The 57,671-nt window shown below is 62.8% G+C and carries 38 protein-coding genes and 2 pseudogenes (2 of these 40 running past the window's edge); 28 read left to right on the top strand and 12 right to left on the bottom strand.

The features are described from left to right. The 7 genes from flhA to M0D43_RS00770 all read left to right on the top strand — a co-directional run. On the top strand, nucleotides 1–1,946 hold the 3' portion of the coding sequence (gene flhA / locus M0D43_RS00740; RefSeq protein ID WP_252165163.1) for a flagellar biosynthesis protein FlhA. The gene continues 127 nt to the left of window position 1, outside the view; 1,946 of the gene's 2,073 nt are visible here — the last part of the coding sequence; its start codon lies off the left edge, out of view; the stop codon is at nucleotides 1,944–1,946. Between the two features lie 780 nt (nucleotides 1,947–2,726). Next, nucleotides 2,727–4,412, top strand: a complete 1,686-nt coding sequence (gene flhF, locus M0D43_RS00745; RefSeq protein WP_260807686.1) for a flagellar biosynthesis GTPase FlhF — start codon at nucleotides 2,727–2,729, stop codon at nucleotides 4,410–4,412. Next, on the top strand, nucleotides 4,399–5,283 hold the full coding sequence (locus M0D43_RS00750; RefSeq protein ID WP_005918202.1) for a MinD/ParA family protein: 885 nt from the start codon (nucleotides 4,399–4,401) through the stop codon (nucleotides 5,281–5,283). Before flhF ends, M0D43_RS00750 begins: the two co-directional genes overlap by 14 nt. Further along, nucleotides 5,280–6,047: an RNA polymerase sigma factor FliA gene (locus M0D43_RS00755; protein ID WP_252163149.1), complete on the top strand. Its 768-nt coding sequence runs from the start codon at nucleotides 5,280–5,282 to the stop codon at nucleotides 6,045–6,047. The genes M0D43_RS00750 and M0D43_RS00755 overlap by 4 nt, the downstream gene beginning before the upstream one ends. Nucleotides 6,048–6,069: 22 nt before the next feature. After that, entirely contained in the window at nucleotides 6,070–6,462 is a 393-nt protein-coding gene (gene cheY, locus M0D43_RS00760; RefSeq protein ID WP_002813536.1) for a chemotaxis response regulator CheY, read from the top strand. Continuing rightward, nucleotides 6,462–7,088, top strand: a complete 627-nt coding sequence (locus M0D43_RS00765) for a protein phosphatase CheZ (protein WP_252163150.1) — start codon at nucleotides 6,462–6,464, stop codon at nucleotides 7,086–7,088. Before cheY ends, M0D43_RS00765 begins: the two co-directional genes overlap by 1 nt. A 2-nt stretch (nucleotides 7,089–7,090) precedes the next feature. Beyond that, the gene (locus M0D43_RS00770; protein ID WP_252163151.1) at nucleotides 7,091–8,749 is read left to right on the top strand and encodes a chemotaxis protein CheA; all 1,659 of its coding nucleotides are present in this window, start codon (nucleotides 7,091–7,093) and stop codon (nucleotides 8,747–8,749) included. A gap of 224 nt (nucleotides 8,750–8,973) precedes the next feature. Here M0D43_RS00770 and M0D43_RS00775 read toward each other — a convergent pair whose 3' ends face one another. The 6 genes from M0D43_RS00775 to M0D43_RS00800 form a co-directional block, all read right to left on the bottom strand. Then, nucleotides 8,974–9,876, bottom strand: a complete 903-nt coding sequence (locus M0D43_RS00775; RefSeq protein ID WP_313905553.1) for an XVIPCD domain-containing protein — start codon at nucleotides 9,874–9,876, stop codon at nucleotides 8,974–8,976. Between the two features lie 104 nt (nucleotides 9,877–9,980). After that, nucleotides 9,981–10,529 carry a hypothetical protein gene (locus M0D43_RS00780; RefSeq protein WP_313905554.1) on the bottom strand — a complete coding sequence of 183 codons (549 nt, stop codon included), beginning with the start codon at nucleotides 10,527–10,529 and terminating at the stop codon, nucleotides 9,981–9,983. Between the two features lie 920 nt (nucleotides 10,530–11,449). Beyond that, nucleotides 11,450–11,968 carry a hypothetical protein gene (locus tag M0D43_RS00785; RefSeq protein ID WP_252163154.1) on the bottom strand — a complete coding sequence of 173 codons (519 nt, stop codon included), beginning with the start codon at nucleotides 11,966–11,968 and terminating at the stop codon, nucleotides 11,450–11,452. A 14-nt stretch (nucleotides 11,969–11,982) separates the two neighbouring features. Beyond that, complete coding sequence (locus M0D43_RS00790; RefSeq protein ID WP_252163155.1) at nucleotides 11,983–13,047, bottom strand: hypothetical protein; 1,065 nt, start codon at nucleotides 13,045–13,047, stop codon at nucleotides 11,983–11,985. Beyond that, nucleotides 13,044–13,355 (bottom strand): hypothetical protein, encoded by a 312-nt coding sequence (locus M0D43_RS00795; RefSeq protein ID WP_260807691.1) that lies wholly within the window; start codon nucleotides 13,353–13,355, stop codon nucleotides 13,044–13,046. Before M0D43_RS00795 ends, M0D43_RS00790 begins: the two co-directional genes overlap by 4 nt. 20 nt (nucleotides 13,356–13,375) lie before the next feature. Next, nucleotides 13,376–14,071, bottom strand: a complete 696-nt coding sequence (locus M0D43_RS00800) for a radical SAM protein (protein ID WP_343231762.1) — start codon at nucleotides 14,069–14,071, stop codon at nucleotides 13,376–13,378. Between the two features lie 211 nt (nucleotides 14,072–14,282). On the opposite strand from M0D43_RS00800, the pseudogene M0D43_RS00805 reads away from it, so the two are divergent. Next, nucleotides 14,283–14,479: pseudogene (locus M0D43_RS00805) on the top strand (transposase); the annotation flags it as partial. 88 nt (nucleotides 14,480–14,567) lie between these two features. On the opposite strand, the gene M0D43_RS00810 reads toward M0D43_RS00805, so the two are convergent. The 4 genes from M0D43_RS00810 to M0D43_RS00825 all read right to left on the bottom strand — a co-directional run bounded on the left by M0D43_RS00810 (nucleotide 14,568) and on the right by M0D43_RS00825 (nucleotide 17,540). Beyond that, nucleotides 14,568–16,046 carry an XVIPCD domain-containing protein gene (locus tag M0D43_RS00810; RefSeq protein WP_252163157.1) on the bottom strand — a complete coding sequence of 493 codons (1,479 nt, stop codon included), beginning with the start codon at nucleotides 16,044–16,046 and terminating at the stop codon, nucleotides 14,568–14,570. Between the two features lie 14 nt (nucleotides 16,047–16,060). Continuing rightward, nucleotides 16,061–16,699: a hypothetical protein gene (locus tag M0D43_RS00815; RefSeq protein WP_252163158.1), complete on the bottom strand. Its 639-nt coding sequence runs from the start codon at nucleotides 16,697–16,699 to the stop codon at nucleotides 16,061–16,063. 86 nt (nucleotides 16,700–16,785) lie between these two features. Next, entirely contained in the window at nucleotides 16,786–17,202 is a 417-nt protein-coding gene (locus M0D43_RS00820) for a SymE family type I addiction module toxin (RefSeq protein WP_252163159.1), read from the bottom strand. Next, a complete protein-coding gene (locus M0D43_RS00825; RefSeq protein ID WP_260807694.1) occupies nucleotides 17,199–17,540 on the bottom strand; it encodes a hypothetical protein in 342 nt (113 codons plus the stop codon). The genes M0D43_RS00820 and M0D43_RS00825 overlap by 4 nt, the downstream gene beginning before the upstream one ends. A gap of 425 nt (nucleotides 17,541–17,965) precedes the next feature. On the opposite strand from M0D43_RS00825, the gene M0D43_RS00830 reads away from it, so the two are divergent. Continuing rightward, complete coding sequence (locus M0D43_RS00830; RefSeq protein WP_184578761.1) at nucleotides 17,966–19,159, top strand: dsDNA nuclease domain-containing protein; 1,194 nt, start codon at nucleotides 17,966–17,968, stop codon at nucleotides 19,157–19,159. Further along, nucleotides 19,156–20,919 (top strand): hypothetical protein, encoded by a 1,764-nt coding sequence (locus tag M0D43_RS00835; RefSeq protein WP_252163160.1) that lies wholly within the window; start codon nucleotides 19,156–19,158, stop codon nucleotides 20,917–20,919. The genes M0D43_RS00830 and M0D43_RS00835 overlap by 4 nt, the downstream gene beginning before the upstream one ends. Here the strand turns inward: M0D43_RS00835 and M0D43_RS00840 are convergent. Next, entirely contained in the window at nucleotides 20,916–24,071 is a 3,156-nt protein-coding gene (locus M0D43_RS00840) for a TonB-dependent receptor (protein ID WP_252163161.1), read from the bottom strand. The genes M0D43_RS00835 and M0D43_RS00840 overlap by 4 nt on opposite strands. Before the next feature lie 849 nt (nucleotides 24,072–24,920). Continuing rightward, nucleotides 24,921–26,450 carry a S41 family peptidase gene (locus tag M0D43_RS00845; RefSeq protein WP_252163162.1) on the bottom strand — a complete coding sequence of 510 codons (1,530 nt, stop codon included), beginning with the start codon at nucleotides 26,448–26,450 and terminating at the stop codon, nucleotides 24,921–24,923. A gap of 685 nt (nucleotides 26,451–27,135) precedes the next feature. Between M0D43_RS00845 and M0D43_RS00850 the strand changes: the two genes are divergently transcribed. The 18 genes and pseudogenes from M0D43_RS00850 to M0D43_RS00935 all read left to right on the top strand — a co-directional run. After that, a complete protein-coding gene (locus M0D43_RS00850; RefSeq protein WP_252163163.1) occupies nucleotides 27,136–27,876 on the top strand; it encodes a flagellar motor protein in 741 nt (246 codons plus the stop codon). A gap of 6 nt (nucleotides 27,877–27,882) precedes the next feature. After that, nucleotides 27,883–28,857: a flagellar motor protein MotD gene (motD, locus tag M0D43_RS00855; RefSeq protein WP_252163164.1), complete on the top strand. Its 975-nt coding sequence runs from the start codon at nucleotides 27,883–27,885 to the stop codon at nucleotides 28,855–28,857. 1 nt (nucleotide 28,858) lies between these two features. Further along, entirely contained in the window at nucleotides 28,859–29,641 is a 783-nt protein-coding gene (locus M0D43_RS00860; protein ID WP_101364156.1) for a ParA family protein, read from the top strand. After that, on the top strand, nucleotides 29,638–30,831 hold the full coding sequence (locus M0D43_RS00865) for a chemotaxis protein CheW (protein ID WP_252163165.1): 1,194 nt from the start codon (nucleotides 29,638–29,640) through the stop codon (nucleotides 30,829–30,831). The genes M0D43_RS00860 and M0D43_RS00865 overlap by 4 nt, the downstream gene beginning before the upstream one ends. 100 nt (nucleotides 30,832–30,931) lie before the next feature. Beyond that, nucleotides 30,932–31,240, top strand: coding sequence for an STAS domain-containing protein (locus M0D43_RS00870; protein WP_003489692.1), 309 nt, complete (start codon nucleotides 30,932–30,934; stop codon nucleotides 31,238–31,240). Then, complete coding sequence (locus tag M0D43_RS00875) at nucleotides 31,237–31,602, top strand: response regulator (RefSeq protein WP_002806565.1); 366 nt, start codon at nucleotides 31,237–31,239, stop codon at nucleotides 31,600–31,602. Before M0D43_RS00870 ends, M0D43_RS00875 begins: the two co-directional genes overlap by 4 nt. Before the next feature lie 33 nt (nucleotides 31,603–31,635). Then, entirely contained in the window at nucleotides 31,636–33,648 is a 2,013-nt protein-coding gene (locus M0D43_RS00880; RefSeq protein ID WP_252163166.1) for a chemotaxis protein CheA, read from the top strand. Between the two features lie 754 nt (nucleotides 33,649–34,402). Next, a complete protein-coding gene (locus tag M0D43_RS00885) occupies nucleotides 34,403–36,676 on the top strand; it encodes a methyl-accepting chemotaxis protein (protein WP_260807698.1) in 2,274 nt (757 codons plus the stop codon). A gap of 312 nt (nucleotides 36,677–36,988) precedes the next feature. Beyond that, a pseudogene (locus tag M0D43_RS00890) lies at nucleotides 36,989–37,522 on the top strand (hypothetical protein). Nucleotides 37,523–38,061: 539 nt separating this feature from the next. Further along, the gene (locus M0D43_RS00895) at nucleotides 38,062–39,477 is read left to right on the top strand and encodes a methyl-accepting chemotaxis protein (protein WP_260807700.1); all 1,416 of its coding nucleotides are present in this window, start codon (nucleotides 38,062–38,064) and stop codon (nucleotides 39,475–39,477) included. Between the two features lie 52 nt (nucleotides 39,478–39,529). After that, nucleotides 39,530–42,319: a methyl-accepting chemotaxis protein gene (locus M0D43_RS00900; RefSeq protein ID WP_260807701.1), complete on the top strand. Its 2,790-nt coding sequence runs from the start codon at nucleotides 39,530–39,532 to the stop codon at nucleotides 42,317–42,319. Nucleotides 42,320–42,669: 350 nt separating this feature from the next. Continuing rightward, entirely contained in the window at nucleotides 42,670–43,431 is a 762-nt protein-coding gene (locus M0D43_RS00905) for a transporter (protein WP_260807702.1), read from the top strand. Nucleotides 43,432–43,444: 13 nt separating this feature from the next. Further along, nucleotides 43,445–45,817, top strand: coding sequence for a methyl-accepting chemotaxis protein (locus M0D43_RS00910; protein ID WP_260807703.1), 2,373 nt, complete (start codon nucleotides 43,445–43,447; stop codon nucleotides 45,815–45,817). Nucleotides 45,818–46,013: 196 nt separating this feature from the next. After that, nucleotides 46,014–48,272 (top strand): methyl-accepting chemotaxis protein, encoded by a 2,259-nt coding sequence (locus M0D43_RS00915; protein WP_260807704.1) that lies wholly within the window; start codon nucleotides 46,014–46,016, stop codon nucleotides 48,270–48,272. A 281-nt stretch (nucleotides 48,273–48,553) separates the two neighbouring features. Further along, a complete protein-coding gene (locus M0D43_RS00920) occupies nucleotides 48,554–50,812 on the top strand; it encodes a methyl-accepting chemotaxis protein (protein ID WP_313905548.1) in 2,259 nt (752 codons plus the stop codon). 572 nt (nucleotides 50,813–51,384) lie between these two features. Continuing rightward, complete coding sequence (locus M0D43_RS00925) at nucleotides 51,385–53,496, top strand: methyl-accepting chemotaxis protein (RefSeq protein WP_260808230.1); 2,112 nt, start codon at nucleotides 51,385–51,387, stop codon at nucleotides 53,494–53,496. 638 nt (nucleotides 53,497–54,134) lie between these two features. Then, nucleotides 54,135–56,384, top strand: coding sequence for a methyl-accepting chemotaxis protein (locus M0D43_RS00930; RefSeq protein ID WP_252163174.1), 2,250 nt, complete (start codon nucleotides 54,135–54,137; stop codon nucleotides 56,382–56,384). Between the two features lie 107 nt (nucleotides 56,385–56,491). After that, a protein-coding gene (locus M0D43_RS00935) for a methyl-accepting chemotaxis protein (protein WP_260807706.1) crosses the window boundary here: on the top strand, nucleotides 56,492–57,671 show its beginning. It continues 1,295 nt past the right edge of the window; only the first 1,180 of its 2,475 coding nucleotides appear in the window; its start codon is at nucleotides 56,492–56,494; its stop codon lies beyond the right edge, outside the window.

Genomic DNA, 57,671 nt, shown 5'->3' on the forward strand with positions numbered 1-57,671 from the left:
ACATCGCCATCTCGCTGATGGTGCTGCTGGCGGTGGTGTACGTGCAGCGCCCGCTGGAATTCACCATTTTCCCGATCGTGCTGCTGATGACCACGATGCTGCGGCTGGCGCTCAACGTCGCCTCCAGCCGCGTGATCCTGATCAACGGCCAGGACGGTCACGCCGCGGCCGGTAAGGTCATCGAGGCCTTCGGCCAGTTCGTGATCGGCGGCAACTACGCCGTGGGCATCGTGGTGTTCGCGATCCTGACCATCATCAACTTCGTGGTCATCACCAAGGGTGCCGGGCGCGTGTCGGAAGTGACCGCGCGCTTCATCCTGGACGCCATGCCCGGCAAGCAGATGGCCATCGACGCCGACCTCAACGCCGGTTTGCTGACGCGCGAGGAAGCCAAGGCCCGCCGCGAAGAGGTGCGCGAGGAAGCCGACTTCTACGGCGCGATGGACGGCGCCAACAAATTCATCCGCGGCGACGCCATCGCCGCGATCATGATCCTGTTCATCAACCTGGTCGGCGGCATGGCAGTGGGCATGCTCCAGCACGGCATGAGCTTCATGGATGCCGCGTCCACCTACACCCTGCTGTCGATCGGCGACGGTCTGGTGGCGCAGCTGCCGGCGTTGCTGGTGTCGTCCTCGGTCGCCTTGCTGGTGACCCGCGCCTCGCGTGCACAGGACATGCGCGGGGCCATGATCAGCCAGGTGTTCGGCCAGCACCGCGCGTTGGCGGTGGCCGCAGCCATCCTGGGCCTGGTCGGCCTGGTGCCGGGCATGCCCAACGTCGCGTTTTTGACGCTGGGTCTGATCCTGGGCGTGATCGCCTGGAAGATGTACAAACGCAGCCTGGTGGTTGCCCCGACCGGCGACCCCGCCACTGACCCGAAGGCCGCCGCGGCCGCCACTGCCGCACAGGCCAGCGCCGAACTGAGCTGGGACGAGCTGCGCCCGATCGACCCGCTGGGCCTGGAAGTGGGCTACCGGCTGATCCCGCTGGTGGACAAGAACCAGGGCGGCGAACTCATGGCGCGTATCAAGGGCGTGCGCCGCAAGCTCACCCAGGACATTGGCTTCCTGGTGCCGCCGGTGCACATCCGCGACAACCTGGAACTGTCCGCCAACGCCTACCGCCTGCTGGTGCACGGCGTGCCGGTGGCCACCGCAGAAATCTATTCCGACCGCGAGCTGGCGCTGGACCCGGGCGGCGCGCTCGGCCAGCTCGACGGCATCCCCGGCAAGGACCCGGCATTCGGCCTGGACGCCACCTGGATCCAGCCGCATCAACGCGCCTACGCCGAATCGATGGGCTACACCGTGGTCGACCCGGCCACCGTGGTCGCCACCCATCTGTCGCACCTGATCCGCGAACACGCCCCGGAACTGCTCGGCCATGAAGAAGTGCAGCAGCTGCTGGCGACGCTGGCCAAGACTGCGCCGAAGATGGTCGAAGATCTCACCCCCAAGGCGCTGCCGCTGTCGGTCGTGGTGCGCGTGCTGCAGAACTTGCTGATCGAGAAGATCCCGGTGCGCCAGCTACGCAAGATCGTCGAAGCACTGGTCGAACACGCCCCGCACAGCCAGGACCCGGCCACCCTCACTGCCGCCGTGCGTACCTCGCTGGGTCGCTTTATCGTGCAGGAAATCGCCGGCATGTCGGCCGAACTGCCGGTGTTCACCCTGGCCCCGCAGTTGGAGCGCGTGCTGCAGGAATCCACCCACGGCAATGGCGTGGCGTTGGAACCGGGCCTGGCCGAACGCCTGCACCAGAGCCTGGCCGAGTGCGTTGGCAAACAGGAAGCCCGCAACGAACCGGCGGTGGTGCTGGTACCCGGACAGGTGCGCGCCGCACTCGCCCGGTTGGTTCGCCACAGCGTGCCCAGCCTGTCGGTGCTGGCCTATAGCGAAGTACCGGAAGACAAGCGCCTGAAGCTGGTCGGTACGATTAGCTGAGCCGGCCAGGCACCGGCGCGTGCGCCCGCGGAACGCGAGCGCCCGTGCGGGCCTTCGACAGGCAAGACATGTCGGCAGACCGCAAGACCGGTCTGGCTTTCAGCGCCAGACCGGTCGCAGCATCTACCGCCGCGAGCCACGAAGCACTCAAGCTGCAGCAGGACCCCAAGGTTCCCAGGCGCTCGTGAGCCGATTGCACGCATGGCTTCCATGAAACACGTCGCACTGACGTCTTGGAGCCGGCCCAGGTCGCGACCAGGTGCTGCTGCGCATCCAACACCGTCCGGACTAGATCGCAGCGTTCGCTGGCGCCAGCAGTTATGCGCAGTGCTGCAGGCCGGCCCCTCATGTTCGCGCCGGAAATCCGCCACTCGGCTGAACGTCCAATCGATTGCATGGCACCGGCCGGCCAGATGTCTTCGCGCGGGCCTACCGCACGCCTCCCGGATCAATCGGAGCACTGCGCCCATCGCGGCACCGATGCCTCGCCCATCCAGAAGAATCCAATCAATACAGCGACTTGGATGCGCAGGCAGCGCTCGAACCCAGCACTTCCTCGCCACTTTCCAGCGTCAGCGCACCGCCAGAAACCCAGCACAACACGTTTTGGCACACCGCATGCATTAGCTCTGCCGACACCGCAGCAGCAGCACCGCTCCGGGGCGAACGCAGGACTTGGAACAACGACCGGGACAGGCAACTCATGACGCTGGCAACACACCCTCATTCATCGCGCACCCGTCCGGCGTCCGGCGGGTCCTGTTCCTGGAGGCACTTCGCATGAAAATCAAACGCTTCGTTGCCCCGGACATGCGCACCGCATTCCGCATGGTGCGTGAAGAACACGGCCCGGACGCAGTGATCCTGTCCAACCGCCGTACCGCTGAAGGCATCGAGATCGTCGCTGCCAGCAACTACGACGAAGAACTCGTGCAGCGCGCCCTGGAAACCGCGCGCTCCGAGACCCCGGCCGCCGCCCACAGCGAGCAGGCACCCATCCAGCAGGCGCCTGCCCCGCAAGCTCCGGCCAGGTCCGCCGCACCGGTACACGCCCCGCTCAAGCCGGCTGCCGATGCCAACGTGAGCCAGCGCCAGCGCGTTGCCAGCGCCGCTGAAGACATGATCGCCGCCATGGCGCTGCGTCAGCCGGTCAACGTGCCGCGCCAGGCGCCGGTTGCCGCGCCGATACGCACCGCCAGCATCCCTTCGCCGGCCGCCCAGGCACTGGCCCACGCGGTTGCCGTCACCACTGCCCCGCGTCAGGAACACGCGCTGTCGGCCGTGCCGGAACAGCTGTTCGCCGACTTTTTGACCACCGCCCCGGTGCAGCGCCCGGCCGTGCAGGCCGCTCCGGCGCAGGCGCTGAGCCCGGTGATGGCGGCGGCGCTCGCCACGCATGCCGGCTACGGCCAGGACGAAGACGACCGCGACGACGAAGCCGACTTCGACCTGGACGACGCGCTGCCGCAGATCCTGCCGCCGGCCGCGTTGCCGCCGATCGTCGTCGCCCCCGCCGCGCTGGCCGCGGTTCCGGTTGCCGCCGCGCCGGCCCCGCAGAACGACGAAGAACTCAAGCAGCTGCGTGGCGAACTGGCGCTGATGCGGCAGATGATCGAGCGCGAAATGAACCGCCTCACCGACGAGCGCCTGCGTGGCTCCCCGGTGCGTGCGCAGGCGCTGGAGCTGATGGACGACTATGGCTTCGATGCCGGCCTGACCCGCGATGTCGCCATGCAGATCCCGGCCGATACCGAATTGCACCGTGGCCGCGGGCTGATGCTGGGACTGCTGTCCAAGCGCCTGCCGGTGGCCCCGATCGACCCGCTGGAACGCGGCGGCGTGATCGCCCTGGTCGGCCCGACCGGTGCCGGCAAGACCACCACCATCGCCAAGCTGGCACAGCGCTTCGCCGCCCAGCACGCCCCGCGCGACGTCGCCCTGGTCACCACCGACACCTTGCGCGTCGGTGGCCGCGAGCAGCTGCACAGCTACGGCCGCCAGCTCGGTATCGCCGTGCACGAGGCCGACAGCGCCGAAAGCCTGCTCGAGCTGCTGGAGCGCCTGCGCGACTACAAGCTGGTGCTGATCGATACCGCCGGCATGGGCCAGCGCGACCGCGCCCTGGCCGCCCAGCTGAACTGGCTACGCGCCGCCCAGCAGGTGACGTCGCTGCTGGTGCTGCCCGCCAACTCCCATTTTGCCGACCTCGACGAGGTCGTGCGCCGCTTCGCCCACGCCAAGCCCCAAGGCGTGGTGCTGACCAAACTCGACGAGACCGGCCGCTTCGGCAGCGCCTTGTCGGTGGTGGTCGACCACCAAATGCCCATCACCTGGGTGACTGACGGACAGCGGGTCCCCGACGACCTGCACCGCGCCAATGCCGCCAGTCTCGTTCTTCGCCTTGAAGATTTGCGGCGCGCTGCCGATAAGCCCTGTACTCCGGAGCACAACCATGCAGTCGCGTGAATACGCCAAGCTGACCAACGCCTTCCCCCTGTCGGCGACCCGTCCCGAGCCCTTGGGCCCGGTGCGCACCATTGCCGTGACCGGCGGCAAGGGTGGCGTGGGGAAAACCAACATCTCTGCCAATCTGGCGGTGGCGCTTGCCGACATGGGCAAACGCACCCTGCTGCTGGACGCCGACCTGGGCCTGGCCAACCTGGACGTGGTCCTGGGCCTGGCGCCCAAGTACACCCTGGCCGACCTGATCGCCGGCCGCTGCACGCTGGATGAAGTGATCATCGAAGGCCCCGGCGGCGTGCTGGTGGTGCCGGCCGCCTCCGGTCGCCGCCACATGGCCGAACTGGCCCCGGCCCAGCACATCGGCCTGGTCAACGTGTTCTCCGAACTGGAACGCGACCTGGACGTGATGGTCATCGACACCGCCGCCGGCATCACCGACAGCGTGTTGACCTTCTGCCAGGCGGCCCAGGACACCGTGGTGGTGGTCTGCGACGAACCGGCCTCGATCACCGACGCCTACGCGCTGATCAAGGTGCTCTCGCGCGAACGCGGCGTGGACCGCCTGCAGATCATCGCCAACATGGTGCGCGACCCCAACGAAGGCCGCCTGCTGTACGACAAGCTCTCGCGCGTGTGCGAAAAGTTCCTGGGCGACGTGTCGCTGAACTATCTCGGCCACGTGCCGCAGGACGACTGGCTACGCCTGTCGGTGCAGCGTCAGCAACCCGTCATCAAGGCCTACCCCGCCAGTCCGTCGGCGCAGGCCATTGCCGAAATCGCACGCCGTACCTCGCGCTGGCAGGCTCCCACCGTGCCGCGCGGCAACGTCGAGTTCTTTGTCGAACGCATCATCCAACGGGGAGTGGCCGCATGAGCACCGCTACCGCAACCACGGCCAGCGCGCAGTACCGCGCCGTGCAGCGCAACAACGCCAACGACGTGGTGACCCAGCACGCGGACCTGGTCCGCCGCATCGCCCACCATCTGGCCGCGCGCCTGCCGGCCAGCGTGGAGGTAGACGACCTGATCCAGGCCGGCATGATCGGCCTGATCGAGGCCTCGCGCAGTTACGACTCCGAACAGGGCGCCTCGTTCGAAACCTATGCCTCGATCCGCATCCGCGGCTCGATGATCGACGAAATTCGTCGCGGCGACTGGGTGCCGCGCTCGGTGCACCGCCGCGCACGCGATGCCGCCGCCGCCGTGCGCAAGATCGAACAGCACACCGGCCGCGCTGCCGCCGCCACCGAAGTGGCCGCCGCAATGGAGATGCCGCTGCCCGATTACCTGCGTCTGATGGAAGATGCCGCCCGCGGCCAGGTGCTGAGCCTGGAATCGCGCATTGAAGATCACGGCGAGCTGGACACCACCGCCAAAGGCGGCCCCAATCCGCAGCAGATGATGGAGCGTGGCGAATTCGGCCGCGAACTGGGCAAGGCCATCGGCCAGTTGCCCGAGCGCGAGCAGCTGGTGCTGTCGCTGTACTACGAACAAGAATTGAATCTGAAAGAAATCGGCGCCGTGCTCGGTGTCAGCGAATCGCGCGTCTGCCAGATCCACGGCCAGGCGGTGGTGCGTTTGCGGGGCCGCCTCAAAGTCTTCGAACTGGCCGATGCCGGTGTCGAAATTGACGAATAATTTTTCGTGTTAGGAGCTTGATGTGAACAAGAACATGCGGATTTTGATCGTGGACGACTTCTCGACGATGCGACGCATCGTCAAGAATCTGTTGGGCGATCTGGGCTTCACCAATACCGCAGAGGCCGAGGACGGCAACAGCGCATTGGCTGCATTGCGGGCCGGCCCGTTCGATTTCGTGGTCACCGACTGGAACATGCCCGGCATGACCGGCATCGACCTGCTGCGCAACATCCGCGCCGACGCCAAGCTCAAGCACCTGCCGGTGATGATGGTGACCGCCGAAGCCAAGCGCGAGCAGATCATCGAAGCCGCACAGTGCGGCGTGAATGGTTACATCATCAAGCCGTTCACCGCGCAGACGCTGGAAGAGAAGCTGGGCAAGGTGTTCGAACGTCTGGCGGCGACCGCCTGATGAACGCCACCGTGGAAGCCGATGCCGAACGTGCCGCCTTGATCGAGCGCCTGCAACACGCGCTCGATGCACTGGAAAGCGGTGACCAGGTCGCCTGGCGGCGCGAGGTGGATCACCTCGCCGCCCTGCGCACGCGCCCGATGATGCAGAGCCTGAGCCGGCTCGCCCGCGAACTCGGCCAGGCACTGGGCGAACTGCCCACCGTGCCCGAAGAAGCCGGCGAGCTGGACGATGCGTGTTCGCGACTGGACCATGTGGTGGAAATGACCGAAAAGGCCAGCCACCGCACGCTGGATCTGGTCGAAGAATGCCGCGAACTGGCAAACCAGTTGCGCGACGGCGGTCTGAATCAGGACCAGGGCGCGCTGATGGACAAGATGCGACACAACCTGACCGAGCTATCGCTGGCGCAGAGCTACCAGGACCTGAGCGGGCAGATCATCCGTCGCGTGGCCGGCATCGTGCGGCGCGTGCACGAGGGCTTCGGTGCGCTCGGCCTGCCGCCAAAGAACATCGAACCGAAGAAAGACGACGGCGGTCTTGCCGGTCCTGCAGTCAAGGGCCTGGACCGTCATGCGGTGTCGCAAGACGACGCCGACGACCTGCTGTCAGGATTGGGGCTGTAACCATGAGTGCTGTTCCAGACGATATTGCTGCCGATTTCATCGTCGAGGCCCAGGAAATCCTGGATCGCCTCGGCGAACAGCTGGTGTCGCTGGAACAGGCGCCAGAAGAAGCCGACCAGCTCAACGCGGTGTTCCGCGGCTTCCACACGCTCAAGGGCGGCGCCGGCTTTCTGGCGATCAAGCCCATGGTGGAGCTGTGCCACGCCGCCGAAGAAACCCTCGGCATGGCACGGTCGGGCCAGGCGGTGCTGCAGGCGCATCACTTCGATGCCGCGCAGCAGTCGCTGGATTATCTCCAGGCGATGCTGGATGCAATGGGCTCGGGCGAAACCGTGCCGCATGCACCGGCCTCGCTGATTGCGCAGTTCGATGCCAAGAGCGGCCCGCCGGCGGTCAAGGCCGCACCGCAGGCGGCGGCCGCCAAGCCGGTGGCTGCCGCACACGGCGACGATGCGCATGCCCCCGCCCCCAAGGCGGCAGGCAAGGCCGCAGCCAAGAGCGGCGCCGAAGCCGAACAGACCGTGCGCGTGGACACCAAGCGCCTGGACGCCATCGTCAATCTGATCGGCGAACTGGTGCTGTCGCGCAACCGTTTGAAGACCTTGCGTACCCGTCTGCGCGACGAGGAACTGGACCGCGCGGTCAGTACGCTGGACATCGCCACCGCCCGCCTGCAGACCGCGGTCATGCGCACCCGCATGCAACCGGTCAGCAAGGTGTTCGCCCGCTTCCCCAAGGTGGCGCGCGATGTGGCGCGTACCTTGTCCAAGGAAGTGGAACTGGAACTGATCGGCGCCGAAACGGAACTGGACCGCAATCTGGTCGAAGCCCTGGCCGACCCGTTGGTGCACCTGGTGCGCAACGCCATCGACCACGGCATCGAATCGCCGGCCCTGCGCGAAGCCACCGGCAAGCCGCGGAGCGGCCATGTACGCCTGTCCGCACAGCAGGAAGGCGACTACGTCAGCATCGAGATCCAGGACGACGGCGCCGGCATCGACCCCGAACGCCTGCGCGAGATCGCCCGCAACAAGGGCCTGATCGATGCCGAAGCCGCTGCCCGCCTTAGCACCGACGAGTGCTTGCATCTCATTTTCATGCCGGGCTTTTCGACCAAGGCCGAAGTCACCGACATCTCCGGCCGCGGCGTGGGCATGGACGTGGTGCAATCGCGCATCCGCGAACTCAGCGGGCAGATCCAGATCCAGTCCGAACTGGGCCGCGGCAGCCGCTTCATGATCCGCGTGCCGCTGACGTTAGCGATTTTGCCGACCCTGCTGGTGCAGGCCGGCGAAGCCGTCTATGCATTACCGCTGGCCCGCGTGGTCGAGGTGCTGCACGCCCCGCAGACCTCGCTGGGCTGGTTCGACGGCCGCGCCGTGCTGGACCGCCGCTCGCATACCCTGCCGCTGATCGATCTGCGTCGCTGGCTGGGCGTGCCTGCCGAACAGCCGCCGCTACTGACGGTAGTGCTGCTGCAGGCCGGCGAAACCCGCTTCGGCCTGGTGGTGGACCAGGTCCGCGGCCGCGAGGAAGTGGTGATCAAGCCCCTGCCCCGCGCCCTGCGCGGCCTGCCCGGCTACGCCGGCGCCACCCTGATCGGCGACGGCCGCATGGCGCTGATCCTGGATGTGGATGGGCTGCGCTCCAGCGATCATTGATTTTCGGGAATCGGGAATCGGGAATCGGGAATCGGGAATCGGGAATCGGCAAGACGATCTGGTCTGCCTGATTTGACGACAACGGCCGCGTACTGCGGCTGTTGTCGTTTCACCACCAGCATCGCTGCCGATCTATGTCGCTACGCGCGCACGCATGGGCGCGATGGTTTGGCGACGGCCAGGCTGCCGTGGAAGTGAACCTGGAACCGTTATTTCACTAGCCCTCACACCATCCGGTGTTGAGGCGCAATCGACTGCTCTCGCTGTTGCTCCTGCTGCGGGGATTGCTGTTGGCGCTGAGTTTCGCCCAAGGCCTGTAATTGCGCCAAGGATTGCTCGACGGGCTGCGCAATCGCATCACTCGTCTTCGTATGCGCCATCTTGTGAGCGGGATCGTTCAACGCACCTTCCACAACGAAGACGTTCTCGCCCTGCCGCACGGACTTGGTGTTCTCGCTCAGCACGACATGATCGATTCGCGACAGCCCGTTCTCTTTGGCTAAATACGCGCTGCTTGCTGCCAGCCGTGCGCTGTTGTCGTCGTACTCGCGGCCGAGACCTTGCTCAAGGCGGCGAACGGCCTCTTCTGCTTGGTGATGCAGCGGATCTGTTGGCAGCACTCTCGCGAGCGGTGTTGCTTCCTGTAGTGGAGATACCTGCTCACCGGGCGGCTGCGCCTCACCAATCACCTTCTGCCAAAGTTCCTGCTTGGGCTTCGGATTGTTGTGCTCCTTATTCAACTCACTTTTAGGCACAGGAGCAGGAATGCTCTTGATATCATCTACGTTTTCTACGGGTCTGATATCCCCCTCAAAGCCTTTATCAATTCCATCTTTTGTCTTCCGGTGCAGTCCAGCGTGATTGAGCGCATCCCATGTGAAGTCGATACAACTGTTTGTAGCACCGTGATATTCCATATTGAACCCGTGCCTAGCAGGGGCCGCGCCGAAGGCCTCCAGCTTTTCATACTGCGCCTTATCGATCTCCATCGTGCGTGAGTAATATGGTTTTTGGTAGGTATCGACGTCATTGAACGAAACTTTTCCTGGCCCGCTAGCCTCGCCATGCTTGATGGGCGAGAACCCATAACTTTTGACAGTCGTTCCGTCGTCAATCGAGTAGTACATATGGCCACCGAAGGATGTGCCTCCGGCCATCAACGGCGTACCTGCGGCAGCGACGTAGACAGTGACTGCATAGTGCTTTTCATGATCATCCATGCTCATTCCCCTCACTTTCCTTTGTAGGTGTAAGCGACAAGAAGTTGAGCATTAGCCGCAACCAGCGCCTCGGCGTTCTGATCAAAGCGCAGTTTGAGCCGATAACGGCCTGGCTGGACAGCATTGCTATAGCCGAACGCCAACTCCCTGGACGCGGTCTGTTCAGTAGACAAACCGGCGTCTTGCAGCGTCGTACCGTCCGCATCAAAAGCGAACAGACCAGGAGCCATACCATCAGCTGACAAGGGAATGGACGCCTGCTGACCTACTCCCACACGCTGACTACGCTGCAATTCCACGGAGACCGGACCGGATGGTTCAATACGCTCCAAGTGGAGCTCGGCCGAAACACCAGCGCCAATCAGCCTGTCAGCACTTTGGTAGACGGCAGTTGGATCGACACCGGTGATCCGCACACCGATGAAAACGGGAGGAGTCGCGTCGTCGGGCAGTGCGGGCACATCGAATTCCAGCTCTGTAGGCCCACGATCATGTGGGGTCAAACTCCGTACCAACGGGACGACCGTTCTCATCTCTATCTGCTCCTTTGCGATAGGCACGTTTGCAGGCGGCGATTGCATGCTGCAGCCAGCGATCAGACAGGCAATCAATGCCGTGAGTGCAAAGCGCATTGGATCGTTTGCAAGGGGCACGGCCTTTCTCCAATAAGTGTTGGTGCTGCAGGGGGAATTTTGACAGTTTTTTCAATGTCATCGTGTCATGCACGCCTCTCAAGTACCCCCAATGCCCTATGCACGCATTGCTTTATGAGGCCTGACAACTCCAGGGCTGAGTGACATGTCCGCTACCTCAACTTATCGGATATAGGCCCATTCGACGCATTTGTGCGCTACCAACTCTTGCGGTTCCGCAGCTTCACCTCTTGGGAAAACCTCTACACGCATCCCTGGGTGGAAAAGCTCGAGCTTTGGATTTCCGCGCTGGAAGAGTTAGCGACCTCAACCTTGATAGCGGCAACCAAAGACATCGCCACCGGTAAGTGTTCGTGCGGCCAAGTGTTGATCTTGGGGCCCGCAGAGCAAGCCGGTGACAAGGAATCTTCTGCCCTAGCACCAAGTGCAACGCCAGCTACATCTCAATCAAGGACGATCCAGAGCATGGGATCGAAAAGATTCCGGCCGTCGGCCTTCGCTGCAAATGCACGGCCATGGTCCCTTAGCCCCTACCAGGCTTCTCAAGCCAACCGTCTGCCCCAACTGCAAGGCATCCGTTCGTGCGCATATCGGCGCTGACGTGATGATGCTTTCCGACCCACCCATGCGCGAAGACGAATCGAGCAGCTAGTTGCACCTCAAGTCCGACACCTCGTCTACGCCCGGCAGGCCGCGTGGCGGTATGGGCGCGATTGTTTGGCGACGGCTGGGCTGCAGTGGAAATGAACCTGGAACCGTTATTTCACATCGTCCCTAACCCGCTACTTTTCAAAGGGATGAGCCGCTCCACCGGCGAACAGAGTCAACTATTCAGCCGTCTTATGATCATAAACGCATTTGCGCGCTTGTTCGTAAGCTGTGGTAGGAATGACTACATCGAATTGCTTAGTGGTTGGGATAAGCGTAGAGGGCTCCGAAGAGTGCAGCAGGAAGGCATCGCCGCCGCCCTCTCGACGGAACCAGCCGATGTGCATCCCGGGAAGGCCGGTCCCCGCCTTACGGAACGGGAAGCGCATAGCACTAGCGTCTGCTGCTTCATTCCAACGCAAGGCGCCCAATGGCACGACGACACTGTCCGTCCCGGCCCGCAGCATGAGGGCGTTCCCACTGATGCTCACGCGTGCGCTCCTAGCTTGCCAGACCAAGAAACCGGCTATCGCTAAATTGGCCAAGACAACGATCACAAGAGCCCCCTTCTTCAACGGTGTCGGGGCCTTGCCAGCAAAGTACAGAAACGCAACGAAAGCCAGAGCGAACACGAATGGGCCGAAAATACCTAAGTATGTTTTCCCAGTGGCCAAGTGCAGCGGGATGTCACAGTTCATGGCTGACTTCCTATTTAAGCTGTAATAGTACGCATGCCGTATTGGTGCACGGCATCCACTATTGTCTCGAATGACGATTCCTCGAAGCCAATCAATCCAACCTGCTGCATGGCGCGCAGAAAGGACGCCACCTCGTTGCGAATAACCAACTTGGTATGCTCTGAGTACAACTCAGGCGCGCCAAGCATCGCGGCGGCACGCTGCGCCACGGTGCAACTGTCGCAAATATCCGGGTCGAGCCTACTCATCTGCCCCGTGAATATTCCAGTTGACATTGACTGCGATGTTTGCGGATGTCCAGGCGATGGCGTTGCTCCCGTCACTGAAGTATGCGTAACGAACGTGACGTAATTGAATAGCACAGCCACCACTTGCACGCCCACCGCAGCCTCCACGGCAGCCACAACTGCAGCAATCGCGCCCGCAACCGCCTGCCCGGATGCCACGCGGACCAACTGGGCGATGTTGCCAATGGCAGCGAGATCCGCTGCAGTCGGCACTGAAGCTGACGCACCCACGAAACGCTTAACGGTCTCGGCATCAAGCGGCGCCTTGGGTGCTAAATCCAACGTTTCTTTGATTATGGCAAGGTTTCTGGACAGCACCTTGGACATTTGCTGTGTCAGGACGTCCGACTTGGGCTTTTCGAGCGCGCCGGCCACATGCAGGTAATTGAGCAGCGAAATGTAATCCTTTTTGAGCGCTGCGCTCTGCACCAGCGGATCGGACAACGCAACAAGCAATGCTAGGGTTGGTGCCTCCATCGCGCTGCTGTCGTAACCAATGTTGGCCAGGAATTTATGCGGGTTGTCGTTGAAGGCTCTTCGCTGCGAAGGATCGGAGAACATTTCGACTACTGCGGCCGTCAACTTCGACCACCTGTCCCAACCTTCGGTCGGCATACCGCCACGGGAGAGCGGAAGCAGCATCTTCGTGACAGCGCTGTTAGCGGTGCCACCGGTTAGGCTAGCCGGCTGACCAAACACACGCATAGTTTGATCAGCATCCACGACACCAGCAGAGGCCGATGCGGCTGCACCTGCTGCCAAGCTTGATTTAATAAATTTGCGTCGTTTCATCGTTGCGCTCCCTGCTTTTCTACGATTTGATCGACCGCTGATGCCAAGGCATATCGACTCATCACTTCCGGCACGAACTGCTCATAGGTGGCGGACATCGTTTCGCGGATCTCCGGGTTCTTATGCAATACCGCACAGTTGTGGCATATGTGCACCGACCCGGCTAGCAATTGGTCAGCGCGCTCTTTTCCCATGACCTTGCGCACGATTTCCGCAGGCCCATCCATGCGCAGCCAGTACTTCATAAAGTCAGCATGTTGACGGAGGTAGGCATTGGACACACCTTCGGCCATCGTTCCCAACTTCATTTCGGGGATGTGCTCCAAGGTCAAGCCACAGCAGGCGGACACCTCTCCGTAGGGTGTGACGGCGATATTGTTGTGGATTTGCTCGCACGGTGTTGCGCGGCGCCCGGTATGCAGAACGTGCTCGCGCTCCTCCCCTTAGCAATGAACGACATCCAGCTGTTCGATTGCAACAGGAGGCCCCGGTCACGGAGGCTCTTTATAGTTGGATCGCGCGCTAGAGCAGACAACTTATCACTTTCTGCTGTGTCTGCTTCAACCGTCAATAAGGTCAGCACCCCCGCATTGAAGGCTGCTTCCGCCGCATTGACAACCGATTCGTGTGGCACCCACTCTTGGTGGTCCTTGCCGGTACTGATGTTCAGTTCGCGTAGCCCGGCGCCGGCCAGTTTTCCGGCCATCCGTGTGGCAGAGGCCTTAGTCTTGCCCCAAGAACCATTGGAAACAATTCGTGTAACCAGATCGAGCGAGGTGGCTTCTGCAATCACGGCTACTAAGTCGTCCTTTAAGAGTGTGGCTTCGCCCCCGGTGAACACCACCACGCGCAGTGATGGAAAGCTGTCTTTCACGTCGTGAAGGGCTCGCATCATTTCGTCGCGACTGAGACGCCCTTTAACATTCGGACTGGATTCAAAGCAGCACTGTGTGCAGGCTGCTGTACAACGGTACGTTGTGATGAAAGTAAGTGTCCTTGGTAGCAGCGTTGAGCACAGATCCATGCGGCCTCTTTAAATTTACTTTTTAAAAAGCGAGCTTAACCGTGGCTTTCCAACACTATCAGTGCAGATTCAAACGGTCAAAGGGCTTTAAGGTTCGCGCCGGCTTCCTTCTGCAAGTTGCGGTAATACGTCGACTGACCTAATCCATATAATTTGGGCCGGCCCGAACCAGAAAATTCGGCGACACTTAGGGCGAAGGAGGCCCGTCGCCATGAAGAAGTCGAAGTTCACCGAAGAGCAGATCGCGTTCGCCCTGAAACAGGCCGAGACTGGCACGACGGTCGAGGAGATCTGCCGCAAGATGGACATAGCTAGGCCCCGTTCTATGCGTGGCGCAAGAAGTTTGGCGGGCTCGGCGTCGCCGAACTGCGCCGGCTACGCCAGCTTGAGGAAGAGAACCGCAAGCTGCCGAGCGCCGGCGCCTGATAAGTGCACCTGACCCCATCACGCTGATTGGCGCGCTTGGCGTGTGGGCTTCACCCTGCTTTGTTGAACCTCAACGCGTCATCGACGGACCGGCCTGGGTAACGGCTTGCTGCGACTGCTCCAGCGCCTGCTGCTGTTCGCGTGCCTGGGCCTGAGTCTGGTTTATTGCCTGCAGGCGATCGAACGACTGGACCTCTGGTGTCTGCACGGCGTCCAGGGTCGGCATATGGGCGCGCTGGTGTGCCGGGTCATTGAGCGCACCCTGGACAAGGAAGACCTTCTCGCCGCCAGCCAATTGAGGTGTCGGCTTGTTGAGCACTACATGGTCCACCCGTGACAGCCCTTCCTCTTTAGCTAGTGCAAGCAGACTGGCTGTCATGCGCTCGCTCGATGCGTCCCACTGCCTGCCATGTTCGGTATCGAGCTTTTGCACCCCGCCTTTTATCTGTTGGTATAGCGCGTGATCTGCATGGCCTGGATCTGACGGAAGAAGGTGAGGTGACGTCCCTTGCGATGGAGATTCATGTGCACGGAGCTCCTGCTCCAGCTCTTGTGCAGAGATCGGCGAGACATGCAGATGAGTGTTTTTGCTGTGCTGGAACAAGCCCGGCGTCGGGGGCTGGGTGCTGCTATCTAGGTAAGGCATCGGGCGCGTATTACTGCCCAGGTCAATACCATTGCGTTCGAGTATTTCTTCTTTCAATCCCAGACGTCGCATATCCAGAATCATCGGCTGTTCTGGCTCTCCGGGCTTCTGCTTATTGTATTGGCGCTCGTAGATGGCAGCCGTTCCAACCACCCACGGGCCGTAGTGATTGGCGTAGTCGGACTGACCCGTATAGCCGATGCGAGTGTTCTTGGCGTCCTTGTCGAAGAAGTTTGCACCCATTGCCTCAACGTTGGCAGGAGTGACGGGCATCGTCATATCTGCGTTCAAGGTAAGGTTGGACTTGAGCGCGTAGTTGAATTGCGGCATTCCGCCGGTTCGATCAATGAAGTCGTGCATACGGCCGGGTGCTTCCCGAAATATATCTTCCAGTGAGGCATCCGGCTTTGCTTGCTTTACCCTGCTGACGGTTGCATTCCAGCCTGCAATTTCGGCACTTGCTTCATCTACACGGTTGCTTGATAAAACTTTCTCCGCTGCGTCCGAATAATCGTGCGTGGTCTTGGCTATCTGCACCGCAGCGGTTTCGAACGCCTTACGGGAAGCAGCTGCGGTTGGGCTGTACATGGCGTGCTGCAGCTCATGCCCCAGCACAAACGTCATGTCACCGGAATCAAGCAACTTGCCACCATGCCCATTGGAAAGCCTGGACAGCGGCAGCCGGATGGAATTCTCATCCGGCGTGAAGGTCCCGCCTGCATTCGGATCAGTCAGAGGTCTTAGACTGAGAACGCGTTGCTTGGCAACCGCATCATTGAATTGGTCAAGCAGAACGGGCGATGCGGCTAGCACACCCTGCAGATTGGTGACATGTTCGGGGGTGACGCCTGGCTGGCGCCCGAAGTCATCAACAATGGCTTGTGCCTGTGGACTCAAAGGCATGACCGTTCCTTGGATTAACGAATGTAGATCCATTCAACACAGTGGTGCTCCACCCGCTCCTGCGGTGCATCAGCCTCACCTCGTGGAAACACTTCCACGCGCATGCCTGGCCGGCTGAAGAAGTCACTCATCCATCGCCCGTCTTCCACCATGTTGCGTTGACGTACAAACCCGGCGTTTTCCAGCTTCTTGGTAAACGTATCGAAATCGATCCCGCAGATCTCCGCCATGGACGGGGAAGCACCCGCTTGCGCTGGAATAAAAGTGAACTCGAACCAACGCCCCGCAGTAGGCGTCTGGTCCATGCCAAAGCTGTAACCCCACTCACTGGTAAGCGGAGCACTGGCGCCATAACGCTTGGGATCAGCTGCCGCACGCGTCACCGGAACCCCCATTTTGGACTGCAGGTAGTCAGGTGTCAGATCGTCCAGTCCATCAATAGCTTGAATCAATGCAAGCATGCGGGTGAGCGCATCCTCTGCCGTTCGTATTGGCCCACTGGGTTCACTGCCAGCGGGAGTGGCTGCGGATTCGGATGAGGAACGCATGGCAGATGTCTCCGTGACGGTTGCCGCGGCTGGGGTGGCCGACGTGTGGGCGCATGCGCCCAGAGCGAGGGTGGCGAGCAAGGCGTAGAGGGGGCGCGCGATCATGAAGCGTCCGTTGTGCGCTGGTGTGGCTGCGACGCTAGTGGCATCCGGCACCGAGGTCAATCGCAAGAGTTCTGGCAGCCGCCGCATCATCGCCGCACGCTGCGCGCCTTGGCCGGCACCTCCACCGGCGGCAACACCTCCATCAGCAGCTGCCCTTCGCTCGCGGTGATGCGCAGCTTGGTGCCGATGGCAAAGCCCAGTTGTTCCAGCCATAGGCCGCTGAGGCGGACATGGGGCACGTGCTGGTCGCCGGCATGGTCGTGGGCGCCGGGGTAATGGGTGTAGCTGACGGTGCATTGGCGCGGGCGGCGGGCGCGGCGAGGTGCGCGTAGCGTGCCGGGGCCTTGCGGCGAGGCGTTCGGGTCGGGTGGCAGCATCGGTGGCAGCTTGCTGCGGTCGGGTTCCACAACGACCCACTGCACCCGCTTGGGCGGCGCGGGGCGCGTACGTGTGCGGGTGGGCCGTGCGCTGGCAGACGCCGTGGGTGGGCGGCGGCGTGTCATGGCGCCTCCGGGTGGCGGGTGATGGTTGCAGCGACGCGCTGCTGCAACGCCACGGCCCTGCGTGCGAACCGGTCACGCGAGTTGTGCGGCAACACAGCGAGCTGGCGACTTAGCAGATACGCCGGATGGTCGCTCGCCTGCTCAACAGCCGCGCGTGCGACGAGCCGGCGCAGCACATCGCCCAGATCCCACCGCAGGCAGTGAGCGGAAGCTGGCAACAGATCAACCGGTACAGATGCCGGCGTGGATGGTACGGTAGACATGGCAACGCCCTCCTGGAACAACCCAAGAACCGCCGCCAACGGCGACGGGATGTCGGGAGGTTCGAAACCGCTCATAGCCGGCGGGCATATTCCCCTTGCGGGTGTTGTATTAGCCGCCCTCCCGACACAGGCATTGCGTCGGCTTGCACCTGCAGGATGCAGGCACAAAAAACCCACCGGTTTGACGGAGGTGGGTACCGCTATGAGAGGAGTTTCGACGCTCCTTGGGCCTAGATTGCAAGTACGCGGTCTGGCGTGTCAATACACGTAGCGGGTCTCGCGCGGCCGTGTGCGCCGCTGGCGCAGTTCCATAAGGGCCACGCAAGCCGAGCGCCGTCGCCTGATAAGTGCACCTGACCCCATCTCGGTCCAAACAGCATCTTCTAGCTTACGTCAACAGTACACCTAGGACGTTCTCGGGGTCGTCCTTTGCTTTTTGGCCTCGGCAACTTCGTCCTGTAATGCGCTACTCTTCGAGTAGGGGGAGCGAGGGAAAACGCATGACGGACCTGTTAAGTGACCAAGAGCACAAGCCGGATGCTCTTGAGCTGCTGCTTCGGGACAAGCCGACCGACGAGAAGACCGGCGCAAACGCCACTCTCGGATTTACCTACCAACAATGGTGGGGAGCTTTGGCGGTAGCAGAATTGCTCGCAAGCGAAGAAGACTTTGCAGTTGGCATGGAAGTCAAAGAAGACGTGACGCTTCTGGACTCTGCCGACTCGCCCACAGCTGTCGAGTTCTGCCAGATAAAGAAGAATGAGCAAACAGGAGGGTGGAAGCTAAAAGACCTCCGGACGGAAGGCCGAAAACGCAAGGACAAGACGCGAGATGCGTCGCCTCTAGCGAAGCTCTACAAACGCAGGAGTGATTTTTCGGGCCACCCCACAAAGCTTCGGTTTGTCTCGAATGTTGGAGTGAAGGTCTCGCTCGAAGAGGCAGACAATGTTTTTGTCAATCAGTGTCAATTGTCCGACTTAGCGACGAGCCAGCAGGACGAGCTTCGAGAGCACCTTGGAAAGCAGCTAGGCATTGCAGCGGCAGACCTGGACCTGAGCAACTTCGTAATTCATCGTAGCGATCTACCACTTGGGCAGCAGCACGTCTTCCTTGCCGGAAAGCTTGCGGAACTCAGTGAGAGCGGGAAGCTTCCGTTCGATTTGAAACAGCCGAACGTCGCGGCGCGCGTCCTGGCATCTATATTGCAATCCAAAGCATCGAATATCGGCTACGCGTCGAACTTCGCCGAGCTAAAGAAGAGGCTTCTCTCCCGAAGCGAGGCCGTTCAGGCTCTCGCCAGCGTTGCCGGAGCAAAGCCTCAAATCGGCGAAGTCCTGGATGGAGCCATTGCTCGACTTCACGTCGAAACGCACCCATTCCAAGCAGTCAAGTCGATCCAAGCCGAGCGCGTGACTGTGCTCGCCCATGCCGTGGACCGAACAAACAATCAGCTAAAGCAGTGCGTCTCAATCCTTGCGACGCAAGTTAACGAAGTTATGACTGCGGCGGTTGGAGCCAAACTGGGGGAGCTCATGGACAATTTGGTGCAAGCAGGCCTCTCCGCAAACGCTTCCGTATTTGCCGGGCTCAAGCCTGGATACATAAATGCGGTTGCCTTATTGGTGCTAAACGATGGAATCGAAATCGACGTACTCCATATTGCGGCTCATCCGAAATCTGAGGCTCAAGCATGAGCCGGAAAGTCACCTTCAAGACGCTATTTCTGATATCGCAGCGAGACGCAAGCGCTCGGAAGCTGGATTTGTCCCAGCAGACTCTCCTTCTCGGCTCGAACGGGACGGGGAAATCGAGAATCACTAAGAACCTGTTCTGGGTCTTTGGCTGCAATCCACCCAAGCGCAACGTCGGCAATTGGGACACTGAAACCATTGGGGCGCTTGAGTTCTCGTTTGATGGTAAGGATTATTTTGTATTGCGTCAGGGGAACCGCTTAGGGTTGTTCCTCGATGGGCGGCTGCTTTTTGGCGCTCAGAAGATGAGCGAGTGGAATCGACATATAGCCCGGATATTTGGCTACCGCCTCCAGCTTCCCCGCCCCAAGGGCGACCGCTTCGATCAAGCAGGGATGGACTACCTTACCCTCCCGTTCTATATGGATCAGGACGGCAGTTGGGGCGCGAGTTGGGACACGTATGAAAACCTCGGCCAATTCAAAGCCTGGAAGAAGCCCGCGTTCGAATCTTTCATCGGGCTCAAGCCCAATGCATACTTCGAAGCGAAGCAGAAGCAAGACGAGCTATCTATCGTCTTAAACGAGAAGCGCAGGGAGTTGGATGCTCAAACCGCAGCCTTCCGGCGCGTGGAGGAGATTCTCCCGGAAGACGTACCGACTCTAGACCCGCAGGCTTTCCGAGACGAACTGGCAGAGCTGGGTAGGAAAGCAACTAACGCCTACAACCTCCAGGTAAAGACGCGCGCGAAGCTTCTCACCGTGATGGGCGCGCGTGAACAGATGCGGGCAGAACTGCAACTAGCTGGAGCAGCCCACAAAGAATTGAACTCAGACATCGTCTATCTATCCGACCTCCCGCCCGGTCCTATCGAGTGCCCCACTTGTGGCGTCCAGCATGAAAACTCATTCCATGCGCGACTCACGCTATCGCAAGATGCGGACACGATGGCTGCTCTTGTCGCGGAGCTCCAAGTCCGCTCAGACGAGCTTAGGACGGAAGAGGAAAGCATCCGATCACAGCTTTCTGAGATCGCAAGGACCATCGCCGATTTTGATCGCACGGCGCATGAGCGTAAGGCGGACCTCGCACTTGGCGAACTTCTCGCCGCGCAAAGTCGACGCACCTTAGATGAGGCTTTTCGCCGCGTATCAATGGAAATTCAGGTCAACCTGACAGACCTTGAGGCTCAAGAGCGGGAGCTAAAAGCCTGCGCTAAACAGTTCCTCGATAAACACCGCATCAAGACTGTCCAGGAATACTTCTCCAACGCCGTTGCCACGTTCTCACAAACACTCAATGTTCCAAGCGATGAGCAAGTCTCCAAGGTTGTGCCCGGGGATCGTGCTGAGGCTGGGGGAAGTTCTGCCCCACGCTCCATGCTCGCCGTCCACCTCGGGCTGTTGAGCACAAACGCCGAGTATGGGGATTGCCCCTTGTTCCCGTTTGTCATGGATACCCCGCAACAGTCCGGCCAGGACGAGAAGAATCTACGGAAGATGATCGAAGTCGCCGAACGTGCGGCCAGCGCAAGCCATCAAGTGGTCCTGGCAATCGAGACCCTCCCGGCTGACCTCGACATTTCCAGCTTTGCGGTTGTTCCATTCGAAAAAAGCCACGGCGCTCTATTGAAGGAGGACTTCCACGCCGTTGCAGAGGTCATTCGGGGGCCTCTCACATTGCTCAGTGAAGCACTGGCGTTTGAGGGAGGCTCCAGAAAACAAAGTGGACGAACTAATGCCCAGAACTATTTTGGCGCCTAGAACTTGTAAGTCAGCCCCAGGTACGCCAGCCGGCCTGCGTAGCCGCCGGTATAGAAGCGGGCGCGGGTGTCTTCGCCCAGGTGCGAGCGTGACTCCTGCTTGGTCAGGTTCAGCACCGAGGCGGTGAGGCTGAGCGCCGGGGTGATGTTGTACGCCGCGTTCAGATCGATCTGGTAGTACGGCTCCTCAAAGACGTTCAACCCGTTGACCAGGCCTTGCACCAGCTCGCCGCGACGGTTGTACGAGGCGCGCAGCAGCAGGCTGTCGATCTCGTAGAACACGGTGAGGTTGGTCTGGTTTCTGGCGCTGCCCGGCATGGAGGTCTTGCCGGCCTCGGTGCCGTCCTCCAGCCGCACCGCCGCCTTGCTGGCATCGTTGTAGGTGTAGTTGAACTGCACACCGAGACCGAATGGCAGCGTGTGCTGCGCGTAGAGCTCCACACCCTGCGAGACCGCGTCCTGGCCGCCGGCCTGGGTGCTGTAGTTCTGCACGGTGACCGGTTGCCCGTCGACCATCATGTTCACGTCGCTGATCACGTCGACCGCAAAGTTCTCCACGTTCTTGCGGAACAGTCCCACACCTGCCACCGAGCCCGGCTGGAAATACCATTCCAGCCCCAGGTCGAACTGGTTGGCCTTGTACGGCTCCAGGTTCTTGTTGCTGCCCGAGCCGTACCAGCCCTGCTCGCTGGCCCCGCCGGTCAGGCGCCGGTCGGCCACGTACTCGGGACTGTAAAACTCCAGGCTGCCAGGCGCGGCGATGTCGTTGTAGCTGGGACGTGCGATCACCTTCGCGGCTGCCGCGCGCAGCAGCAGGTTCGCGGTCAGGTCGTAGGCCAGGTTGAAACTCGGCAGCACGTCGGTGTAGTTGCGGTCCAGCCCGCTGACCACGAACGACTCGGTGCGTTGCACGCTGTCGGACAAACGCCAGTAGCCTTCGGTCCCGCAATAGGTGTCGGCCGGGGCGCCGCCGGGCATGGCGGCGCCCTGCTGGCAGGCCAGCGGATTGCCGTCGGCGCCATCGAAGAAGTAGTCGTTGTAGGCGGTCACCTTGTCGGTGGAATCGGCACGCTGGCCGGTGCGCGCCACCCGCACGCCGACGTTGCCACGCAGCCGCTCGGTGTGGAAGTTGAGTTGCAGGTAGGTGGAATAGATCTCCTCGTCGACGTTGTAGACGAAGTTGTCTTCGCTGCGGGTCTGCATTGCGCCGTAGGTCTGGTTCAAGTAGCCGATGTAACCCGGGAAGTTGATCGCCGGGAACGCGCTGGCGTTGACGCCACCGGCCAGGTTGTCCTGCGCGAACAGCAGGCCCGGCGAGAACTGGGTGGCGATGGCATTGCAGCGCCCGTTCCAGTAGCGGTTGTCGTAGTCGCCCGGATCGGTGCCCGGGCACACCCAGTAGTTGTTGCCGGTACTGCGGTGGATGCCGCCGTCGCGACGCTTGAGGCCGAACTGCAGCGAGTCGACGACCTCGCCATCGAAATGCCAGGTGGTATCGATCTGCGCGTACTGCTGCTGATTGGTGTTACGGGTCCAGGACGAGCCGGTCGAGCCCAGGTCGACCTGCAGGATGCCGTCGCGCAGGTTCTGCATCAGCTGCGGCGAGAATGTCATGGACGGCGTGCCGGTCAGGTCCCAGGCGCTGGCGAAGTTGCCGTTGGTCCAGCTGCCGTCGGCGTTCTGCAGGCGCGGCTTGATCGGCAGGGAGAACTGCAGCTCCGGCCCGCCCTTGGCCCAGGTGCGGCCGACCTTGAACGCCACGTCCACCTGCTCGCCACGCCATTCGCCGCCCAGGTCCACCGTCTGCGACTGCGATTTCTCGATGTTGTAGCTGCCGGTGATCTGCGGCGTCGGCACGGTGCAATCGTCCGAGCCCCAGCCGCCCGGCGGCAGGCCGGCCGCGGCGGCCTGCGCCTCGCTGCAATAGTAGGTCTTGCCCGGACGCAGGCTGTAGGCGGCGCCAGTGACGATGGTGCCGCTGGGATCGAACTGCAGCCCGTCGAGCAGACGGCCGCCGCGCCAGTTGCCGTCGCCGTTATAGCGGGCAATGTTCCACTCGGGAATCTTGATGGTATTGGTCTGCGAATTCTGCGACAGGTCGAAGCGGAAGTAGTTCGCGGTCAGCGTCAGGTCGTCGGTCGGCTTGAACTGCAAGGTCAGTTGCCCACCCTTGCGCTCGCGCTCCTCGCGTTTGGCGTCCAGGCTGACCGCCGTCGGCATCATGAAACCGGTGGAGTAATTGCTGTCCTGGTTCCAGAAACCGGTACCGCCCCACCAATTGGCGTTGAAGTCCGACGGATTTCCATTCACGTCGACCGCCGGGCCGACTTCGTCGCGGCCGTACCACTGCCAGCTCTCGGTACTGGCATTGAGCGTGCGTGCGGTGCGCTTCTGCTGCGTGTAGCCCACGAAGACACCGAAGCGGTTGTCCTTGTCGTGCCACGAGTACGAACCGGAGAACTGGCCGTCGGTCTTCTTGCTGGTATCGGCCCAAGTGCCCTCGGCGGAGACGAAGCCGGAATGTGGCTCCAGTTCCAGCGGGCGCCGCGTCTGCAGGATCACCGTGCCGCCGATGCCGCCTTCGTCGATGCGTGCTTCCGGGGTCTTGTACAGCTCCGCGCTGCCCAGCAGGTTCGACGGCAGCAGCGTGTAGTTGAACGAGCGCGTCGGGTCGCCGTTGGATTCTGCGGTGGCGATGTAGTTGCCGTTCAATTCGGTCAGCACCAGTTCCGAGGAAAGGCCGCGCACACTGACATTCTTGCCTTCGCCGCCGTCGCGGCTGATGACCACGCCGGGCACGCGCTGCAGCGCATCGGCCACATTCTTGTCGGGGAACTTGCCCACGTCCTCGGCGGTGATCACATCGACCACGGCGTTGGCGTTGCGCTTCTGCTCCAGGCTTTTTTCGATCGCGTAGCGGTAGCCGGTCACCGTCACCGCGTCCAGGTCCGTGGCCTGCACCTCGGCCTGGCCCGTGGGCGCCGGCGTGCCGTCGGCCTGCTGGGCGACAGCGGTGGTAGAGGCGGCGCTCGCGAACAAGACGATGGCGATACCGGCGGACAGCGTGCTGCGGTTGCGTGCGAATGGCATGCAGTTCATTTCGATCATGCTCTCCCAATAGTGATTTGCTTCGGCCGATTCCTGTCGATCCAACGATCGGACAAGAACGCTGCGCGAAGTGACGCAGAAATATCCGGCGCCGTTGCGGCGACCCGGTTTCCTCGTTTTCCCTCCCCCTTCTGCGCAGAGGCGATTAGATCGTTCTAATGCAGTGGAAAACGTAAGTATCACAGCCCATGCGGTAGCGCATTCTGCCCCGCAACAGGCCCGCGGCGTTGTAAGGCATCCACGATGGCCGGCCGGGCTCGCCACGCTTGCACGCGGCACGGCACAGCACGGCCTGCCGCGTGCGAGCGCTGCAGTAGTTCGATCACTGACAGCAACACGCCCTGGCCCGCATCCAGGCGCAAGTGGTTTCGCGAAGCGGCTGCACTCCCCGTCATTTGCAACCGGGCTCAGCCAGAGACAGGATCGACATGCGTGTTGACACACGCCAAGGACATGGCCCACCGCACGCCGCTTGGCTGCCATCGCCGTGGCCACGGCCACGGCAATTCTGATACGCGAGGATTCTTTATCGCTTGTGCTTGTCTGGGCGTTCGATCAATGGATCTGAGCAGAACCCTGGCAGAGCCATTCAGCCGTTCTGCCACCGGTCAAATGACGCGGCCGCATCGCGCAGCCGCTGGCTCACGACCTTTCTTACTCACTGCGGATCCAGATACATCGACACCTGCCCTGACCCACAAGACGATACGGCACACCCCCTGGCGATCGGGTCGCACGGGTGCCCGACAACAGCGGCATCACGGCCCTCGCCCTCAAGCCAGCAACCGCAGCCTTCGCGTGGGACATGCCGACCCCGAGCAATCGATCCGGTTAGCCCAGCCCGTTGCGTGAGGCGGCTGGCGCGTCAACGCACCTGCCGCTGCACGCATCAGTTCAATAGCATTTGCGCTGAGACAGTGAAAGCGCACGCGGCGGCGCGGCGGAACAATCGCCTCCGCGATCGATGGACGCTGCACACTCGAGTGCGGCATCGCGATTGTTGCGGATATCAGCCAGGGAACTGGCGATGGCCACATCCGGGATCACTCCCCGCCCTTCGAGCGAGACACCGGATGGATCTTTGAAGGACGCGATCGGAATATGAATCTTGGCTCCTTGATCGAGCGAAAAGACCTGCGCAATCAACACCTGCCCGGCGGTGCGCTGACCAATCACGCGGGCACGGCGATAGTGTTGCAGGGCTGCCGACAGAACCTCGGCAGCGCTGGAGCTGGCTTCACTGACAAGGACCGTGACCGGAACGTCCGTGGCGGTCATTCCCGTTGGAACACGCAGCTCGCTGGACGATGTGCGACCGCGCTCTGTTCCAAGCAGCATCCCGGCGGGGAGAAAGTTCCCGGCAATCTCGCCAAGGGCCGTTGCGGCGCCACCACGATTGAGGCGGAGATCGAGCACGATTGGCTGACCGGGATGCGCGGCTACCTGCTGGGTCAACCAGCGCGCATTCTTCGTGTTGAAGTCGTTGAATTCCAGGACGAGCGAACCCCGATGCGCATAGGCGACTCGCTCATAGAGCTTGGCCATGAGTCGTTGCCCCATGGTGTGCTCGCTGGGATCTGTCCTGACCTGAACCACTTGCCCGGATGGTTGCCTGAGACGGTAGTCATACGTGCCGAACGGCTGTCCTGATACCGGCCCCATGCCGACCAAGTGGTCGCCTGGCTCGACACCCGCCCTTTCCGCGCTGGAGTGATTCACCACCTCGATCACGTTGAGCCCATTTCCAGCCTCACCGCTGGTGGTCGTCAGCTTCAATGGCCGGTAATCGATCAGGCCAGGCAGTTCACCCGTTCCAGAAAGCGAACCCAGCACGTTGGCAAACGTCATCCAATCAACATTATTGACTCGAACAACCCCATCGCGCCTTTCAAAATTCGTCGGGCGCGCCGCAGCAAGGGCGACCGGCATAACGAAATAGTGCGAGACACCAGCCACAGATATCGTGGATACGGCGATGTCCAGCGTCTTCTGAGAAGCGACTGGATTGACGGCATTACATAACACGACATGCGCGCCTACGCGCACACCTCGCGCATAAAGAGGAGAACGGGGGTCAATGGATTCAACGACCGACATGCGTACCAACCCGGGCTCGGAGATCAGCATGCCCGCTCCCACAAACGCATCGGGCCATTGAAGCCCGACCAGATCTTCCTTCTTTGGAATGTCACCCGCGGCCTGCTCGGCCGTGAGGTATTGGAGATGCGACGCCTCCAATAACCCCAACATTTCCCCTACCAGGTCGACCGTCTTTGCATGACTAAAATCGAAGAGCGGAATTCTCTTCCTGTAGGTCGCGTTGACAGCCGCCCAGTCGTAGCCATTGAAATGTTCGTCGTAATAAAGCTTATCGACCGCCGACCAGGCAGACACCAGAATATGCAGGTTAATTCGATAATTCACCCAAACAGCGAGTGCGGAGACCAACGCGGTGGAGCACAGTAACCCCAGAACAAACTGCCGATAGTTAAGCCCCAACCCACCCTCTCCTTGATGACGCGTTCGCACCGGACATGTGTACGACATCTCTCGCCCTGGTCCATGGTGAGCGCGCGCCCCGACGCTACCGGCCCTATCCCGCGGCATTGAACACGGCTGCGAAGGTAATCGTCGCGAACCGAAGCTATCGCCTCATCCAGTGCAAGTGCATGGGCTAGCGATTCCTGGCCATCCCTGAGAGGGGACCGGCAGCGTAACGGTCGCCGCAAGACGGATTCGTGCCGCGACGGCGAGTCAGACAGGGGTCCGCCGAGCCAAGGAGCCGATCCCCACCGCGCCGACGCCCCTCACAGAAGCCGACAATTGACAGTCCGCGCCTGGACGTACCCTCATCCCAACCCCTCTCCCGCAGGAGAGGGGCTTGAACCGTGCAGGCCTTGCGTTCTCTTCGCTTTCGTAAAAGCGGGCCTAGCCCTAGGCGTCACTGAGTTCATCCAGACCTTTTACGACCGAGGGACCGGCCCCCGGCCGCGCTACCGCTCTCAGCGCAGTCGGCAATTCGAAGACCCATCCCCCAGAACGACAACTTTCTGGCGCGCCAACCAGGCGCATCTATCAAGTCCGCCGCGCCTGGGCCGATACCGCATGCATGGACAGACTCAGCGTAATCGGACTAGTGCTGGCGATCGTGGCGATCGTGGGCGGCAGCGTGTTGAAAGGTGCCGGCATTTCGTCGCTGTGGTCGCCGGCTGCCTTCGTGATCGTCATCGTCGGCACGGTGGCCGCGATCCTGCTGCACACCTCACCGGCAGTTTTCCGGCGCGCGTTCAAGATCCTGCGCTGGGTGATCCAGCCGCCGGCCAGCGATCGCCCGCAGCTGCTGGCGCGGATCGTCGAGTGGAGCAACATCGCCCGTCGCCAAGGCCTGCTGGGCCTGGAAGACCAATTGCCGCGCCAGCAGGATGCCTTCCTGCGCAAAGGCCTGCAGATGCTGATCGATGGCGTGGAGCCGGAAGCCATGCGCAACATGCTCGAGATCGAAGTGGACAACCAGGAGCGTCAGGATCTTGCCGCGGCCAAGGTGTTCGAGGGCATGGGCATCTATGCGCCCACGCTGGGCATCATCGGTGCGGTGCTGGGCCTGATGGCGGTGATGAAGAATCTGGCCGACCCGGCCATGCTCGGCCACGGCATCGCCGCGGCATTCACCGCCACTATTTACGGTATCGCCTCGGCCAACCTGCTGTTCCTGCCGGTCGCCGCCAAGCTCAAGAGCGTGATCCATTGCAGCACCAACGAGCGCGAAATGGCGATCGAAGGCCTGATCGCGATCGCCCAGGGCGAGAACCCGCGCAACATCGAATCAAAATTGGCAGGCTACTTGCATTAGCTCGCTATGGCCCGTCGTCGCAAACACCACGAAGAACATGGCAACCACGAAGCGTGGGCGATTCCGTATGCCGATCTGATGACGCTGCTGCTGGCGTTCTTCGTCGTCATGTACGCCATCTCCTCGCTCAACGAGGGCAAATACAAGGTCATGGCGCAGGCGCTGACCACGGCCTTCGGTGGCTCGTCCACTACCGCCAGCCCGGTACAGCTGGGCAAGACCCAGACCCTGGGCGCCGATTACGACCGCCCCTCGGTGATCAAGGCCGGCGCGCCGATGGCTGCCTCCAACGGCCCGACTGACCCTACCCTGCTGCCGTCGATGGCCGCGCAGATGCGCATGCCGGTGTCGCTGCGCAACCAGGCGCAACTGGCGCGCGCGCAGCGGCAGATGGATGCAGTGGAGCAACAGCTGAGCAAGACGCTGGCGCCGCTGATCGACAAAAAACTCATCACCATCCGCCGCAACGATCTGTGGATCGAGGTCGAGATCAACAGCGATATCCTGTTCGGCACCGGCTCGGCCGCGTTGGCCGGCAATGCCCGCACCACCTTGTCCACGCTCGCCTCGGTGCTGCGCGACGCACCCAATGGCGTGCGCGTGGAGGGCTATACCGATAACCAGCCGATCGCCACCGCGCAATTCCCCTCCAACTGGGAACTGTCCGCGGCGCGCGCGGCCAGCGTGGTGCACCTGTTCGCCGACGACGGCGTCGCCCCGCAACGATTGGCGATGGTGGGCTATGGAGAATTCCGCGCACGTGCCGATAACAGCACTGAGGCGGGACGGAATGCGAACCGGCGTGTGGTGTTGATCATCCTCGCTGACTCGGCTGGCTCACTCGCACCCGATCCGCCATCGCAGTTGCATGCGACCGCCGCCGGGGCGCCCAAGCTTCCCAAGTCTGACGGCGGCCAAACGGCCGTCACCACCGAAAGCGGCACAAGTTCCGTCCCCGCCGTAATTCAAGGAGTGCAGTGACATGCGTATCTGGGCAATCGCCAACCAAAAGGGCGGCGTCGGCAAGACCACCACGACGCTGGCATTGGGTCGCGGCCTGGCCGCGCTCGGCCACCGGGTGTTGTTGATCGACCTCGATCCGCACTCCTCGCTCACCCGCGCGTTCGGCGTGGCGGTCGACCCGCCGCCGCGCGGGGTGCTGGACCTGTTCGGCACCCCACCGAGCGATCTGGCCAGCCTGGCGCACGAAAGCAGCATCCCCGGCCTGTCGTATGTGTGCGCGCAAGCCGCACTGGCCACGCTGGAGCGCCGTAGCGCCAATCAACCCGGCCTTGGCCTGGCATTGCAGAACGCAATGACCCGCCACGCCGGTCAACACGATTACATCCTGCTCGACTGCCCGCCCACGCTCGGCCTGCTGATGATCAATGCGCTGGCCGCCTGCGACCGCGTGGTGGTGCCGACCCAGGCCGAGCCGCTGGCCTTGCATGGTCTTGCCAGCATGGTGCGCACCGCCGACATGGTGCAGCGCTCGCGTCGCCGCGAGCTGCCGATGTCGATCCTGCCGACCCTGTTCGACCGCCGCACCCGCGCAGGCAACGAAACGCTCAAGGAAATGCAGACCACCTACGGCCCGGTGGTGTGGGAAGACGCCGTTCCGATGGACACCCGTATCTGTAATGCCGCCGCACTCACCGTCCCCGCTGTCGGCGGCGACTATCAGGGCCGCGGCCTGTCCGCCTATCGCCGCGCGCTGGAATGGGTGCTGGCCGATGACGCGATGCGCATGGAGCAAGCCGCATGAGTAACCCCACCGCTAACGGTGAGCTGGACGATTATCTGGAGGGCCTGCTGCACGATGCAGGCGTCGAGATCCTCGCCCCGCCCGCTGCGGCCGCTATCGCCGCTGTCGAAACGCCGGCGCTTGCGCACGCAGATCTCGCGTTGGCCGAGCCGCCGGTGCAGGCTGCCGCGCTTCCCGAAGCTGCCGCGGCCTCACAAGCCGCCACCTCCAATGCAATTGCCGCGGTGCTGAGCGCCGATGCGATCGCTGCCGATTTCCTGGCGGAAATGGATGCCGATCCGGCGTTCGGTCCACCCGTGGCCGCCGCGCCCAGCGCTGCCGACATCGCGGCCGATTTCCTTGCCGAGATGGATGCAGACCCGGCCTTCGGCCCGCCCGTGGTCGCCGCGCCCAGCGCTGCCGACATCGCGGCCGATTTCCTTGCCGAAATGGATGCAGACCCGGCCTTCGGCCCGCCTGTCACGGCTGCCCCGAGCGCGGCCGATATCGCGGCCGATTTCCTCGCTGAAATGGATGCGGACCCGGCCTTCGCCGCCGCGCCCACCGCGGTGGAGCTGCTCACCGCCGATCTGCTGGCAGAAATGGATGCCGACCCAGCCTTCGGGCTAGACGCCGCACCGGTCGCCGTACCCACACCTGCCCCGACACCGAAACCCGCACCCCGTGCAGCACCTGCACCGATGCGCGCTGCACCGGTGCCCACTGGACTGCAGGCATTGCTGGCGCCCGGCCAGGCCGACAAGATTCACGCCGAACGCCGCGCCAGCGAACGCAGCACGCGTTGGTTACGTCTGCGCTGCGGCGAACAAACCTATGCACTGGAATTACTCAAGGTGCAGGAAGTGGTCTTGCCAGTACCGCTACTGCCGCTGCGCGGCACTGCCAGCGCGATGCTCGGCATCATGAACCTGCGTGGCCAGGTGGTCCCGGTGATCGATCTGGGCATCCACCTCGGCTCTTCGCCGGTGGACATGGATCTGCACACCCGCGTGGTGGTGCTGGAAGAAAACGGCGAAACCATGGGCCTGCGCGTGTCGGCCGTGGAAGACGTCACCAGCCTGACCGATCAGCAGATCGAACCGCCAGACAACGCACGCCTGTGCCGCATTTATAACAACCTGTTCCGCGGCGTTGCACGCCTGGGCCATCAGCCGATGATCCTGCTCGATGCCACCCATCTGCTGCATTGATACGCCTAGCTTGCTCGTACCTGCACGCATAACGATTCAGCGTTAAAGCTTTCCCGCACCCCGCCGTTAGTACGCATAGAACCAGCCGTTCGGAGCAACAATGAGCACAGTGACATTGGGCGAGGATCTCGGTATCGAGACCAGCGCCGACCTCAAGCAAAAGCTTGCCGGATTCCTCACCCAGGACGGCGACCTTGTGCTTGATGCCGGTGAAGTCCGGCGCATCCACACCGCAAGCGTGCAATTGCTCTGCGCCTTTGTGCAGAGCCGCCGCCAGGCCGGTCTGCACACCGAATTCGATGGCTGCAACGACACTTTTAGAGATGCGGCTCGTCTGCTCGGCGTTACCGACGCGCTCGGACTTCCCGCATCCAATGACAACCTGAAATCTGTGGAGAACGCCGCATGAGCGCACGTATCTTGGTGGTGGACGATTCGGCGTCGATGCGCCAGATGGTCTCTTTCGCCCTCACCTCTGCCGGCTTTGCCGTCGAAGAAGCCGAAGACGGCGCCGTTGCGCTGGGCCGCGCGAAGGGTCAGCGCTTCAATGCGGTGGTCACCGACGTGAACATGCCCAACATGGACGGCATCTCGCTGATTCGCGAGCTGCGCCAGCTGCCGGACTACAAGTTCACCCCGATGCTCATGCTGACCACCGAGTCGGCGGCCGACAAGAAGTCCGAAGGCAAGGCGGCAGGTGCGACGGGTTGGCTGGTCAAGCCGTTCAATCCAGAGCAGCTGATCGCCACCGTCCAGAAAGTTCTCGGTTAAACCCTTCTCGCTTCACCTTCGGATTTCACGCCCATGAGCATGGACCTGCAACGCTTCCACGCCACCTTTTTCGAAGAGAGCCGTGAAGGGCTCGACGCGATGGAGGCCGGGCTGTTGTCTCTTGAAGAAGGCAACCGCGACCCGGAAATCATCAACTCGGTGTTCCGCGCCGCGCACTCGATCAAGGGCGGCGCTGCCACCTTCGGTTTCGATGCCGTCGCCGGGCTGACCCACGTGCTGGAGACGCTGCTGGACGAGTTGCGCTCCAACAAGCGCCAGCTCGAACCCAATGCGGTCGATGCCATGCTTGGCTCGGTCGACGTGCTGCGTGCCCTGTTGCGCGAAGCCGAACACGGCACCCCGGCCGACCCAGCTGCAGTCAAGGCCGTGCATACCCGTTTGAACGCCGTGCTCGCCGGCGAAGCGCCGGCGGCTGCGGTCGTCGCCAAGCCGAAGGAAGCAGAACCGGAAGCCTGGCACATCGGTTTCACTCCGGCGCCGTCGCTGTTCATGAGCGGCAACGACCCGCTGCGCATCATCCGCGAGCTCGAGCACCTTGGCCCGCTGCAGATTGCCGCGCGTCTGGAGCGCATGCCGGGCTTTGAAAACATCGATCCGCTGGAAGCGTATCTGGCGTGGGATCTGGGCCTGATCGGCAAGATTCCGCGCAGCAAGATCGAAGACACCTTTGCCTGGGTGGTGGACGATTGCGAACTGGACATCCGCCCGATGGCGGTGCCCGGTCCGCCGCCGAGCTTGGCCGTGGACGCTGCGGCGGCGGCACCGGTTGCAGCCAGCGCCGCCGCACCGACCGCCGCTGCCGAACCTGCTGCTGCCGCGGCAGCAACGCCGGCCAAGGCCGCCGCTGCAGAAGCCGAAAGCTCGATCCGCGTCAGCGTGGACAAGGTCGATGCCTTGATCAACCTGGTCGGCGAGCTGGTGATTACGCAGGCCATGCTCAAGCAGGTCTCCACCGGCCTGGACCCGGCGCATGCCGAACAGCTGTTCGCCGGTCTGGATCTGTTGGAACGCAATACCCGCGATCTGCAGGAAGCTGTCATCGGCGTGCGCATGCTGCCCGTCGATGCGGTGTTCCGCCGCTTCCCGCGCCTGGTGCGCGACCTTTCCAGCCGCCTCGGCAAGCACGTGCGTCTGCGCACGATTGGCGAGAGTACCGAGTTGGACAAGGGGCTGATCGAAAAGATTGCCGATCCGTTGGTGCACTTGGTGCGCAACTCGATCGACCATGGTCTGGAACTGCCCGATGCGCGCCGCGCCGCCGGCAAGGACGAGACCGGCACCATCACCCTGGCGGCCTCGCATCAGGGCGGCCACATCGTGATCGAAGTGAGCGACGACGGCCGTGGCCTCAATCGCGCCAAGATCCTGGAAAAAGCGGCCGAACGCGGCATCGCCGTGCCGGACAACCCGACCGACGCACAGGTATGGGACTTGATCTTCGCACCGGGCTTCTCCACTGCCGATGCCGTCACCGACCTGTCCGGTCGCGGCGTGGGCATGGACGTGGTCCGCCGCAATATCCAGGGCCTGGGTGGCGAAGTGCAGCTGGAAAGCAACGCCGGCAGCGGGACGCGCGTGCTGATCCGTCTGCCGCTGACCCTGGCCATCCTCGACGGCATGACCGTGTCGGTCGCCGGCGAAACGCTGATCCTGCCGCTGTCCTACGTGCTCGAAGCACTGCAGCCGGCTGCGGAAGACGTCCGCTCGATGGCCGGCGACGGCCGGGTCCTGCGGGTCCGAGGGGAGTATCTGCCGATCCTGTCGCTCACCAATTACTACGGCTTCGGCGGGCAACAGTCCTCCACCGAATCACTGGTGGTGGTGGTCGAAGGAGACGGCCAGAAGATCGCGCTGGAAGTGGACGAATTGCTTGGCCAGCAGCAGGTGGTGGTCAAGAACATCGAGAATAATTACCGGCGCATTCCGGGCGTCTCCGGCGCCACCATCCTCGGCGATGGGCGGGTTTCGCTGATCGTGGATATCGGTGGCCTGGTGCGCTCGCTGAAGGTGCCGCAAGCCGCGTAATGCATTCGCCGCGGCCTGGATGCCGCGGCGCAAGGCTCCACCACACCATCGCCGCAACGATGGGCGCTGGAGCGATCGCCGGCAGTCTGGGGACTGCCGGCATCGGTACCACCCGTTCGGCCCAGCACGACCGACGGTAGATCCTGGCCATTCGTCCGGATCCTCGACTCTGACACGTCCTTGCCCCACCTGTTGGCGGGCGCCCACGCAGCCAGTCGCTCTCTGAAACACAACAAGACGCTATGAACCGGTTTCGTCATCTTGCTGTTGCCAGCGAGTTGGCGTTCGCGTTTTCCTGCACCGTGCCGATCACCTTGGGCCTGGGAGGGTTGCGCTTGCGTGCATGCTTCAGCGTACGCGGGCTGTCGTCGACGCCAGGGCCACGCCCATTGCAGCGCCACGCGCGCCGGTAGCCGCAGCCGCCGACGGCGATTCGACCGGGCACGCGTTTTGACCGCGACGTCTGTGTAGCACAGCCGCAAAGCGGCCAACACGCCCAAGTCCCTCCCGGCAGCGATGTCGAGGCTTGTGTTTGCGCGTGCGCGGTTGATCCACACTCGCGCGCAAGCATCGCGGCATCCATGAGAGCAGGTCACGCATCGCAGTCAGCATGCGCGCGCGATGCATAGCCACACGTGCCTTGGCGGAGTGGGACCATGAACGCAAGCATGCTGCACTGCAGCATGACACTTCAGAAATCTGCCTGGCGAACGCTACCGGTGTATCTCTTTTCCACCCTCCCCTAGAGAACACCATGACATTCCTGCACTCCCTGACCGTCGGGCGACGCCTGGCCTTGGCATTCGCGTTGCTGATCGTTTTGTTGGCCGGCTCCACCACCCTGGCGCTGTACGAATTCAAGACCGTCAAACAGCAGGTCTCGATCATCATCGAGGTCAACAACCGCAAGGCTGCGCTGCTCAACAAGATGCGCGAAAGCAATATGCTCGGCGAACGCTACCTGCGCGACTTCATGCTGGCCATCCCGCAACAACGGTCCGCCGTCGATGCCCAGCTCAAGGACAACCGCGCGCATTACGCACAACTCTGGGCCGCACTGCAGCAGCTGCCAACCAACGCCGACGGCATGCGCGCACGCCAGGCCATCCAGGACAGCCTCACCGCTGCCCGTGCCACCAACAACCGTCTGCTCGGCATGGTGCGCGATGGCGATCTCGACGGCGCCAAGCAGCTGTTGAACGGCCAGGCGCAGCCCTTGCTGGAACGCCGTTCCAAGGCGATCGACGCCGCGGTGGAATTGCAGAACCAGCAGAACGCCGCCGGTGCGGACACGATCCTGAGCAGCGTGGCGCTGGCCAATCGCGCCCTGATCGCCTTCGGTCTGTTGGCGGCCGGCCTGGCCGCTGCACTGGCGTGGCTGATTTCCCGCAGCCTGGTACGCCCGCTGAAACAGGCCACGCAGGTGGCCGAGGCGATCGCGCAGGGCAGGCTGGATAATCCGATCGGCCCGCAGCCGGGCGACGAGCCTGGCCAGTTGCTGACCAGCATGCGCGGCATGCAGGATCAGCTCAAGGCGGTGGCCGCCGCGCAGCAGGACATGGCGCGCCGGCACGACGCCGGCCAGATCAGCTTCCGCATGGATCAGGCGGCGTTTCCCGGCGAATACGGCAGCATGGTGCGCGACACCAATGCACTGGTCGCATCGCATATCGAAGTGAAGATGAAGCTGGCGCAGATCATGTCGCGCTACGCCATCGGCGACCTGAGTGAGGATATGGACCGCCTACCCGGCGAGAAGGCCGTGCTCAGCGACACCATGGATGCGGTCAAGCGCAACCTCTCGGCGATGAACGGCCAGATCCAGTTGCTCGCGCAGGCCGCCGCGCATGGCGACTTCAGCGTGCGCGGCGATACGCAGCGGTTTCAGCATGACTTTCTGGCGATGGTGGAAAGCCTCAACCAGCTGATGGCCACCGCCGATGGCAACCTCGGTGCGTTGTCCGGGGTGCTGCAGGCCATTGCCGCCGGCGACCTGACCGAGCGCATGCACGGCCAGTTCCATGGCGTGTTTGCGCAGATGCGCGACAACGCCAATGCCACCACCGAGCAGTTGTCCGGCATCGTCGGGCGTATCCAGCTGGCCACCAGCGCGATCAATACCGCTGCCGGCGAAATCGCTGCCGGCAACAACGACCTGTCGCAGCGCACCGAGCAGCAAGCGGCCAACCTGGAAGAAACCGCCGCCTCGATGGAGGAACTCACCTCCACCGTCAAGCAGAATGCCGAAGGTGCACGCCAGGCCAACCAGCTCGCCATCGGCGCCGCCAACGTGGCCTCGCAAGGTGGCGAGGTGGTCAGCAAGGTCGTCGCCACCATGGCCGATATCCAGGGCTCGTCGAAGAAGATCGCCGACATCATCAGCGTCATCGACGGCATCGCCTTCCAGACCAACATCCTGGCCTTGAACGCAGCGGTGGAAGCGGCGCGTGCCGGCGATCAGGGCCGCGGCTTTGCGGTGGTGGCCAGCGAAGTGCGCACCCTGGCACAACGCTCGGCCGGCGCAGCGAAGGAGATCAAGGAATTGATCGACGACTCGGTGAGCAAGGTCGCCGAGGGCTCGCTGCTGGTGGACCAGGCCGGCACCACCATGACCGAGATCGTGGCCAGCGTGCAGCGCGTCACCGACATCATGGGCGAGATCTCCGCTGCCTCGCAGGAGCAGTCGGCCGGCATCGAGCAGGTCAACCTCACCGTGACGCAGATGGACCAGGCGACCCAGCAGAACGCCGCGCTGGTGGAAGAAGCCACCGCCGCCGCACGTGCGATGGAAGAACAGGCCGGCCAGCTGTCTGATGCAGTGTCGATCTTCAAGGTGCAGCAGATCGCCGCCATGTCGCCTTCGGACACCGGCCCTGCTCCGCTACGCCTGGCCACCGCCAAGCCGGCCACCGCTGCGAAACGCCTCACCGTGCCCGCTGTCGCGAAACTCAAGGCCAATGCCACCACAGCACCACGCCCAGTGGTTGTCGCAGCCGGCAACGGCGATCCGAGCTGGCAGGAGTTCTAAGCGCACTGCAGCTGCATGGCCGCCGGATCTGGCGGCGAGCCCCGGCAGCGATGTCGGGGCTGTTGTTTTGTGAAGATGATGTTCCGCAGAGGCGGTTGCCGACCGCTTACGGTCGGGCTGGACGAGGCCGCGCGCATCCTCTCATCCGGTGCTGCAAACCATCTTTTGCCGCAGGAAGAAGGGAGTGTGGCCTTGCACATTCGATGCAGTCGGGACCGCCGCTGGTCGAAAGGTGATCAAGCGCAGGGTTTCGCGGCCGATACAGAAACCACTGAGGGCCGCATTGCCCGTGCTAGACCGAAGGAAATCCGCATGCACACCGCCAAGTCCAATCGCTCTGCCCGCACCATGCTGGGCTGTGTGTTCGCCGTCGGGTTGCTGGCTGCGTGCGTGTCGTTGCCGCCCTCCTTCGCCGCCCCGGCAGCACCGGTTTCGGTCCTTCTGGATAATGTGCCGGTCACGGCATTGCAGTCGCTGGCGTTGGATCTGGCACAGCTGCACGATGATCAACGTGCGCAGCTTGCCGCCACCCACGACGCGGCGCGTATCGCGGCCTATGACGAGCGTCTGGGCAATCTGCGTCAGCGGATCGCCCGGCATGCTGGCTACTTCCAGGCCACCGCGCCACAGGGCTAACAGGCACGCAAGTTCGCGCTGGTACAGCAGCAACTGGGCAAGTATCTGGCGCAGCAACGCCGGGCCAATCGTGCCCTGCACGAAGGCGACCTGCACTACGCACAAGCCTTGTCGCTGGGCGATAGCGGCGATACCCGCCATGTCTTGTGGACCGAACTGCAGAGCCTGCAGCAATCGGTCGCCAGCGTGAGCGTTGCGCAGCGCAACTGACCCGACGCAGGCAACGCAAACGTCGCCACGCAGCGACCGGGCAGTATCGCTGTCACGCGCTTCACTCCCCGCTGAGTCAACACGCCTTCTGCGGCTGAAGTAAATAACGAAACGACTGCCACGCCGGTGCCCGCCTGTCCGTGCCGGATACACCGTGCTCGATGCGCAGTGCTGCATGTGCAGCGCCTTCATCAGATGCTGAGCGCCGTCGCCATATCCGCCTGATGGATGCGTCAGGCGGATGTGAGCCACTTAAAGGTCGCGACATCGCCATGCCGCCCATGTCGCGCGCCATGGGCCAGTACGGCACAACATGCTTTCCATGCACCGCTTGGTGCGTTGGCATGCCCAGCCCGCTGCAATTGCACTGCGTACGCAACGTCCGTGCCAGCGCGTTAAGGCACGAAGGAAAAGCACGCGACTCCAGGCGTCAACACCGCCGCAAATCAGCCGCAGGCCTGTTGTGTCCGGCTCAACATTTTCGCAGTCGGGTCGCTATTCGACTTATACCGGCCACATTCCTTTGCTGGATATCTGCCATGCCGCTGAAGACCACGGTTGCAAAAACGCTGGCCAACGTGCCGCTCAAGCGCAAGTTCTTCGCCCAGACCGCCTTGGTTGCGCTGGGCATCATCGCGCTGGCCGTGATCGCCGCACGCATGCAGTACGTGGATCTCACCGATACCCGCCGCGATGGACTCAAGAGCCAGATCCAGATGGCGATTGCGGTGGTCGATAGCTATGCCGAACGCGCCGAAAAGGGCGAGATCGACGTGGAGACGGCCAAGAAGAGCGCGCTGCACACGCTGTCCACCATGCCCGCACGCGGCGGTGTGGATTACATCTACGTCACCGACCAGGCGCCGGTGATGCTGATGCACCCCACCCGCCCGGACTTGGTTGGCAAGCCGCTGAGCGACGTGCTGAGCCCGGACGGCAAGCGTGTCTTTCCGGCGTTCGTCACCGCAGCACAGGCCGGCGGCGGCTCTGTCGACTACACCTGGGCCAAACCCGGACAGAAAGACCCGGTGCAGAAAACCTCTTACGCGGCGCTGTACAAGCCGTGGGGCTGGGTGATCGGCACCGGCGTGTACCTGCGCGACACCCAATCGCAGGCGCTGGTCTTCACCAGCGTCGTTGCGATCGCGGGCGGCGCATTGGTGCTGCTCAACCTGCTGGTCGGCTGGATGATCGGCAACTCCATCCTGGAGCCGGTGTCGCGTGCCTTGGCGGTCATCAAAGGCGTGGCACGTGGCGACCTCAGCGTGCGCACCGCCGAACACGTCACCGATGAAATCGGCCAGATGCTCAAGGCCACCGACGAGATGGTGCACACCTTGGAGCGCTTCTCCGCGCAGACCAAGGTGATGGTGCACATGCATGCCGGCATCCAGACCTCGTCCAAGAAGATCACCGAGATCATCAGCGTCATCGATGGCATCGCCTTCCAGACCAACATCCTGGCGTTGAACGCAGCGATGGAGGCCGCACGCGCCGGCGAACAGGGCCGTGGCTTTGCCGTGGTCGCCTCGGAAGTGCGCACGCTGGCGCAGCGGTCTGCCAGTGCAGCGAAAGAGATCAAGCACCTCATCGACGACTCGGTCGGCAAGGCCGATCAAGGCTCGGCATTGGTGGATCAGGCCGGCAAGACCATGGCCGAGATCGTCTCTTCGGTGCAGCGCGTCACCGACATCATGAGCGAAATTTCTGCTGCCTCGCAGGAACAGTCGGCCGGTATCGCGCAGGTCAACCTCACCGTCACCCAGATGGACGAAAGCACCCAGCAGAACGCGGCGCTGGTGGAAGAAGCCACCGCAGCGGCCAATGCCATGCAGCAGCAGGCGCAACAGCTGGATGAAGCGGTGTCGAGCTTCCGGGTCGTTGCTGCTACGTCCAACCAGTTCGGCCATGCCAGCAAACGCGCACCGGCGTGGGTCGCGCTGGCCACGCACTGATCGCCTCTCTCCGCTTCGGCGGAGCTCCCCTTTTCCTTCCGCGGCCACACCAATGACTTCGCTTTCCAAACACTCACGTTTCAGCGGACGCCTGGCGTATCGCCTGATGTTCGGTACGGCGGTCATCGCGTCGCTGTGCTTCGGTTTGACCGCGGCCATCACCTATTGGCAAAGCAGCCGCGCGTTGAGCACCTCTGCGCAAGCCACGATGCAAAATGCCGCGCGCTACCAAGCAGAGCAGATCGGCAGCGAACTTGGTCAGGCGTTGACCACCGGTCAATCCTTGGCCACGACATTGCTGGTGCAACGCGCCAATGGCGGCATCAGCCGCGACAATGCCGCAGCCGTCGTGCATGACCAATTGCAGGATCACCCCGAGTGGGTGGGCATGGGCACGCTGTGGGAGCCGCAAGCGTTCGATGGCAAGGACAGCGCGTTCGCCAATGCCAAGGGCCACGATGCCACCGGCCGTTTCATGACCTACTGGGGACGCAGCGACCAGACACTGGTACGCGAGCCACTCAGCGATTACGAAACCCCCGGCCTGGGCGACTGGAATCTGAGACCGCGCGCCCTGCTGCGGCAGACCGTGGCCGAGCCCTACGATTACAAGATCGGTGGCAAGACCGTGCTGATGACCACCTTGTCCACGCCGATCCTGCAAGACGGCAAGTATCTGGGCGCGGTAACTGTGGACGTGGCACTGGCTGCGTTGCAGCAGCGCCTGGGCGCCCTGCGCCCGATGCAAGACGGTTATGTCGAACTGCTTTCGCCCGCGGGCGTGGTGCTGGCGTCGCACGACACCGCGCGCATCGGCAAGCAAATCACCGATGCCCGCCACCGCACCCTGCTGGAGGCGATCAAGGCCGGCAAAGACGCGCTGAATTTCACCCCCGATGCCGATGGCGCAGTCAGCGCCTACGTCCCGCTGCAGATTGGCAAGGCGCAGGAACGCTTCGCCCTGGGTGTGGTGGTGCCCTATGCCACGATCATGCAGCAGGCGCATCGCTTACTTTGGACCATTCTTGCCGTCGGCCTGGGCTCGGCGCTGGTGCTCAGCGTCGCGCTGTTCGCGCTCCTGCGTCGCCAGGTGGTGCAGCCGCTGGAGGCCGCCGCGCACGTGGCCGATGCGATCGCCTCGGGCAAGCTCGACAACCAGATCACGGTGCAGCGCCAGGACGAAGTGGGCCGCCTGATGGGCGCCATGCAACGCATGCAGAACGACTTGCGCGAACGCATCGAGCGCGATGCGCAGGTCGCCAACGAAAACCTGCGTATCCGCACCGCGCTGGAACACTCGGAAATGGAACTGTTGCTGGCCGACGAACAGCACAACGCCGTGTTCATCACCGAAGCGCTGCACACCTCATTCAAGCGGGGCGAGTCTGCCTTCCATGCCAAGGGCCAGACCGGGTTCAGTGCAGATGCGGTGGTCGGCAAGCCAATGGAATATGTGTTCGGTAACGACAGTGAAGGCACGGCGCGTACGCAACGTCTGCGCCAGCTGCAGTCCACCACCATGGAGCGCTATCGCTTCGGGCCGGTGACGCTGGATCTGACCATGACCCCGCTGTATGCCCCCGATGGCCACCGTAGCGGCAGCATGCTGCTGTGGCGCAATATCAGCGCCGAAGTCAGTACGCAGCAGGAAGTGGCCGAGCTGGTGCAGTCCGCCTTGATGGGCGACTTCGGCCAGCGCCTGGCATTGGAAGACAAGCAGGGGTTCTATCTGGAATTCGGCCGCCAGCTCAACGGCTTGCTGGAAACCACTTCGCTGAGCCTGGAACGGATTTCCAGCCTGCTCAGCGCCCTGGCTGAGGGCGACCTCACCGTGCGCATGGACGGCGACTTCCAGGGCGTGTTCGCGCGCATGCGCGACGATGCCAACGCCACCGTGGCGCAGCTCACCGGGATTGTCTCCGGCATCCAGACCTCGGCCACGCAGATCAGCGCAGCCGCCAGCGAAATCGCTGCGGGCAACAACGATCTCTCCCAGCGCACCGAACAACAGGCAGCCAATCTGGAAGAAACCGCGGCATCCATGGAGGAACTCACCTCCACCGTCAAACAAAATGCCGAGCACGCGCGCCAGGCAAACCAGCTGGCTATCGGCGCGGCCGACGTTGCATCGCATGGCGGTTCGGTAGTCGCACAGGTGGTGACCACCATGTCCGGCATCCAGACCTCGTCCACGAAGATTGCCGAGATCATCTCTGTCATCGACGGCATCGCGTTCCAGACCAATATCCTGGCGCTGAACGCGGCAGTGGAAGCGGCGCGTGCGGGTGAACAAGGCCGCGGATTCGCCGTGGTCGCATCGGAAGTGCGCATGCTGGCGCAGCGTTCGGCTGGTGCCGCAAAAGAGATCAAACACCTGATCGACGATTCGGTGAGCAAGGTGGCGCAGGGGTCGTCACTGGTGCATCAGGCCGGCACTACCATGCGTGAGATCGTGGCCAGCGTGCAGCGCGTGACCGACATCATGGGCGAGATTTCCTCCGCTTCGCAGGAACAATACAGCGGCATCGAGCAGGTCAACCTCACTGTGACGCAGATGGATGAAGCCACCCAGCAGAACGCCGCGCTGGTGGAAGAAGCCACTGCGGCCGCGCGTGCGATGGAAGAACAGGCCGGTCAGCTGACCGAGGCGGTCGCAGTCTTCAAGCTCAGCCATGCGGTCAAACCCGTGTCGGCGGCATCGACGGCCAAACCAGCGGTGCGTGCAGTGACCACCTCCAAGCACGCGCCTGCCAGCGGCAAGCGCGTGGCGACAACGTTGCGCCACTCCGCAGGCAAGTCGCCTGATACTACGGGCAACGACAGCCAGTGGCAGGATTTCTGATCGCCCTGTGCTGAGTGCGCTGCGTGATGTCCGGCATGTCTGCACTGCATGCACGCCGGACACCGCGCCACAAGCGAGCACAAGCGCACCTGCATGACGCGCAGGGTTATTCGCCTTCCATCCCTGCATCCCCGCACGGCGCGTGATTGGCATGCTGCGCACCGCCCCGCCCCATCCGCCCGTCTGACGCGCATCAAGATTCATGCAGCGTTGCCGTTAGTGTGGATGACCTCCACTGCCTGCGCCCCACCGCACCAGCCGGTCCAGCAATGCATGTGAGCTGTTGCAGCAATGCAGCCAGACCATGCATCCGGATATTTGATTCCGCAGGTTGCCACGCAAGGGATGCCATGAAGTCATCAGTTATCGCCAGCTGTTTTGCGCTGTTGGGTGTAATCGGTCATGCCCGCGCTGAAGACCCGATCGCAACCGATCGGCCCGATTTCGTCGAATCCAGCCTCACCGTGGGCGACCGTCGCGTGCAGGTGGAAACCAGCGTTGCGTGGGAACGCGATGATGCGGTGGATGCGTATTCCACGCCGACGCTGCTGCGCTACGGCCTTGGCCCGACCTGGGAATTGCGGCTGGAAACCGATGGCTGGCAGCGCATCGACCTGCCCGGCGATGCGCAGGTCAGCGGCATGTCCGACGTCTCGCTCGGCATCAAACATCACCTGGCCAGTTCCGACGATGGCAAGACCTCGCTGGCCTGGTTGCTGCATGTGGATCTGCCCAGCGGCGCGCAAGCGTTGCGCGGCCATGGTGCGCGACCATCGTTCCGGCTGGTGGCCGAATGGGACCTCAGCGACAGCGTCTCCGCCGGCATGATGCCCGGCGTGATCTGGGACGACGACGGCCGAGGAAACCGCTACACCGCCGGCATTTTCGGCGCAGTGCTCGGCAAGGCCTGGAATGATCGCGTGCGCTCGTTCGTAGAAGTGGCGCTGCCGCAGATCGCCAAAAGCGACGACGGCGGTACCGTGGCGCTGCTCGATGTCGGCTCGGCCTGGCTGCTGAGCAACGACGTGCAACTGGACGCGGTCTACAGCCGCGGGCTCAACGATCGCTCACCGGATCACGCGCTCGGCGTGGGTCTGTCTTTCCGCTTCTGACACGGGTTGCACCATGAAAATCATGCACATGTTGGGCATCCTGGTGCTGGTGGCCGCAGTGGCGCTGCTCGCCTTGGGCGGCGTCGGCTACAACGGCCAACGTGGTCTGCTCGATGCGATCGCCGCACAGGTCATCTCGTCCGACGCGCTGCGCAACCACATGCAGGCGGACATGATGCACGATGCGCTACGCGGCGATGTCACCGCCGCGTTGCTTGCTGCTTCTACGCAGGACGATAAAGCCATTGCGGCCGCACGCACCGCATTGGGCGAACATGCCGGCGAGTTCCGCGAATCGCTGGCAGCCAACAGCAAACTGCCGTTGGAACCTGCATTGCGCAAAGATCTGGATGCGGTGACCCCGGCACTGCAGGCCTATATCGCATCCGCCGACCAACTAGTGAAGGCAGCCGAAACCCATGCTGACAGCGCAGCGGCTTACGCTGATTTCAACGGCAATTTCGGCCAACTTGAAACCCGCATGGGTGCCATCAGCGAGCGCATCATGGCCTTGAACGAAGCCAGCCGCCGCCAGGCAGAGCAACACAGCCACCGCGTGATGTGGCAGCAAGGCGGTGCCGTCGTGCTGGCATTCGTGTGCCTGGCGCTGGCCGCCGGCTGGATCCTGCGTTCGGTGTTCGGCCTGCTTGGCGGCGAACCGCAGCTGGCCATGGCAGCCGCGCAGCACATCGCCGAAGGCCGCCTGGACCAACCGATTCCGGTCGCCGCAAAACACAGCCGCAGCCTGATGGCCGCTTTGGCGCGCATGCAGCGCGACCTACGCGAGCGCCTGGAACACGAACGCAGCATCGCTGCCGAAAACCTGCGGATCCGCACCGCACTGGATAACGCCTCCACCGGCATGTACATCGCCGACCCGGACCTCACCATCATCTACATCAATAGCGCGCTGCAGAACTTGCTGCACACCTATGCAGACGATATCCATGCCTGCGCACCCGCGTTCAATCGCACATCCAATCTGGTCGGCCAACCGGTCTCGCTGCTGGAAGTAGGCAACGCACAGGACGCCGAGATCTATCAGCGCCTGGATCGCCAGGGTGCAGCCCAACGCGAGGTGCACTACCGCGCCACCTGCATCAGCCAAAACGTCTCGGCAATTCGCGACGATGCCGGTGCGCACCTGGGTTTTGTCTGCGAATGGCGCGACCGCACCGCCGAGGCGCGCGTCGAAATCGACGTGGCCGACGTGGTGCGCAGCGCGGCTGCCGGCGATCTCTCCAAGCGCATCGATAGCGCCGGAAAACAAGGGTTTTTCCTGCAGCTGGCACAGCAGCTCAATGCCCTGCTCGATGCCAACGCGGTCAGCATCGCCGAAGTCTCGCGCCTGCTCAGCGCACTGGCCGACGGCGACTTGAGTGCGCGGATGCAGGGCGATTTCCATGGTGTTTTCGCCACGATGCGCGACGACGCCAACACCACCGCCGAGCAACTGGCGCAGGTGATCGGGCGCATCCAGCAAGCCGCCGGCAGCATCCACACTGCCTCCAGCGAAATTGCCGCCGGTAACAACGACTTGTCGCAACGCACCGAGCAGCAGGCCGCCAATCTGGAAGAAACCGCCGCGTCGATGGAAGAACTCACCTCCACCGTCAAGCAGAATGCCGAAAGCGCCCGCCAGGCCAATCAGTTGGCAATCGGTGCGGCCGGTGTGGCATCGCAGGGCGGCGCGGTGGTGGCGCAAGTGGTCACCACCATGTCCGGCATCGAAGTCTCCTCGAAGAAGATCGCCGAGATCATTTCCGTCATCGACGGCATCGCGTTCCAGACCAATATTCTGGCCTTGAATGCGGCAGTGGAAGCGGCCCGCGCCGGCGAACAAGGCCGTGGTTTTGCGGTTGTCGCCTCGGAAGTGCGCACGCTGGCGCAGCGTTCGGCCGGTGCCGCGAAAGAGATCAAACATCTGATCGACGATTCGGTCAGCAAGGTCACCGAGGGCTCGCAGCTGGTACATCAGGCCGGCACCACCATGGCCGATATCGTGGCCAGTGTGCAGCGCGTGACCGACATCATGGGCGAGATCGCGGCCGCTTCGCAGGAACAGTCATCAGGGATCGAGCAGGTCAACCTCACCATCACCCAGATGGATGAAGCCACCCAGCAAAACGCCGCATTGGTGGAAGAAGCCACCGCCGCGGCGCGCACCATGGAAGACCAGGCCAGCCAGCTGGCGCAAGCGGTGTCGCGCTTTACCCTGGCCGATGCGCCGCGTTCGCTGGGTGCACCGCCTGCCGTTAAAAAGCAGACCATCGCTGCAGTTAACCGGACAAGCAAGACCGGCACGCGTGCACCGGCTGCACGCAAGCCGGCAGTGAGTACGCCGGCGGTGACCGTCGGCAATGACAGCCAGTGGCAGGACTTCTGAGCAAACCTGTGCGGCAATGCGCCCCGTATCTGGCGCAGTGGCACATTCGCATAGCCGCTATAACCGTTGAAACAGCGGTTCGGCCGCCATCGGCGGGATCATTTCCGATGACACCAATACTTCATAACTAAAGAATCAGGCGTACCGGCCGCTAGCTTGCTGGATAACGCCGCTAAGCAATGCTTCGGAGCAAATGATGAACAAGTTCAACGACTGGCCGATCCGCCGCAAACTGATGTTTGCCTTCTGCCTGAGTGCCGTGCTCACCGCATTACTGGGCGGCCTGGGTTTTTCGCGCATGAAGCAGATGCAGAGCGAAACCACCCTGATCAATCAGGACGTGGTGCCGGTGTTGAGCCGCCTGTCCGAACTGCGTGGCTTCGCTGGCGAATTCCGTGTGTATGAGGTGGGCCAGTTCGTCAATCTCGAGGACCCGGAACGCTATGCGTATTTCTTCAAGCGCATGGATGAAATCCAGGCCAAGTACGCCCAAACCCAAAAGCAGCTCGATGCCAAGATCGGCCCGGCCTCGCCGTTGAAGGCCGAGTACGCCAAGCTGACCGATGCCAGCGCCCGTTATTTCGCGGCCAACCAGCAGCTGCGCAAACTCTATGCAGAACCTGACCGCGCCGCCGCGATGGAGTTCTCACGCAAGCAATCGGGCGAGATCCGCAAGGAATTGTTCGCCTCGGTCGACAAGCTGTATGCACAGCAGTCCAAAGCGCTCGGCGACATGGTTACTGCCAGCGCAGCCTCGTTCAGGCTGACCAGCGCCGTGCTGCTGATCGGCACCTTGCTGATGGCCGCCCTGTCGGTCACGTTTGGTTGGTTGATCGCGCGCAGCATCACCTCCCCGCTCTCCAAGGCGCTAGGCGCCATCCAGGCGGTGTCGCGCGGCGATCTGAGCGTGCAGGTCGGCAAGACCAGCAAGGATGAAATCGGCCAGATGCTGGATGCCACCGGTGGCATGACCCAGATGCTGCGCCGCTTCACCGACGAAACCGCGCGCATGTCGCACCTGCATGCTGCCGAAGACATCACCCACCGCATGCCGGAAGATTTCCCAGGCGTGTACGGCACGCTGGCCGGTGGCATCAACACGATGATCTTCGAGCATCTGGATGCCATCACCGATGCGGTGCGTATCCTCAATCAGTACGCACAGGGCGACCTGACTCAGGACGCACGCCGTCTGCCGGCCAGCCGCGCGATCCTGCACGAGGCGATGGACGCGGCCAAAGCCAGCCTGTTGTCGATCAACACCGAGATCAAGCAACTCGCACAAGCTGCCGCCGCTGGCGATTTCAGCGCACGCGGCGACGCGACCCGCTTCAAGTACGACTTTGCAGTGATGGTGTCGGATCTGAATTCGATGATGGAAGTCAGCGACCGCAACCTGGGCAAGCTGTCGCAGCTGCTCGGCGCCGTGGCCGAGGGCGACCTCACCGCACGCATGGATGGGCAATTCCACGGCGTGTTCGCACGTCTGCGCGACGACGCCAACGCCACCACCCAGCGTCTGACCGACATCGTGGGCCGCATCAAGCATTCCACTCTGGCGATCAACACGGCTGCGGGCGAAATTGCGGCCGGCAACAACGACCTGTCGCAACGCACCGAGCAGCAGGCCGCCAATCTGGAAGAAACCGCTGCCTCGATGGAAGAGCTCACCTCCACCGTCAAGCAGAACGCCGAACACGCCCGCCAGGCGAACCAGCTCGCGATCGGCGCAGCGGGTGTCGCCTCGCACGGCGGCAACGTGGTTGGCCAGGTGGTCACGACCATGTCCGGTATCGAGACCTCGTCCAAGAAGATTGCCGAGATCATCAGCGTCATCGACGGCATCGCGTTCCAGACCAACATCCTGGCCTTGAACGCAGCGGTGGAAGCGGCGCGTGCTGGCGAACAAGGCCGCGGCTTTGCCGTGGTGGCCTCGGAAGTACGCACCCTGGCGCAGCGGTCGGCCGGCGCAGCAAAAGAGATCAAGGGCCTGATCGACGACTCGGTGAGCAAGGTGGCCGAAGGCTCGGCGCTGGTGAATCAGGCCGGCAGCACCATGGCCGAAATCGTCTCGTCGGTGCAGCGCGTCACCGACATCATGAGCGAAATTTCTGCCGCCTCGCAGGAACAGTCTGCTGGTATCGAGCAGGTCAACCAGACCGTCACCCACATGGACGAAGCCACCCAGCAGAACGCCGCATTGGTGGAAGAAGCCACCGCCGCCGCACGCTCGATGGAAGAGCAGGCCCAACAGCTCACCGAAGCGGTGGCATTGTTCCGTCTGTCGGCCGAACTGGAAGCGGTGACCCGTGCCACGCCAGTGATGCGCCACATCGCCGCCAAGCGCCCGGTTGCGGACAGCAAGCCTGTTGCCAAGCCCCCCGTCGCACGCCCGGCGGTCCGCGCCGCGGCGGCCGTGGCACCGTCCAGCGAATCCGATTGGGCTGAGTTCTGACGCAAGTCCTCGAATCGCGACATCGACGCCCCAAAGGCCGCGCTACTCAGGTAGCGCGGCCTTTTTCTTGCCGTGCAGCGGCAGTAGTGCGGTTCAAAAGTGAAAACACGCACTCACGCGCGCACTTTCTTTGTCAATCCTTGTCACATATGCATTTTTCTGACAAGAGGTATTCAGTGGATGCATGGACTGCCGCTAATTAAACCGGCGGCAGTCTCTGTCACTCGTCGGCATCACATCTACCTCATCCACATCACCGCTCAGGCAGCAAGGAACCCAAAATGAACGCTTTTCTGCAGCGCTATAACGTCGGCCCGAGGCTGGCCGTAGCTTTCGCTGTTCTGATTGTTCTATCCGCAACCATCGCCTTCATTGGCTACCGCGGCCTCAGCTCAGCGCGCACCTTGGTGGATGCTCTAGTCAGCCAGAACATGACGAAGATCCGCCTCTCCAATGACATGATCAACGCGAACTACGTCATTGCCGCGGAAGTCCGCAACGTGGTGCTTCCGACTAGCGATGAGGAAAATCGCAAGTTCATAAAGAATGTGCAGGCTGCGCGTGCCGAGTATGCAAAGGCACGCGATGCGCTCTATGCCATGCCCGCATCACCTGCCGGAAAGCAAATCCGCGATGAGATCGACCGCCGCCGGGCGGTCGTAAGGGGGCTCAACGACAAGGTCATCGATTTGGTGACGACCGGCCATACCGATGAGGCCCTGCCCCTGCTGCTGAATGAAGCAGCGCCCGCCATGCAGCAGTGGCAGGACAAGATCGCCGAGAACATCGCGTTACAAGACAAGCTGGCTGAGGAAGCTTCGGCGGCAGCGTTGCAATCGATGGATCGGTCGCGCCAGCTGTTGATCGCCGGAACGGTACTAGCGCTGTTGCTGAGCGGCACACTTGGCCTGCTGATCACCCGCAGCCTCACCCAGCCGTTGAGCCGCGCCACCCGCGCTGCCGAAGCCATTGCCCAGGGCAAGTTGGACAACGACGTCAGCACGCAGTCCAACGACGAAACCGGCCGGCTGTTGCACGCCATGGATGGCATGCAGGGCCAGCTGCGTAATCTGATTTCCGCACAGCTGGGCATGGCCAAGCGCCATGAAGAAGGCCAGATCAGCTTCCGCATGGATGCTGGCGCGTTCCCCGGCGATTTCGGCCGCATGGCCCATGACACCAACGAGCTGGTGGCCGCGCACATCAAGGTCAAGATGCAGACCATCCACCTGATCGAGCGTTACGCCATCGGCGACCTGTCCGAAGACATGCCGCAACTGCCCGGCGAAAAAGCCGCCATCACCGCGGCGATGAACCAGGTCAAGCACAACCTGGCGACGATGAACAGCGAGATCAAGCAGCTGGCGCAGGCCGCGGCCAAGGGCGACTTCAGCGCCCGCGGCGATGCCGAGCAGTTCCAGTTCGATTTCCGCATCATGGTGGAAAGCCTCAACACCTTGATGGCCACCGCCGATGGCAATCTGCAGTCGCTCTCCAGCCTGTTGCAGTCGATCGCTGCCGGCGACCTCACCGCCCGCATGACCGGCGACTTCCACGGCGTGTTTGCGCAGATGCGCGACGATGCCAATGCCACCGCCACCCAGCTGGCCGAGATCGTCAGTGGCATCAAGGCCTCGGCCACGTCCATCAGGGGTGCAGCCAGCGAAATTGCCGCAGGCAATCAGGATCTGTCGCAACGTACCGAACAGCAGGCCGCCAATCTGGAAGAAACCGCCGCGTCGATGGAAGAGCTCACCTCCACCGTCAAGCAGAACGCCGAAAGCGCACGCCAGGCTAACCAGCTCGCCATCGGTGCGGCTGGCGTGGCCTCGCAGGGCGGCGCCATCGTCAGCAAGGTGGTCGACACCATGAGCGGAATCGAGGCCTCGTCCAAGAAGATCGCCGACATCATCAGCGTCATCGATGGCATCGCATTCCAGACGAATATTTTGGCCTTGAACGCAGCGGTGGAAGCCGCGCGTGCCGGCGAACAGGGCCGCGGCTTTGCGGTGGTGGCCTCGGAAGTGCGTACCCTGGCGCAGCGCTCCTCGGGTGCTGCCAAGGAGATCAAGGACCTCATCGACGACTCGGTGCACCGCGTGACCGAAGGCTCGGTGCTGGTGCACAGCGCCGGCACCACCATGGGGGAGATCGTGGCCAGCGTGCAGCGCGTCACCGACATCATGGGCGAGATCTCCGCCGCCTCGCAGGAACAGTCGGCCGGCATCGAACAGGTCAACCAGACCGTCACCCAGATGGACGAAACCACACAACAGAACGCGGCGCTGGTGGAAGAAGCCACGGCTGCTGCACGTGCGATGGAAGAACAGGCCCAGCAACTCACCGAAGCGGTGGCACTGTTCCGCCTGTCGAACGACGTGCAAACGGCCACCCGCGCCGCGCCGGTGGTACGCCAGATCGCTGCCAAGCGCCCGGCTGTGGCGAGCAAGCCTGCCGCCAAGCCGCATGTCGCACGTCCGCCGGCGCGCTCCACTGTCGCCTCGGTGGCCTCCAACGAGTCCAATTGGGCCGAGTTCTAGCACTGGTCACGGCGACTGCACAGACACACCGCGTTCGGTAGCGAACGCGGTTTTTTTATGTCCCTATGTTTTGGCTCACGGTGCAACGCCACACGACGACGACAGGGCGCCGGTACTGGGGACGCGCCGACAGCATCTGCTCGTCCGCCAGGGGAGCCTGTTTTGACGTCGAGTTCGGCCTTCGCTGAACGGCCGCAGATACGTCACGCGCCGGTCGCTGCTGCAGTCGGCGCGGGCCGGGGTCACAACCCTAAATGGCGTCGAAATCGCGTGATTATTTCGTGACGGCACCCTTCAGTACTGGGTGACACCGCCGCTAGCTATGTCAGCGATGAGGTATGCACGCGAGCGAGAGAACACCTCACCGCACGATGCCTACCGCACGGCCGATCCGGGAGTGCCGAATGGATGGCTCTCACTACACATTTTGTTACCAGCTCAAGGTGCATTCGATGAAACAGCTAAGTCTTTCGACACAACTGGCACTGGGCTTCAGCGCAGTTGTTCTTGTGCTCTTGATCGTTGCAACAGTGGGGATACGCGGGCAATCCGAGCTGTCGGACGCCGTGGCCATGAACGACCACACCTATCAGGTCATCGCCACCGGCCGCGCCATGTCCATCGCCACGGTCAATGTCGAGACCGGCGCACGCGGCTTTTTGCTGTCCGGGCAGGAAACCCATCTCGCCCCATACAACAACGGCAAGGTGCAGTTCGAAAAAGAATTCACCCACGCCAAGACATTGACAGCCGACAACCCAGTGCAGCAGGAACGCCTGCAGCGCCTGCATGCTGCGTATGACCAATTCATGGGCTTTGAAGACAAGTTGATCGCGCTGCGTGGCAAAAGCAGCGACGCCGAACTATCTGCACTGCTCACCCAGTTCAGAGCCGGTCATGAACGTACGGCGATGGGGCAGATTCGTCAGCTGCTGGTCGACTTCGAAGGGCAGGAAAACGAACTCCTGGTCAAGCGCAGCGCGACATTGCAGGCTGCAAAGAACAGTAGCCGTTGGTCGATGATCATCGGCAGCGGCATCGCCGTGCTGGCGGCGCTGGTCAGCGGTTGGTTGATCCGCCGTCGCCTGATCAATCGCCTGGGCACCGCTTCGCACGTGGCCGATTCGATTGCGGCCGGCAACGTGTCCATTAGCGTGGACAGCAGCGGCACCGACGAAACTGGCCGCCTGCTCGCCAGCATGAGCAAGATGCAGCAGCAGTTGCAGAAGGTGCTGCATGGCCAGCTGGAAATGAAGCGCCGGCACGATCAGGGCGAGTTGAACTTCCGTCTGGACGAGACAGCGTTTCCTGGCGACTTCGCAACCATCGTGCGCGGCAACAACGACCTGGCCGCCTCACACGTTGCAGTGATGATGCGGTTGTCACAGATCATGGGCCAGTACGCTATCGGCGACCTACACGAAGACATGGAAGCCCTACCCGGCGACAAGGCCGTGCTCAGCGATACCATGGCCAAGGTCAAGGACAACCTGTCCTCGGTCAATCGCGAAATCAAGCATCTCTCGCAATGCGCTGCCAATGGCGACTTCAGCGCCCGCGGCGATGCCGAAAACTTCCAGCACGACTTCCGCGTGATGGTGGAAAGCCTCAACACCTTGATGGCCACCGCCGATGGCAATCTGCAGTCGCTCTCGGGCCTATTGCAGTCCATCGCTGCCGGCGACCTCACCGCACGCATGAGCGGCGAATTCCACGGCGTGTTTGCGCAGATGCGTGACGATGCCAATTCCACCGCCACGCAGCTGGCCGAGATCGTCACCGGCATCAAGCAGTCGGCCGTGTCGATCAAGGGCGCTGCCAGCGAGATCGCCGCCGGCAATAACGACCTGTCGCAGCGTACCGAACAGCAGGCTGCCAGCCTGGAAGAAACCGCTGCCTCGATGGAAGAACTCACCTCTACCGTCAAGCAGAATGCCGAAAGCGCACGCCAGGCCAATCAGCTCGCCATCGGCGCCGCCAAGGTGGCCTCGCAGGGCGGCGAGATCGTCAGCAAGGTGGTCCAGACGATGAGCGGGATCGAGGCCTCGTCCAAGAAGATCGCCGACATCATCTCGGTCATCGACGGCATCGCGTTCCAGACCAACATCCTGGCCTTGAACGCGGCGGTGGAAGCCGCACGTGCCGGCGAACAGGGGCGCGGCTTTGCCGTGGTCGCCTCGGAAGTGCGCACCCTGGCGCAGCGCTCTTCGGGCGCCGCCAAGGAGATCAAGGACCTCATCGACGACTCGGTGCAGCGCGTGACTGACGGCTCCGTGCTGGTGCACAGCGCCGGCACCACCATGGGCGAGATCGTGGCCAGCGTGCAGCGCGTGACCGACATCATGGGCGAGATCTCCGCCGCCTCGCAGGAACAATCGGCCGGCATCGAACAGGTCAATCAGACTGTCACCCAGATGGACGAAACCACCCAGCAGAACGCCGCGCTGGTGGAAGAAGCCACTGCCGCCGCACGCTCGCTGGAAGAACAGGCGGTTGGATTGACCGAGGCAGTGGCGGTCTTCAAGACCGAGCACGGCACCACCAGCAACGTTCGCACTGCCCACGTCGTCAAGGCGGCGCCGGCCGTGCGCGCCAAGCTGAGCACCGTCGGCGGCACCGCTGCAGCCAAGCCACGCGCGATCGCTGCATCCACGACCGCCGAGACCAGCTGGCAGGAGTTCTGACGGGCAAGGATCGGCATCGGTGGGCCAAGGCCTACCGATGCCAACTGCGCCAGGCGTCAGCTTCACGGACAACAGCGTTTTGGAATACCGCCGGGCCCGATCGAACGTCTGCAGTCTGCAGACGGTCGATCGGGCCCGCTTTGCATTGATCGACCCAACCGGCAACGCACCGCATGCCGGTCGCAGCCTGGCTGACGTTGACTCGCCACCAGAGAACTCGCCCGCCGGCCGATGCAGCAGGCGCTTATCGCTAGCCAGTCCCTTTTCGATCAATCACTTACCAACACGTACGTGGAGCGCCTGCTGCAAAGCAGCGCCGGGTATCAAGCGCCCTTACCTGCACACGCCGCTCCATGGTCCCCGGTAGCACCACACGCCCTGGCCTGCATCCGTCGGGAGACGCGCGTCCAATCCGTGAACGATGCCAGCTATAACTAAAGCTAAATGGCGAGCTCAAGTATAGGACCGGGTCGCCGTTACCTGCCCTGCAATCCGGACGGTGCCGACACTCACTATCAGCGCCAGCGATAGACGTCGTGGGTCCCGTCCCGAGATTGCAGCGGGTGCCGACCGTGATCGCGAGGCCGCCGACGTTGCACCGGATCGCCTCCTTATCACCCCACCTGGCAGGTACTTTCATGATCGGTTTTCTTCAACGCTACAACGTCGGCACCCGCCTTTCGGCCGCGTTCGGCTTCCTGATTCTGCTGTCCTGCGGCCTGGTGGTCGCTGGCCTGACGACCCTGACACAAGCGCGTGGGCACATGGACTCGATCGTCAAGCACAATATGGCGATCCTCGAATATGTCGGCGAGATGCGCAGCGCCAGTGCAGACATTGCGATCAATGTTCGCAATATCGTCCTGCCAACCACGCAGGAAGAAAACCTCGGTTTTGCCAAGGTGATCGAGGAACAGCGGCAGCACTACAACCAAAACCGCGACAAGCTCTACGCACGCCCGCCGTCCAACGCCGCCGGTGCGCAGATGCGCCGGCAGATTGATACTGCGCGCGAAAAAGCCCGTATCGCCAATCAGCAGGTGATGGACCTGGGCTTGAACTACAAGCCCGATGAGGCGCTCAAGGTGTTGATGCAGCAGGCAGCACCGGCGAACCAACAATGGCAGGCCGCACTCGATGCGTACGCTGCGCGCCAGCGCACCCGTGGTGCAGCTGCCTATGCAGACGCGAATAGCGCGATGGATCATGGCCGGGCGTTGCTGATCGCCGGCGGCATTGCGGTGATTTTGGTCAGTGGCCTGCTGGCCTGGCTGATCACGCGCAGCCTGATCCAGCCCTTGAACCGCGCCACCCGTGCCGCCGAAGCCATCGCCGATGGCCGCCTGGACAGCAACGTGTACACCACCGCAACCGACGAGCCCGGACGCTTGCTCAGCGCCATGGCCAAGATGCAGACGCAGTTGCAGCGTTTCTCCAGCGAAACCACGCGGATGATCGAGCTGCACGCCGACAAGGACGTGACGCACCGCATGCCGCAGGACTTCCCTGGCGTCTACGGCGACCTGAGCAAGGGCATCAACACCATGATGTTCGAGCACCTGGACGCCATCGTCGATGCGATCGAAGTACTCAACGAATACGCCCGCGGCGATCTGCGCCGCGACGCACGGCGCCTGCCGGGTAGCCGCGCGGTGCTGCACCAGTCGATGGACGCAGCCAAGGCCAGCCTGCTGGCGATCAATACCGAGATCAAGCGACTGGCCAGCGCGGCTGCGGCCGGCGACTTCAGCGCACGCAGCGACGCGCAGCGGTTCGAGCACGATTTCCTGCACATGGTGCAGGATCTCAACGCAATGATGGAAGTCAGCGACACCAGCCTGAGCAAATTGTCGGCGCTGTTGCAGTCGATCGCCGCCGGGGATCTCACTGCGCGCATGCACGGTCAATTCCACGGCGTGTTCGCCAAGATGCGCGACGACGCCAATGCCACCACCGAACAGCTCACGCGCATCGTCGTGCGGATTCAGAGCGTGGCGAGCAACATCAGCGCAGCCACCGGCGAAATCGCCGCCGGCAACCAGGATCTGTCTCAGCGTACCGAACAACAGGCCGCCAACCTGGAAGAAACCGCTGCCTCGATGGAAGAGCTCACCTCCACCGTCAAGCAGAATGCCGAAAGCGCACGCCAGGCCAACCAGCTCGCCATCGGCGCGGCCAACGTGGCCTCGCAGGGCGGCGAGATCGCCAGCAAGGTGGTCGACACCATGAGCGGGATCGAATCTTCGTCCAAGAAGATCGCCGACATCATCAGCGTCATCGATGGCATCGCCTTCCAGACCAATATCCTGGCGTTGAATGCCGCAGTGGAAGCAGCACGCGCCGGCGAACAGGGCCGTGGCTTTGCCGTGGTCGCCTCGGAAGTGCGCACCCTGGCACAGCGGTCGGCCGGTGCCGCCAAGGAGATCAAGGACCTGATCGACGACTCGGTGCAACGCGTGGCCGAAGGCTCGCTGCTGGTACATAGCGCCGGCACCACCATGGCCGAAATCGTCGCCAGCGTGCAGCGCGTGACCGACATCATGGGCGAGATCTCCGCCGCCTCGCAGGAGCAGTCCTCGGGCATCGAACAGGTCAGCCAGACGGTGACCCAGATGGACGAAACCACCCAGCAGAATGCGGCGTTGGTGGAAGAAGCCACGGCTGCCGCACGCGCACTGGAAGAACAGGCGGTCGGATTGACCGAGGCAGTGGCGGTCTTCAAGACAGATGGCAACGATGCAGCGCCTGTCTCGCGGGTGGCACCTGCACGCCCGGCAGTGACGCCCGCGCTCAAGGCGACCGTCGTTGCGGCTGGGCGTGCCCCGGCCTCCAAGCCGCGCGGCGTGGTCGCCGCGCCCAGCAACGACAGCAGTTGGCAGGAGTTCTGAACCGACCGACAGCAGTGACTGAACCGAACTGGTCGGCCGCAATGCCGAGCAACTAAAGGCATGTAAGGCCTCAGCCGATAGCCTGCTTATCTCCATGAGAAGTGACGATGACCACCTCACCCACGCCGTTGCCGCAGACCGTTCCAGCTTCGCCACGCCGCTGGACCGGCCGTTGGGATGACCTGGCCATCGCCAGGAAACTCGGCATCATCGGCGTGCTCGCGTTGGCCGGGATGGTGATCCCGGTGCTGCTCTACAGCGGCAAGCTCAACGAAAGCGTCGCCATCAGCAGCAATGAATTGCGCAGCTACGCACCGCTTGGCCAAATGCTGGGCCTGATCACCGACCTGCACGCCGCCCATGTGGATAGCGGAAGCGCCGCCAGTGCGGCGGCACAGCGTGCCGAGCGCGATCTCACCCAACTGCTCGCCACCACGGCCAACTTGCCTGGCTTCGAACGCAGCCAGAAGCAATTGCTGGCCCTGCAGCAGCGCCACGTTGCCGCCGCCGCCGCCGCGGGCTATGCCGCCGTCAGCGAACAGGCCTTCTCCGCGCTCGATGCATTGCGCGACGACAGCCAGCTGGTCTACACCCCGTATATCGAGAGCTACCACCTAGTGGTGTCCACGCTGATCTACAGCCCCGAGACCACCGAATCGCTGACGCGTCTGGACGCCGCCAGCGACCCCTCGCAGGCGGGCGACAGCCGCGCCATGCTGCGCGAGCAACTCGATCAGCTTGCCCGAAACCATGCGCGTTTCCGCCATGAGCTGGACAAGGCGATGGGCCTGCTGGAGCAACCCGACCCTGCCCTGGCCGATGCCGCCGAGACCGAAGCCACCCGGGCAAGCGCCGCACTGGCCGCACTCGGTACCGCGTTGGACGGCAGCGATGCCAAGGCGGACGCACAGTGGAATGGCGCACTCGATGCGCTTGGCCAGGCCATGCGGGAACTCAGCAACGTCTCGCTACACGCGCTGCAGCGACAATCCGAGCGCCACCTGGTCGACGCACGCAACGCGATGTGGCAAGCGATTGCCGGCCTGTCGGTGCTGGCGCTGCTGATCGCCGCGCTGGGCTGGTACACCTTGTCGCGCCTGACCCGTAACGTGCGTCGCGCCGCTGCAGTCGCGGCCAATATCGCGCAGGGCCAGCTGGACGATCACGTCGTCGCAGCCGACCGCGACGAAACCGGACAACTGCTCGACACCATGCGCCGCATGCAGGAACAACTGCAGCGCGTGCTGAGCGCGCAAAGCGACATGGCGCAGCGCCACGATGCCGGCC

This window comes from Xanthomonas prunicola, assembly GCF_025266575.1.
GTDB lineage: Bacteria > Pseudomonadota > Gammaproteobacteria > Xanthomonadales > Xanthomonadaceae > Xanthomonas > Xanthomonas prunicola.

Excerpts from the sequence above, each read along its gene's own strand:
- flhF (WP_260807686.1), top strand. The coding sequence starts at position 2,727 with ATGAAAATCAAACGCTTCGTTGCCCCGGACATGCGCACCGCATTCCGC.
- M0D43_RS00750 (WP_005918202.1), top strand. The coding sequence starts at position 4,399 with ATGCAGTCGCGTGAATACGCCAAGCTGACCAACGCCTTCCCCCTGTCG.
- M0D43_RS00755 (WP_252163149.1), top strand. The coding sequence starts at position 5,280 with ATGAGCACCGCTACCGCAACCACGGCCAGCGCGCAGTACCGCGCCGTG.
- M0D43_RS00765 (WP_252163150.1), top strand. The coding sequence starts at position 6,462 with ATGAACGCCACCGTGGAAGCCGATGCCGAACGTGCCGCCTTGATCGAG.
- M0D43_RS00770 (WP_252163151.1), top strand. The coding sequence starts at position 7,091 with ATGAGTGCTGTTCCAGACGATATTGCTGCCGATTTCATCGTCGAGGCC.
- M0D43_RS00775 (WP_313905553.1), bottom strand. The coding sequence starts at position 9,876 with ATGTACTACTCGATTGACGACGGAACGACTGTCAAAAGTTATGGGTTC.
- M0D43_RS00785 (WP_252163154.1), bottom strand. The coding sequence starts at position 11,968 with ATGAACTGTGACATCCCGCTGCACTTGGCCACTGGGAAAACATACTTA.
- M0D43_RS00790 (WP_252163155.1), bottom strand. The coding sequence starts at position 13,047 with ATGAAACGACGCAAATTTATTAAATCAAGCTTGGCAGCAGGTGCAGCC.
- M0D43_RS00795 (WP_260807691.1), bottom strand. The coding sequence starts at position 13,355 with ATGAAGTTGGGAACGATGGCCGAAGGTGTGTCCAATGCCTACCTCCGT.
- M0D43_RS00800 (WP_343231762.1), bottom strand. The coding sequence starts at position 14,071 with ATGGATCTGTGCTCAACGCTGCTACCAAGGACACTTACTTTCATCACA.
- M0D43_RS00810 (WP_252163157.1), bottom strand. The coding sequence starts at position 16,046 with ATGCCTTTGAGTCCACAGGCACAAGCCATTGTTGATGACTTCGGGCGC.
- M0D43_RS00815 (WP_252163158.1), bottom strand. The coding sequence starts at position 16,699 with ATGATCGCGCGCCCCCTCTACGCCTTGCTCGCCACCCTCGCTCTGGGC.
- M0D43_RS00820 (WP_252163159.1), bottom strand. The coding sequence starts at position 17,202 with ATGACACGCCGCCGCCCACCCACGGCGTCTGCCAGCGCACGGCCCACC.
- M0D43_RS00825 (WP_260807694.1), bottom strand. The coding sequence starts at position 17,540 with ATGAGCGGTTTCGAACCTCCCGACATCCCGTCGCCGTTGGCGGCGGTT.
- M0D43_RS00830 (WP_184578761.1), top strand. The coding sequence starts at position 17,966 with ATGACGGACCTGTTAAGTGACCAAGAGCACAAGCCGGATGCTCTTGAG.
- M0D43_RS00835 (WP_252163160.1), top strand. The coding sequence starts at position 19,156 with ATGAGCCGGAAAGTCACCTTCAAGACGCTATTTCTGATATCGCAGCGA.
- M0D43_RS00850 (WP_252163163.1), top strand. The coding sequence starts at position 27,136 with ATGGACAGACTCAGCGTAATCGGACTAGTGCTGGCGATCGTGGCGATC.
- motD (WP_252163164.1), top strand. The coding sequence starts at position 27,883 with ATGGCCCGTCGTCGCAAACACCACGAAGAACATGGCAACCACGAAGCG.
- M0D43_RS00860 (WP_101364156.1), top strand. The coding sequence starts at position 28,859 with ATGCGTATCTGGGCAATCGCCAACCAAAAGGGCGGCGTCGGCAAGACC.
- M0D43_RS00865 (WP_252163165.1), top strand. The coding sequence starts at position 29,638 with ATGAGTAACCCCACCGCTAACGGTGAGCTGGACGATTATCTGGAGGGC.
- M0D43_RS00870 (WP_003489692.1), top strand. The coding sequence starts at position 30,932 with ATGAGCACAGTGACATTGGGCGAGGATCTCGGTATCGAGACCAGCGCC.
- M0D43_RS00875 (WP_002806565.1), top strand. The coding sequence starts at position 31,237 with ATGAGCGCACGTATCTTGGTGGTGGACGATTCGGCGTCGATGCGCCAG.
- M0D43_RS00880 (WP_252163166.1), top strand. The coding sequence starts at position 31,636 with ATGAGCATGGACCTGCAACGCTTCCACGCCACCTTTTTCGAAGAGAGC.
- M0D43_RS00885 (WP_260807698.1), top strand. The coding sequence starts at position 34,403 with ATGACATTCCTGCACTCCCTGACCGTCGGGCGACGCCTGGCCTTGGCA.
- M0D43_RS00895 (WP_260807700.1), top strand. The coding sequence starts at position 38,062 with ATGCCGCTGAAGACCACGGTTGCAAAAACGCTGGCCAACGTGCCGCTC.
- M0D43_RS00900 (WP_260807701.1), top strand. The coding sequence starts at position 39,530 with ATGACTTCGCTTTCCAAACACTCACGTTTCAGCGGACGCCTGGCGTAT.
- M0D43_RS00905 (WP_260807702.1), top strand. The coding sequence starts at position 42,670 with ATGAAGTCATCAGTTATCGCCAGCTGTTTTGCGCTGTTGGGTGTAATC.
- M0D43_RS00910 (WP_260807703.1), top strand. The coding sequence starts at position 43,445 with ATGAAAATCATGCACATGTTGGGCATCCTGGTGCTGGTGGCCGCAGTG.
- M0D43_RS00915 (WP_260807704.1), top strand. The coding sequence starts at position 46,014 with ATGAACAAGTTCAACGACTGGCCGATCCGCCGCAAACTGATGTTTGCC.
- M0D43_RS00920 (WP_313905548.1), top strand. The coding sequence starts at position 48,554 with ATGAACGCTTTTCTGCAGCGCTATAACGTCGGCCCGAGGCTGGCCGTA.
- M0D43_RS00925 (WP_260808230.1), top strand. The coding sequence starts at position 51,385 with ATGAACGACCACACCTATCAGGTCATCGCCACCGGCCGCGCCATGTCC.
- M0D43_RS00930 (WP_252163174.1), top strand. The coding sequence starts at position 54,135 with ATGATCGGTTTTCTTCAACGCTACAACGTCGGCACCCGCCTTTCGGCC.